Annotated in this window: 41 protein-coding genes and 5 pseudogenes; 34 read left to right on the forward strand and 12 right to left on the reverse strand. The window is 72.0% G+C overall.

Features of this window, described 5'->3' with window-relative positions; all coding sequences use genetic code 11:
- A partial coding sequence (locus tag IE145_RS33615) for a hypothetical protein (RefSeq protein WP_229825978.1) occupies nt 1-325 on the reverse strand: 325 nt, incomplete at its 3' end.
- Between IE145_RS33615 and IE145_RS31025 the strand changes: the two genes are divergently transcribed.
- The 8 genes and pseudogenes from IE145_RS31025 (at nt 230) to IE145_RS31065 (ending at nt 8,322) form a co-directional block, all read left to right on the forward strand.
- The gene (locus IE145_RS31025; RefSeq protein WP_373296653.1) at nt 230-1,507 is read left to right on the forward strand and encodes an alpha/beta fold hydrolase; all 1,278 of its coding nucleotides are present in this window, start codon (nt 230-232) and stop codon (nt 1,505-1,507) included. The two genes, IE145_RS33615 and IE145_RS31025, sit on opposite strands and share 96 nt — an antisense overlap.
- A gap of 140 nt (nt 1,508-1,647) precedes the next feature.
- Nucleotides 1,648-2,892 carry a cytochrome P450 gene (locus tag IE145_RS31030; protein WP_189528759.1) on the forward strand — a complete coding sequence of 415 codons (1,245 nt, stop codon included), beginning with the start codon at nt 1,648-1,650 and terminating at the stop codon, nt 2,890-2,892.
- A gap of 537 nt (nt 2,893-3,429) precedes the next feature.
- Nucleotides 3,430-3,793, forward strand: a pseudogene (locus IE145_RS33880) (transposase); the annotation flags it as partial.
- A gap of 143 nt (nt 3,794-3,936) precedes the next feature.
- Nucleotides 3,937-4,158 carry a hypothetical protein gene (locus IE145_RS31045; protein WP_189528794.1) on the forward strand — a complete coding sequence of 74 codons (222 nt, stop codon included), beginning with the start codon at nt 3,937-3,939 and terminating at the stop codon, nt 4,156-4,158.
- 522 nt (nt 4,159-4,680) lie between these two features.
- The gene (gene pcaDC, locus IE145_RS31050; RefSeq protein WP_444545684.1) at nt 4,681-5,946 is read left to right on the forward strand and encodes a bifunctional 3-oxoadipate enol-lactonase/4-carboxymuconolactone decarboxylase PcaDC; all 1,266 of its coding nucleotides are present in this window, start codon (nt 4,681-4,683) and stop codon (nt 5,944-5,946) included.
- Between the two features lie 12 nt (nt 5,947-5,958).
- Nucleotides 5,959-6,612: an MBL fold metallo-hydrolase gene (locus IE145_RS31055; RefSeq protein ID WP_109180672.1), complete on the forward strand. Its 654-nt coding sequence runs from the start codon at nt 5,959-5,961 to the stop codon at nt 6,610-6,612.
- A gap of 42 nt (nt 6,613-6,654) precedes the next feature.
- Nucleotides 6,655-7,434 carry an exodeoxyribonuclease III gene (locus tag IE145_RS31060; protein ID WP_032767892.1) on the forward strand — a complete coding sequence of 260 codons (780 nt, stop codon included), beginning with the start codon at nt 6,655-6,657 and terminating at the stop codon, nt 7,432-7,434.
- Between the two features lie 144 nt (nt 7,435-7,578).
- The gene (locus IE145_RS31065; protein WP_189528761.1) at nt 7,579-8,322 is read left to right on the forward strand and encodes a Clp protease N-terminal domain-containing protein; all 744 of its coding nucleotides are present in this window, start codon (nt 7,579-7,581) and stop codon (nt 8,320-8,322) included.
- A 34-nt stretch (nt 8,323-8,356) separates the two neighbouring features.
- Here the strand turns inward: IE145_RS31065 and IE145_RS31070 are convergent, their stop codons facing one another.
- Nucleotides 8,357-9,136: an SDR family NAD(P)-dependent oxidoreductase gene (locus IE145_RS31070; RefSeq protein WP_189528762.1), complete on the reverse strand. Its 780-nt coding sequence runs from the start codon at nt 9,134-9,136 to the stop codon at nt 8,357-8,359.
- Nucleotides 9,137-9,245: 109 nt separating this feature from the next.
- Between IE145_RS31070 and IE145_RS31075 the strand changes: the two genes are divergently transcribed.
- The 5 genes from IE145_RS31075 to IE145_RS31095 all read left to right on the forward strand — a co-directional run bounded on the left by IE145_RS31075 (nt 9,246) and on the right by IE145_RS31095 (nt 13,068).
- Nucleotides 9,246-9,686, forward strand: coding sequence for a DUF6278 family protein (locus tag IE145_RS31075; RefSeq protein ID WP_189528763.1), 441 nt, complete (start codon nt 9,246-9,248; stop codon nt 9,684-9,686).
- Nucleotides 9,687-9,829: 143 nt separating this feature from the next.
- Complete coding sequence (locus tag IE145_RS31080; RefSeq protein ID WP_189528764.1) at nt 9,830-10,573, forward strand: amino acid ABC transporter ATP-binding protein; 744 nt, start codon at nt 9,830-9,832, stop codon at nt 10,571-10,573.
- A 10-nt stretch (nt 10,574-10,583) separates the two neighbouring features.
- Nucleotides 10,584-11,513, forward strand: coding sequence for a glutamate ABC transporter substrate-binding protein (locus tag IE145_RS31085; protein ID WP_189528765.1), 930 nt, complete (start codon nt 10,584-10,586; stop codon nt 11,511-11,513).
- Between the two features lie 17 nt (nt 11,514-11,530).
- Nucleotides 11,531-12,175, forward strand: coding sequence for an amino acid ABC transporter permease (locus tag IE145_RS31090; RefSeq protein ID WP_189528766.1), 645 nt, complete (start codon nt 11,531-11,533; stop codon nt 12,173-12,175).
- Nucleotides 12,172-13,068 (forward strand): amino acid ABC transporter permease, encoded by an 897-nt coding sequence (locus IE145_RS31095; protein WP_189528767.1) that lies wholly within the window; start codon nt 12,172-12,174, stop codon nt 13,066-13,068. Before IE145_RS31090 ends, IE145_RS31095 begins: the two co-directional genes overlap by 4 nt.
- 31 nt (nt 13,069-13,099) lie before the next feature.
- On the opposite strand, the pseudogene IE145_RS31100 reads toward IE145_RS31095, so the two are convergent.
- Nucleotides 13,100-13,303 (reverse strand): annotated as a pseudogene (locus IE145_RS31100) (CocE/NonD family hydrolase C-terminal non-catalytic domain-containing protein); the annotation flags it as partial.
- 51 nt (nt 13,304-13,354) lie between these two features.
- Nucleotides 13,355-14,563 (reverse strand): L,D-transpeptidase, encoded by a 1,209-nt coding sequence (locus tag IE145_RS31105; RefSeq protein ID WP_189528768.1) that lies wholly within the window; start codon nt 14,561-14,563, stop codon nt 13,355-13,357.
- A gap of 217 nt (nt 14,564-14,780) precedes the next feature.
- Here IE145_RS31105 and IE145_RS31110 point away from each other — a divergent pair.
- A pseudogene (locus tag IE145_RS31110) lies at nt 14,781-15,870 on the forward strand (lipid II flippase MurJ); the annotation flags it as partial.
- A gap of 11 nt (nt 15,871-15,881) precedes the next feature.
- Here IE145_RS31110 and IE145_RS31115 read toward each other — a convergent pair.
- Entirely contained in the window at nt 15,882-16,625 is a 744-nt protein-coding gene (locus IE145_RS31115; RefSeq protein ID WP_189528769.1) for a hypothetical protein, read from the reverse strand.
- A gap of 105 nt (nt 16,626-16,730) precedes the next feature.
- Between IE145_RS31115 and ggt the strand changes: the two genes are divergently transcribed.
- The gene (gene ggt / locus IE145_RS31120) at nt 16,731-18,548 is read left to right on the forward strand and encodes a gamma-glutamyltransferase (RefSeq protein ID WP_189528770.1); all 1,818 of its coding nucleotides are present in this window, start codon (nt 16,731-16,733) and stop codon (nt 18,546-18,548) included.
- A gap of 79 nt (nt 18,549-18,627) precedes the next feature.
- Complete coding sequence (locus IE145_RS31125; protein ID WP_189528771.1) at nt 18,628-19,371, forward strand: glycoside hydrolase family 75 protein; 744 nt, start codon at nt 18,628-18,630, stop codon at nt 19,369-19,371.
- Between the two features lie 33 nt (nt 19,372-19,404).
- On the opposite strand, the gene map is transcribed toward IE145_RS31125, so the two are convergent.
- A complete protein-coding gene (map, locus tag IE145_RS31130) occupies nt 19,405-20,172 on the reverse strand; it encodes a type I methionyl aminopeptidase (protein WP_189528772.1) in 768 nt (255 codons plus the stop codon).
- Between the two features lie 72 nt (nt 20,173-20,244).
- Between map and IE145_RS31135 the strand changes: the two genes are divergently transcribed.
- From IE145_RS31135 to IE145_RS31170, 8 genes and pseudogenes are all read left to right on the forward strand, one after another.
- The gene (locus IE145_RS31135) at nt 20,245-20,544 is read left to right on the forward strand and encodes a helix-turn-helix domain-containing protein (RefSeq protein ID WP_069741546.1); all 300 of its coding nucleotides are present in this window, start codon (nt 20,245-20,247) and stop codon (nt 20,542-20,544) included.
- 41 nt (nt 20,545-20,585) lie between these two features.
- Nucleotides 20,586-20,966 carry a PPOX class F420-dependent oxidoreductase gene (locus tag IE145_RS31140; RefSeq protein WP_189528773.1) on the forward strand — a complete coding sequence of 127 codons (381 nt, stop codon included), beginning with the start codon at nt 20,586-20,588 and terminating at the stop codon, nt 20,964-20,966.
- A gap of 196 nt (nt 20,967-21,162) precedes the next feature.
- Nucleotides 21,163-22,694: pseudogene (locus IE145_RS33620) on the forward strand (hypothetical protein).
- Between the two features lie 196 nt (nt 22,695-22,890).
- Nucleotides 22,891-23,733 carry a nitrilase-related carbon-nitrogen hydrolase gene (locus tag IE145_RS31150; protein WP_189528775.1) on the forward strand — a complete coding sequence of 281 codons (843 nt, stop codon included), beginning with the start codon at nt 22,891-22,893 and terminating at the stop codon, nt 23,731-23,733.
- Nucleotides 23,730-25,013, forward strand: coding sequence for an aspartate aminotransferase family protein (locus IE145_RS31155; RefSeq protein ID WP_189528776.1), 1,284 nt, complete (start codon nt 23,730-23,732; stop codon nt 25,011-25,013). The genes IE145_RS31150 and IE145_RS31155 overlap by 4 nt, the downstream gene beginning before the upstream one ends.
- A gap of 99 nt (nt 25,014-25,112) precedes the next feature.
- The gene (gene hydA / locus IE145_RS31160) at nt 25,113-26,513 is read left to right on the forward strand and encodes a dihydropyrimidinase (protein WP_189528777.1); all 1,401 of its coding nucleotides are present in this window, start codon (nt 25,113-25,115) and stop codon (nt 26,511-26,513) included.
- Between the two features lie 11 nt (nt 26,514-26,524).
- Nucleotides 26,525-27,526 (forward strand): TIGR03842 family LLM class F420-dependent oxidoreductase, encoded by a 1,002-nt coding sequence (locus IE145_RS31165; RefSeq protein WP_189528778.1) that lies wholly within the window; start codon nt 26,525-26,527, stop codon nt 27,524-27,526.
- Between the two features lie 89 nt (nt 27,527-27,615).
- Complete coding sequence (locus IE145_RS31170) at nt 27,616-29,163, forward strand: NCS1 family nucleobase:cation symporter-1 (RefSeq protein ID WP_189528779.1); 1,548 nt, start codon at nt 27,616-27,618, stop codon at nt 29,161-29,163.
- Here the strand turns inward: IE145_RS31170 and IE145_RS31175 are convergent.
- Nucleotides 29,150-29,911 carry a LolA-like protein gene (locus tag IE145_RS31175; RefSeq protein WP_189528780.1) on the reverse strand — a complete coding sequence of 254 codons (762 nt, stop codon included), beginning with the start codon at nt 29,909-29,911 and terminating at the stop codon, nt 29,150-29,152. The two genes, IE145_RS31170 and IE145_RS31175, sit on opposite strands and share 14 nt — an antisense overlap.
- A 199-nt stretch (nt 29,912-30,110) precedes the next feature.
- Between IE145_RS31175 and IE145_RS31180 the strand changes: the two genes are divergently transcribed.
- The gene (locus IE145_RS31180) at nt 30,111-30,506 is read left to right on the forward strand and encodes a hypothetical protein (RefSeq protein WP_189528781.1); all 396 of its coding nucleotides are present in this window, start codon (nt 30,111-30,113) and stop codon (nt 30,504-30,506) included.
- A 170-nt stretch (nt 30,507-30,676) separates the two neighbouring features.
- On the forward strand, nt 30,677-32,185 hold the full coding sequence (locus IE145_RS31185) for an amidase (RefSeq protein WP_189528782.1): 1,509 nt from the start codon (nt 30,677-30,679) through the stop codon (nt 32,183-32,185).
- 10 nt (nt 32,186-32,195) lie between these two features.
- Here IE145_RS31185 and IE145_RS31190 read toward each other — a convergent pair whose 3' ends face one another.
- Complete coding sequence (locus IE145_RS31190; RefSeq protein WP_189528783.1) at nt 32,196-33,173, reverse strand: carboxymuconolactone decarboxylase family protein; 978 nt, start codon at nt 33,171-33,173, stop codon at nt 32,196-32,198.
- Between the two features lie 169 nt (nt 33,174-33,342).
- On the opposite strand from IE145_RS31190, the gene IE145_RS31195 reads away from it, so the two are divergent.
- The 4 genes from IE145_RS31195 (at nt 33,343) to IE145_RS31210 (ending at nt 39,310) form a co-directional block, all read left to right on the forward strand.
- On the forward strand, nt 33,343-34,539 hold the full coding sequence (locus tag IE145_RS31195; RefSeq protein WP_189528784.1) for a sensor histidine kinase: 1,197 nt from the start codon (nt 33,343-33,345) through the stop codon (nt 34,537-34,539).
- Nucleotides 34,536-35,240 carry a response regulator gene (locus IE145_RS31200; RefSeq protein WP_189528785.1) on the forward strand — a complete coding sequence of 235 codons (705 nt, stop codon included), beginning with the start codon at nt 34,536-34,538 and terminating at the stop codon, nt 35,238-35,240. The genes IE145_RS31195 and IE145_RS31200 overlap by 4 nt, the downstream gene beginning before the upstream one ends.
- A 104-nt stretch (nt 35,241-35,344) precedes the next feature.
- Nucleotides 35,345-37,567 (forward strand): NADP-dependent isocitrate dehydrogenase, encoded by a 2,223-nt coding sequence (locus IE145_RS31205; protein ID WP_189528786.1) that lies wholly within the window; start codon nt 35,345-35,347, stop codon nt 37,565-37,567.
- Nucleotides 37,568-37,726: 159 nt separating this feature from the next.
- On the forward strand, nt 37,727-39,310 hold the full coding sequence (locus IE145_RS31210; RefSeq protein ID WP_189528787.1) for a molybdopterin-dependent oxidoreductase: 1,584 nt from the start codon (nt 37,727-37,729) through the stop codon (nt 39,308-39,310).
- A gap of 13 nt (nt 39,311-39,323) precedes the next feature.
- Here IE145_RS31210 and IE145_RS31215 read toward each other — a convergent pair whose 3' ends face one another.
- The 3 genes from IE145_RS31215 to lplAB form a co-directional block, all read right to left on the reverse strand.
- Entirely contained in the window at nt 39,324-40,967 is a 1,644-nt protein-coding gene (locus IE145_RS31215) for an FAD-dependent monooxygenase (RefSeq protein WP_189528788.1), read from the reverse strand.
- Between the two features lie 80 nt (nt 40,968-41,047).
- The gene (locus tag IE145_RS31220) at nt 41,048-41,914 is read right to left on the reverse strand and encodes an oxygenase MpaB family protein (protein WP_189528789.1); all 867 of its coding nucleotides are present in this window, start codon (nt 41,912-41,914) and stop codon (nt 41,048-41,050) included.
- A 62-nt stretch (nt 41,915-41,976) separates the two neighbouring features.
- Nucleotides 41,977-43,041, reverse strand: a complete 1,065-nt coding sequence (lplAB, locus tag IE145_RS31225) for a lipoate-protein ligase LplAB (RefSeq protein ID WP_189528790.1) — start codon at nt 43,039-43,041, stop codon at nt 41,977-41,979.
- A 231-nt stretch (nt 43,042-43,272) separates the two neighbouring features.
- Between lplAB and cobF the strand changes: the two genes are divergently transcribed.
- Entirely contained in the window at nt 43,273-44,133 is an 861-nt protein-coding gene (gene cobF / locus IE145_RS31230; protein ID WP_229825983.1) for a precorrin-6A synthase (deacetylating), read from the forward strand.
- Nucleotides 44,134-44,143: 10 nt separating this feature from the next.
- On the opposite strand, the gene IE145_RS31235 is transcribed toward cobF, so the two are convergent.
- Nucleotides 44,144-44,341: a hypothetical protein gene (locus tag IE145_RS31235; RefSeq protein WP_006128668.1), complete on the reverse strand. Its 198-nt coding sequence runs from the start codon at nt 44,339-44,341 to the stop codon at nt 44,144-44,146.
- A gap of 290 nt (nt 44,342-44,631) precedes the next feature.
- Between IE145_RS31235 and IE145_RS31240 the strand changes: the two are divergent.
- The 3 genes and pseudogenes from IE145_RS31240 to IE145_RS31250 all read left to right on the forward strand — a co-directional run.
- A pseudogene (locus IE145_RS31240) lies at nt 44,632-44,754 on the forward strand (hypothetical protein); the annotation flags it as partial.
- Nucleotides 44,755-45,113: 359 nt separating this feature from the next.
- On the forward strand, nt 45,114-46,727 hold the full coding sequence (locus IE145_RS31245; RefSeq protein ID WP_229825981.1) for a pyridoxal phosphate-dependent decarboxylase family protein: 1,614 nt from the start codon (nt 45,114-45,116) through the stop codon (nt 46,725-46,727).
- 70 nt (nt 46,728-46,797) lie between these two features.
- Nucleotides 46,798-48,219 (forward strand): lysine N(6)-hydroxylase/L-ornithine N(5)-oxygenase family protein, encoded by a 1,422-nt coding sequence (locus IE145_RS31250; RefSeq protein WP_189528792.1) that lies wholly within the window; start codon nt 46,798-46,800, stop codon nt 48,217-48,219.
- The last annotated feature ends 127 nt before the right edge of the window (nt 48,220-48,346 follow it).

A 48,346-nucleotide genomic window follows, 5' to 3' on the forward strand; every position in this document is an offset into this window, starting at 1 on the left:
TCTGGGTCGTGCGTCGCTGACTTCTGAGCGGTTTGTGGCTGATCCTTTCGGTGGTGCTGGTGGGCGGATGTACCGGACGGGGGACATCGCGCGGTGGCGGGTGGATGGGGAGCTGGAGTTTCTGGGGCGGGCGGATCATCAGGTCAAGCTCCGTGGTCACCGGATCGAGTTGGGTGAGATCGAGACGGTGTTGGGGGAGGTTCCCGAGGTCGGGCAGGCCGCTGTGGTCGTGCGTGAGGATTCGGTCGGTTCGCAGCAGCTCGTCGCGTATGTCGTGGCCGCGCCGGGTGGGCCGGTTCCCCTTGTGGGTGGGCTGCGTGCCCATGTCGGGGGGAGTCTGCCCGAGTACATGGTGCCTGCTGCGTATGTGGTCCTGGACGCGCTGCCGTTGACTCCCAACGGCAAGCTCGACCGTGCGGCTTTGCCGGCTCCCGAGTTCGGCACCGCGGCGGGACGCGGACCGCGCACACCGCGCGAAGAGGTCCTGTGCGGCCTGTTCGCCGAAGTGCTCGACCTGCCCAAGGTGGGCATCGACGACAACTTCTTCGAACTCGGTGGCAACTCGATTCGGTCGGCCCTGTTGGTCAACCGCGTCCGCACCACCTTCGCGGCCGACATCCCGCTGCGCGTGCTGTGGGACGCACCGACGGTCGCCCAGCTCGCGGAGCGGTTCTCCGTCGGCGCCTCGGACGGAGACGACGAACAGTTCGGCGTTCTGCTGCCGCTGCGCACCGGCGGCGAGGGTGCCCCGCTCTTCTGCGTGCACCCTGTCGGCGGCCTGAGCAGCGTCTACGCCGGCCTGTTGCGGTACGTCACCGGCCGCCCGGTCTACGGCCTCCAGTCGCGGGGCCTGGCCACGGCGGAGGAACTCCCGGACACCATGGAGGACATGGCGGCGGACTACCTGGCCCATATGCGCAGGGTCCAGCCCCAGGGCCCCTACCACCTCCTCGGCTGGTCGATGGGCGCGAACATCGCGCAGGCCATCGCCCTCCTGCTCGAGCAGGAGGGCGAAGAGGCCGCGGTGCTGATCTCCCTGGACAAGGTCCCGGTCACCGAGGCGCCGGCCGGGGACGAGGCCGCCATCGACGAACAGGACGTCTACGCCGGTCTGCTGTCGATGGTCGGGGCGGACCCGGCCGAACTCGGCGAAGGCCCGCTGACCGCGGAGCTGACCTGGGAGATCCTCGAACGCGCGGGCAGCGCGCTGGCCGGCATCGAGCGCGGCCACGTCTCCCGGTTCGCCGAGGTGGCCGCGAACAACCGGCGGATCGAGGTGAGCTGGCGTCCCGCGCCGGTCCGGACCACGGTCCTCGCGTTCGTCGCCACACCCGACCCGGTCGCCGACCGGCACCTCGTACGGCAGTCCGCCGAGGCCTGGCGCCCGTTCGTGACCGGCCCGGTCGAGACGTACCAGGTGACCGCCGCTCACGCGGAGATGACCAGGCCCGGGCCGATCGCCGAGATCGGACGGGTGCTCGCCGAGCGCCTTGCCGACTTCAAGTGACGTCGGCTCTCGCCCGCTGACGGCGGCCCGGCCGGACGCATTGACCGGCCGGGCCGCCGTCCGCCCCTGATGTGCCACGACCGTTCATGACCGCGCCCACGAACACGACCGCCACGCACGACGAGACGAGAAGCCGACGCATGAAGACTCCGACCCGCTTCCTGGCCGAGGACCTCGGCACGGTCAACCTCGCCGACCCGGCGACGTACCACTCCCACGACCTTGCGGGGTACTGGCGCACGCTGCGCACCGAACGACCGGTCTTCCGGCACTCGGAGTCCCCCCAGGGGCCGCCCTTCTGGGTGATCTCCCGCTACGCCGACGTCATGAACATCTACCGCGACGGCGATCGCTTCGTCTCGGCCAAGGGCAACCTGCTGACCACGCTCCTCAACGGCGGTGACTCGGCCGCCGGCAAGATGCTCGCCGTCACCGACGGCACCCGGCACCGTGAGGTACGCAAGGTGCTGTTGAAGGCGTTCTCACCCAAGAAACTCGACCAGGTGGCCGACCGGGTGCGTCGCAACACCCGCGCCCGGGTCGCCTCCGTGGTCGAGCGTGGCTCCTGCGACTTCGCCTCGGACGTCGCCGTGCACATCCCGATGACCACGATCTGCGATCTGCTGGGTGTTCCCGAAGAGGACCGGGACATGCTGCTCAAGCTCAACAAGTCGGCCCTCAGTTCCGATGACCCGGATGCGACCGAGGACGACGAGCGCATGGCCCGCAACCAGATCCTCATGTACTTCTCCGAGCTGGCCGAGGAGCGCCGTGAGGACCCGCAGGACGACGTGATCAGTGCGCTGGCCACCGCGACGATCGACGGAAAGGAACTCACCGAGGACGAGATCGTCTTCAACTGCTACAGCCTGATCATCGGCGGTGACGAGACCAGCCGACTCTCCATGATCGGCGGAGTGCAGGCGTTCACGGAGTTCCCGGACCAGTGGGAGGCCCTGCGTACCGGAGCGGTGAGCGTCGAGTCGGCCACGGAGGAGATCCTCCGCTGGGTCACACCCACCATGCACTTCGGCCGGGTCGCCCGCTACGACACCGTCCTGCACGGAGAACTGATCAAGGCCGGTGACCCGGTGACGCTCTGGCACAGTTCGGCCAACTTCGACGAGGAGACCTTCGGCGATCCGTACAGGTTCGACCTCGCCCGGACGCCGAACAAGCACGTGACATTCGGTTACGGACCGCACTTCTGCCTCGGCGCCTACCTGGCCAGGGTCGAGATCGCCGCGCTGTTGACGAACCTGGTCGAGATGGTCTCCCGGATCGACCTCTCCGGCGAGGTCGTCAGGATCCACTCCAACTTCCTGAGCGGGATCAGCGGCCTCCCTGTCATGTTCACCCCCTCGGGGGCATTTCGCGGCGTCTGAGCGCGGCTCCCGGACGTACCGCGTGGCGGGATCCGGCTCTCCATGCGCCCGGTCCCGCGTACGCGGTGGAACGTCTCGGAGATGTGCACGATCACCCGGCACGGCCGGTTGCCGGTTGTTGTACCCCCCCGGCGCCCCCGGTGCCCGCCCTCTGGCCGGTGGGGCGGCCCGCTGTCCGACGCCGAGGTAGTCGCTGCCTTCGAGCAGACCGCTGCCGGCATCCGAGAACGCATTCGCGAGCTGGGTTTCTCCGGAACAGGGGCGTTCTATGTGTGGCACGACGAGCAGGCAGGGCGGCTCCGGTGCTCGACCGGCTCCGTGCCTGCGGATGAGTCGCCGTTCAACGGCCCCTACGTGGTTTCCGGCCAGCTGGCTCCGGTCGTCGAGAGGTTTCTGGCCGACAGCACGCCCGGCATCGTCGCCTGGCCGGATCTGGACGACGCGGAGAGTCGCCCGGAGCAGGCCGGGGCAGAGCCTGAGATTCCGTACTTGCGTGTCCGGACCAGCAGCGTCGGGACCTCACTGAACGCCTGTGCTGTGAAGCCCCCGGTGGAGTTGGCACTCCTGCCCGAGCGCCGGCGTGGGCACGGAGCCGGTTACGGCGGTTGAACCACGGTCGGCTCGACCTCGACCGGCTGTGGACGGTACCGGCCGGCCGGTACCGCGTTTCGACGCCCGGCATCTGGTCCTGGCGGTCGACGTGTCGCCAGGGCTACGCACGGACGCACTGTGCTCGGCGGAGCGCCTGTTCTGCTACGTCTACGGCCGGGCGAAGACCGCATCACAGGTCATTCCGGGCCGACCCCGTTCCTTCGTGGCCGCGCTGGAGCCGGGCGCCACGTTCTGGACCGCGATCCCGGACGCGGTCCGGCTCGGCCCAGCGGACGACGCGGTAGAAGTGTGGATGCTGTGGTCTTTCGAGAGCGGACGCATTCGGGGTATGCGTGCCGGAACTCCGCTCAGTGTGACATCCGTGGGCATGACGCTTGCTCGGCTGAAGACGTTTTGTACCGAGCCGTCACCAAAGGGCTTGTCACTACGAACGTGGCAGAGAATTGGCACATCCTACGTAAGGCGCGCAAGGCGGAGCGGAAGACCAGGGAAGTAGTTCCGCCGTGGGATGTTACGGAAGTTCAGAAGTCCGTTGAGGTAATGCGGGTGGATCGGCTCTCTGCTCCGCTGCTGCTCTCGCTCATGGGCCTGATTCCGGCAGAAGTCCGTGGAATGCGCTGGGAGCTTATCGACCTGGAGAGCGAAACCTTCTGATCGCCAGCGCCCGCACCATGAGGGAATCTGACCGTGGCGGAGAAGGTCACCAGGTCAATGGCGAGCGACAGAGCACTCCCGTGACCCCGCCATGGTGGCCACCGCTCTCCGGTGGTTCAAGGCGATTCGGGCGGCTGAGAGGCCCGCGCTGGGGGCTGACTGCGTCGACTCCAGCCATATGGCCGTGAACGAAACCGAGGCGATCCTCACCGCCGGGCAACTCCGTACACGGACCTATCTGCTCATGGCGATTGCAATGCCGCGTCGAGTGCGTTTCCATTACGCCCGCGCCTCGTGTTTTACCTAGCTCGCCAACAATGCGGTGCTTGATCATATTCCTGCTGGGTGGGCCGGACACACCAACATCAAGGCCACCAGGGGCTGGTACGTGAAGCCGGATGTTGAAGACCTGCGGGGGGTCGCTCAGGCTTTGGGTGGCCTCGTCACGGCGGAGGGCGGGGTGCGTGAGGAATTGTGAGATGTGGGAGTGTGTGAGACGTGAGTGAGACCAAGATCGAAACGATGAAGTACCAGGTGGATGGCCCTGAGGATGCACCTTGGCTGGTGCTCGGTCCTAGCCTCGGTACTACATGGCACATGTGGGACCGCCAGATCCCCGAGCTGTCCCAGCACTGGCGGGTCTTCCGCTACGACCTGCCCGGCCACGGTGGCGCGCCCGCCCACGCCGCCGACTCCGTCTCCGAACTGGGCGACCGGCTGCTCGCGACCCTGGACGGACTCGGCGTCCAGCGCTTCGGCTACGCGGGCTGTTCGATCGGCGGGGCGATCGGCGCGGACCTGGCCCTGCGCCACCCGCACCGGGTCGCCTCGCTGGCGCTCGTCGCCTCCTCGCCCCGGTTCGGCACGGCCGACGAGTTCCGCCGGCGCGGGGTGATCGTCCGCACCAACGGCCTGGAGCCGATGGCCCGCACCGCGCCTGAGCGCTGGTTCACCCCCGGCTTCGCCGCCGCGCAGCCCGCCATCGTGGAGTGGGCCGTCCAGATGGTCCGCACCACCGATCCCGGCTGCTACATCGCCGCCTGCGAGGCGCTCGCGGCGTTCGACATCCGCGGTGCCCTGGACCGGATCGGCGTCCCCACCCTCGTGCTCGTCGGGGCTGAGGACCAGGTCACCGGGCCCGCCGAGGCCCGGACCCTGGTCGCCGGGATACCGGACGCCCGCCTCGCCCTCGTCCCCGGTGCCTCCCACCTCGCGCCCGTGGAGCAGCCCGCCGCCGTCAGCGACCTGCTGCTGATGCACTTCTCCACCGCCTGGCAGCAGGACACCTCGGCCGCGATCCCCGTGCTGCCCCACGTCACCGCGCCCGCCGCGCCCGCCGCGCCGTTCGTCCCGGTGGCCGAGATCACCCCGGCCGCCGCAGCGCCCGACGCCGTCGCGCCGACCCCGGACCACCGGTACGAGCAGGGCATGAAGGTCCGCCGAGAGGTGCTGGGCGACGCACATGTCGACGCGGTGAACGACCTGGCCGACGCCTTCACCGAGGACTTCCAGGAGCTGGTCACCCGCTACGCCTGGGGCGAGGTCTGGAGCCGCGACGGCCTCGACCGCCGCACCCGCAGCGTCATCACGCTCACCGCGCTCGTCGCCTCCGGTCATCTGGAGGGCCTGGCCGCGCACACCCGGGCCGCCCTGCGCAACGGTCTGACGCCCGCCGAGATCAAGGAAGTTCTGCTCCAGAGTGCCGTCTACTGCGGCATCCCGGCCGCCGGAGCCGCCTTCGCCGTGGCGCAGGAGGTGATCCAGGAGGAAACCACCCCGCCCACGTAGCAGGATGGGGCCATGAACGCATCGCCGGGGGCACTCACCCTCACCAAGAAGACCCACTCCTGCGTCCGGATCGAGAAGGAGGGGCGGACCCTGGTCATCGATCCCGGAGGCTTCTCCGAGGACGACGCGGCGCTCGGCGCGGACGTCATGCTGGTGACGCACGAGCACCCCGACCACTTCAACGAGGCGCGGCTGCGCGCGGGCCTGGAGGCCAATCCCGCCGCCGAGATCTGGACGCTCCGCAGCGTCGCCGAGCAGCTCTCGGCCGCCTTCCCGGGCCGGGTGCACACCGTGGGCGACGGGGACGCCTTCTCCGCCGCCGGATTCGACGTCACCGTGCACGGCGAGCTGCACGCGGTGATCCACCCGGACATCCCCAGGATCACCAACGTCGGCTTCCTCGTGGACGGTTCGGTCTTCCACCCCGGCGACGCGCTCACCGTCCCCGAGCGCCCCGTGGACACCCTGCTGCTGCCGGTGATGGCCCCCTGGAGCAAGATCTCCGAGGTCATCGACTACGTACGCGAGGTGAAGCCGCGGCGCGCCATCGACGTCCACGACGCCCTGCTGACCGATCTGGCCCGCCCGATCTACGACAACCAGATCGGGGCCCTGGGCGGCGCGGACCACGGCCGGCTGGCCCCGGGCGGCACCACCGAGCTGTGAGCCCGGCGGCCGCTGTCAGTGGGAGCGGCTAGGTTGGCTGCCATGCGCATCGCCACCTATAACGTCAATTCGATCACCGCCCGGCTGCCGAGGCTTCTGGCCTGGCTGGAGAGCAGCGGCACCGATGTGCTGTGCATCCAGGAGACCAAGTGCACGGCGGAGCAGTTCCCCGCCGAAGCCCTGCGCGAGGCGGGGTACGAATCCGCGGTCAACGCCACGGGCCGGTGGAACGGGGTCGCGCTGCTCTCCCGCGTCGGCCTCGCCGACGTCGTCACCGGGCTGCCCGGCGGCCCGGAGTACGACGGCGTGCAGGAGCCCCGCGCGATCTCGGCGACCTGCGGCCCGCTGCGCCTCTGGTCGGTGTACGTGCCCAACGGCCGCGAGGTCGAGCACGAGCACTACGCGTACAAGCTGCGCTGGCTGGAGGCCCTGCGGAAGGCCGTGGCGGCGGACGCCGCCGGGTCGCTGCCCTTCGCGGTCCTGGGCGACTTCAACGTGGCCCCGACCGACGAGGACGTCTGGGACCCGGCGCTGTTCGAGGGTGCCACGCATGTGACGCCCGCCGAGCGCGCCGCCCTCGCGGCCCTGGAGGCGGAGGGCCTGAGCGAGGTCCACCCCCGCCCCCTGAAGTACGACCGCGCCTACACCTTCTGGGACTACCGCGAGCTGCGGTTCCCCAAGAACAAGGGCATGCGGATTGACCTGACCTTCGGCAACGCGCCGTTCACCGCCGCCGTCAAGGACAGTTACGTCGACCGTGAGGAGCGCAAGGGCAAGGGCGCGTCCGACCACGCTCCCGTGGTGGTCGACCTCGACCTCTGAGCGGAAGCGGGCAGGGGGCGGGCGGAGACGGGCGGAGACGGGCCGGTAGTGAGCGCAAGGGCCTGTTCACAGGGAGGCGGGAGGCCGCGCAGCACGTGACAACCTAAGGTTGACACCCTCGGGGTGTCAACCTACGGTTGTCACATGACGCAGCCTCTTCCCGTCACCCCTTCCGTACGCCTCGACGACCTGATCGAGGCCATCAAGAAGACCAACGACGACGCCCTGGAGCAGCTCTCCGGCGCGGTCCTCGCCGCCGACCACCTCGGAGACGTGGCCGACCACCTCATCGGCCACTTCGTGGACCAGGCCCGCCGCTCCGGCGCTTCCTGGACCGACATCGGCCGGAGCATGGGGGTCACCCGCCAGGCCGCCCAGAAGCGCTTCGTGCCCAAGAAGGGCGAGGGCTCATCGGAGCTGGACCCGAACGAGGGCTTCAACCGCTTCACCCCGCGCGCCCGCAACGTGGTGGTCGCCTCCCACAACGAGGCCCAGGCCGCCCGGCACGCCGAGATCGTCCCCGCCCACCTGATCCTCGGCCTGCTCGCCGAACCCGAGGCCATCGCCGCCCGCGTCCTCGTCGGACAGGGCGTGCGGCCGGACGCCCTGCGGGCGGCGGCGACCGCCGCGCTGCCCGCCCCGGTGGACGAGGCGCCCGAGCTGATCCCGTACGACGCCGACGCCAAGAAGGTCCTGGAGCTGACCTTCCGCGAGGCCCTGCGTCTCGGCCACAACTACGTCGGCACCGAGCACATCCTGCTGGCGCTGCTGGAGTTCGAGGACGGCTCCGGCGTGCTCACCGGCCTCGGCCTGGGCAAGGAGGCCGTGTCCGCGGCTGTGGAGCGGGCGGTGGGTGAGGCGGCCGGGGCTCTCCGGCAGGAGTCCTGAGGCCCCGACGGCCCCGCGTTCCTGGGCGGCGGGCTCAGTGTGCCGAGAATCCGCCGTCCACGAACAGCGACTGCCCGGTGACGTACGCCGAGGAGCGCCCCGCCAGGAAAACGGCGGCCCCCGCGAAGTCGTCCGCGAGGCCGTTGCGGCCGATCAGGGTCCGGGCGGCCAGCGACGCGACCTTCTCCGGATCCGACTGGAGGTGCGCGTTCAGCGGGGTCAGCACGAACCCGGGCACCAGGCTGTTCACGGTGACCCCGTGCGGCGACCACGCCTCGGCCTGCGAGCGGGTCAGTGACTCCAGGCCGCCCTTGGACACTCCGTAGGCGCCGCTGCTCACGAAGGCCCGGTGCGCCTGCTGCGACGTGACGTGGATGATCCGCCCGTACCCCCGCTCGGCCATGCCCGGCCCGAACCGCTGCCCCAGCAGGAACGGCGCCTTCAGGTTCACCGCCATCGTGGTGTCCCAGACGTCCTCACCCAGCTCGGTCATCGGCGGGCGCAGATTGATCCCGGCGCAGTTCACCAGGATGTCCGGCTCCCCGAAGGCCGCCGCGGCCTCCTCCGCCCCCGCGCGCACCCCTCCGGAGGTGCTCAGGTCCGCGCTGACCCAGGCGGCCCGGCAGCCCTCGGCGGTCAGCTCGTCCACGGTCGACCGCAGCTCGGCCTCCCGGCGGGCCACCACGACGACGCTCGCTCCGGCCCGGGCCAGGGCGCCGGTGATCGCCCGGCCGATGCCGGAGCTGCCGCCGGTGACCACCGCCACCCGGCCTTCCAGCGAGAACAGTTCCGCGACGTAGGTCTGTGCACTCATGTACGCACCTTAGATACGCGCTCGGATTCACGGTCGGGGCGGGGTGGGGGACCGGTGAACGCCGCGCGCCCTGTGGTGCGGAACCTGGCCGGGATGGGACCCTAGTGGTATGAACATCCCTTTCTTGGACAACTGGCGTAAGCGTCAGGGTGGTACGCAGTCGGGCACGCTCGCCGCCGCCGTCGAGACGGACCCCGACGGTGTGGCCGAGCTGCTCGCCGAATGCGAACTGCTGCGCGTCCGGGCGGGGCAGCAAGGACTCGAACTCGACGACACCCCCGCCTCGTTGACCGCGCTCGACCAGCTGCCGCCCCGCTGGCGCGACGACCCCGAGGAACTGCCCTGGCTCGGCAACGACGCCGGTCTCTATCTCGGCACGGTGATCGTGCGGACGGTGCCGGGCGCCGCGTGGGACATCTGGCCGAGCGGTCAGCCCGTGGTGCGGCTGGAGTCGGGGCGGGAGATCGACGTCGTCTCGGCCGGACTCGACTGGGCGGTGGCCGGCAGTCCGGAGCTCTCCCAGGTGTACGCGGAGTCCGCCGAGAACTGAACAGGGCCGGAGGGGGCCGCTCTCCTCGGCTAATCCAGTTAAAAAGCCTTTTGCGCCATTTACGCGTGTCGGGTGCGAAGTCCCTTTTCGCGATGGATAGTTTGCGCTGACCTCGACACAGCGACAAGTGGGTAGGGCAGCGCATGGCCGTCGATCCTTTGATCGAACTGAGGGACGTCAACAAACACTTCGGGGAGTTGCACGTACTTCGGGACATCAATCTCACCGTCGGCCGCGGGGAGGTGGTGGTGGTCATCGGCCCCTCCGGCTCGGGGAAATCGACCCTGTGCCGGGCGATCAACCGGCTGGAGGCGATCGAGTCCGGCAGCATCACGATCGACGGCAGACCCCTCCCCGCCGAGGGCAAGGGGCTGGCCCAGCTCCGCGCCGAAGTCGGCATGGTCTTCCAGTCGTTCAACCTCTTCGCCCACAAGACCGTGCTGGACAACGTGTCGCTGGCGCAGCTCAAGGTCCGCAAGCGCAAGAAGGAGGAGGCCGACCGGCGCTCCCGCGAACTGCTGGAGCGGGTCGGGCTGGCCGCCCACGCCGACAAGTTCCCCGCCCAGCTCTCCGGCGGCCAGCAGCAGCGCGTGGCCATCGCCCGCGCCCTGGCCATGGACCCCAAGGCACTCCTGTTCGACGAGCCGACGTCGGCGCTCGACCCGGAGATGATCAACGAGGTCCTGGAGGTCATGCAGCAGCTGGCCCGGGAGGGCATGACGATGATCGTGGTCACCCACGAGATGGGCTTCGCCCGCTCCGCCGCCAACCGCGTGGTCTTCATGGCCGACGGCTGCGTCGTCGAGGACCGCGTCCCGGAGGACTTCTTCACGTCCCCGTCGAGCGACCGCGCCAAGGACTTCCTGTCCAAGATCCTCAAGCACTGAGGGGGATTCCGTGTTGCGTACGAGGAACACGCGTACGGGCAGGGCCGCCGCTCTCGTGGCCGGTCTCCTGCTCGCCGCACTCGCCGCGGGCTGCGGCAAGGACGGCAGCCCGCCGGTCAAGGGCCCCAAGGCGGAGGCCCTGCCGGTGTACCAGGTCGACACCGCCTTCGACCTGCCCGACTCCCGCACCTGGACCAAGGCGAAGAGGCGCGGCTATCTCATCGTCGGAGCCAAGGAGGACCAGCCCTACCTGGGGGAGAAGGACCCGGCGAGCGGGACCTACTCCGGGTTCGACATCGAGATCGCCCGCATGATGGCCGCCTCGATCGGCTTCGACCCGAAGACGATCCGCTTCCGCACGATCGCCTCCGCCAACCGCGAGACGGCCCTGCAGAACGGCCAGATCGACTACTACGTCGGCACCTACACCATCAACGACATGCGCAAGAAGCTCGTCGGCTTCGCGGGCCCCTACTACATGGCCGGCCAGGGACTGCTGGTGCGCACCGACGAGGACGACATCAACGGCCCCCAGGACCTGGCGGGGAAGACCGTCTGCTCGGCGGCCGGCTCCACGCCCTACCAGCGGATCGCCGCCGACTACCCCCGGGCGACCCTTGTCGCGTACGACACGTACTCGATCTGCGTCGACAACCTCCTCACCTACCAGGTCGACGTCGTCACCACCGACGACGCGATCCTGCTGGGCTTCGCCGCCAAGGCGCCCGACGAGATGAAGGTCGTCGGCAAACCCTTCTCGCAGGAGCCGTACGGCATCGGCGTACCGCGCGGCGACAATGCCCTGCGCAACGCCCTCAACGACGCCCTGGAGGCCAACGAGCGAGACGGCAACTGGAAGAAGGCGTACGAAGCGACGCTCGGCCTCTCCGGAGCGCCCGCGCCGACCCCGCCGCCCATCGACCGCTACCCGGCGACCTGAGGGGACGCGCCTCACCCATGGACGTACTGACAGAGAACTTCTCCCTCTACGGCAAGGGCTTCCTCGGCACCGTCGAACTGACCGTCTACGCCTCGGCGCTGGCGCTCGTCCTCGGCTTCCTGATGGCGTCCTGCCGGGTCGCGCCCGTCGGCTCCCTCCGGGTGCTGGGCACGGTCTGGGTCACCGTGCTCCGCAACACCCCGCTGACGCTGCTGTTCTTCGCGGTCCTGCTCGGCCTGCCCCGCTTCGGGCTCGTCCTGCCGTTCCAGCTCTTCGCCGTCATCGCGCTCGGCTGCTACACCTCGGCGTTCATCTGCGAGGTGCTGCGCTCCGGCATCAACACCGTGCCCAAGGGCCAGGGCGAGGCAGCCCGCAGCCTCGGCATGAACTTCGGCCAGACCCTGAGCAGCGTGGTCCTGCCGCAGGCGTTCCGGTCGGTGATCCCGCCGGTCGGCTCGACCCTGATCGCGCTGGCGAAGAACTCCGCCATCGCCGGGGCGTTCAGCGTCACCGAACTCCTCGGCACCTACAAGACGCTCAACGAACTCGGCTACAGCATCATCTGGTCCTTCGTCTGGATCGCCGTCGGCTACCTGATCATCACCCTGACCATCAGCGCGGTGTTCAACGTGATGGAGAAGCGCTGGGGAGTCGCACGATGACCAAGACCCTCACCCGTAAGGCGTCCCGGGCCTCGGCGCCCGAGGCCACCGCGCTCTACGACATCCCCGGGCCGGAGACCCGCAGGCGGCACCTGATGTACGGGATCGCCTCCACGGTGGTGATCCTGGCGCTGTTCGGCTGGATCGTCTACCTGCTGTTCGACACCGACCAGTTCACCGCGCAGAAGTGGGCGCCCTTCGAGTACAAGGGCATTCAGGAACTGCTGCTGCGCGGGCTTGGCAACACCCTCAAGGCGTTCGCGTACGCGGCGGTCCTCTCGCTCGCGCTCGGCGCGGTCCTCGCCGTCGGCCGGCTCTCCGAGCACCGGGTGCTGCGCTGGATCTCCACCCTGCTGGTCGAGTTCTTCCGGGCCATGCCCGTGCTCGTGATGATCTTCTTCATCTTCGTGGCGCTGAAGGTCCAGCCGCTGCCCGCCCTCGTCACCGGGCTGACCCTCTACAACGGCTCCGTCCTCGCGGAGGTGTTCCGCACCGGGATCAACGCCGTGGACCGGGGCCAGCGCGAGGCGGCGTACGCGCTCGGCATGCGCAAGACCCAGGTCACCACGTACGTCCTCGCGCCGCAGGCGGTACGCGCGATGCTGCCGACCATCATCAGCCAGCTGGTGGTCGCGCTGAAGGACACCTCGCTCGGCTATCTGATCACCTACGAGGAATTCCTCCACGCCGGAAAGCTGATCGCGTCGAATCTCGACTATGATCTTCCCTTCATCCCCGTCGTGATGGTGATCTCGCCGATCTACATCGGGATGTGCATGCTGCTCTCGTGGTTCGCCACCTGGGTGGCCAAGAGGCAGCGGCGCAACCTGAAAACCAGAGCGGTCGGGGTCGCCCCGGCCGAACCGGGGACGCTGCTGCCGGGAGGGCAGTAGCCGGGCAGTGCCCGCCGGCAGCAGTCGGTGATCACTTCTCGCGCGGCGGGACCGGGAGATGACCCGGGTCCGTTCCGGGCGAGGAGAAGGTCAGCTGCGCGCCGGTCGGGTCGTGCCCGATGTACAGCGGATCGACGGTGTCGATCACCAGGACGAGCCGGTGACCGGCCGGGACGTCGTAGGCCGTGGAGAAGGGCTCCAGGACTACGGGGAACGGCCGGCCCGGCTTCGTGCCCGGTGACCGCATTGCGCGGCTCGTTCGAGGGTGCGAACGGGTGCCACCGGGTCACTTCAGGGCGCTTTTGACCTGCCAGTCCGTCCAGGAGAGATTCCACGCGCCGTAGCCGTTGCCCTCGGCGACCGTGCCCTTGGCCTCCGCGCCGGTCATCTCGAACGGGTCACCCACCCGCACCTGCCCGTACAGCGCGGCGGCGTCGCCGTCGCCCATCCCGAGGCAGCCCGAACTCCGGTTGGCCCGGCCGAAGAAGCCAGCGTTCCACGGTGCCGCGTGGGCGTACATCCCCGACCAGGTCAGCCGCATCGAGTAGTCGACCATCTTGTCGTAGGCGTCGCCCAGGCCCACCGTCTCGGAACGCATGTTGATCGTGCCCTCCTTCGACATCAGGACCGCCGTGCCCCGCCAGGACGCCTTCTCGCCGCCCGGGGTGCCCGCCGACATCGGCAGGTCCATGACCTGCTTCCCGTCCCGGTGCAGGGAGAGCCGATGCCTGTCGAGGTCGACCCTGACCACCTGGGCCGCGCCGACCGTGAACGTCGTCGCGTAGTCGCGGACGAACCAGCCGCCGTCCGCCCCCGTGTCGACTCCGTTCAGCCGCGCGTCCAGGGTGACCTTCGTGCCGGGCTTCCAGTACTCCTTCGGCCGCCAGTCGACACGGTCCTTGCCCGAGTAGTCCTGGAGCCAGCCCCAGGAGCCCTCGGTGTCGTTGGAGGTGGACACCTTCAGGGCCTTCTCCACCGCGGCCTTGTTCTTCACCGGGTGGTCGAAGACGACGGACAGCGGCTGGGCGATGCCCACGGTCGTGTTCTTGCCCGGCGCCAGAGACAGCTTGTTGACCTTCTCGGCCTCGGCGGTGGCGAACGTCGCCCGGTCGCTGCCGCCGTCCGCGTCGGTCGCCTCGACCGTGTACGCGGTGCCCGGCGCGGCGACCCGCTCGGACGTCCAGGTCCGGCCGTCGGCGGATATCCTTCCGGCCAGCGGGTCGCCCTCGCCCGGCTTGACCGACACGGACTTCAGCTTCCCGTGCGCCAGTTCCACCTTCACCGGCTCGCCGGGCGCCGCCGCCTCGCCCCGGAGGTTCACCGTGATCCTGGTGTCGGGGGCCTTGGCGTCCCCGCCCACCTCGGCGGAGCCCGAACCGCCGCCCGAGCACGCGGTGAGCGCGGCGGCGAGCAGCGCCGCGGGCCCGGTCAGGGCGAGCCGGGCCCTTTGGCCGGCCGAAGCGGAACAACGGATGCGCGGGCGTGCGGAACTCACGGAAAGACCTCCAGGGCTGGGTGCTCAACAGCAAAGAGGTGATTTCCCCCATGTCGGGTTCCTCGCACGCACCGGAAAATCCGGTCGCTTTCACCGCGTTACGATCGCCCGTCGGCCGGCACGAGGAACGCGGGGGACCACCAGTGAGCGCGACCACCACCAGCACCACCGGCCCCCCGGGCCGGAGCACCTCGGTGCTGCGCAGCGGGGCCGTGATGGCGGCGGGCTGAACGCGGTCTTCGTCCCCGAACTGGTCCGCGCGGCCAAGGAGCACGCCGACGGCGGAGCCGCGTACACCGACCGGCTGCTCACCCTGTGCACGATCGGCCTCCTCGCCCTCACCGCGCTCGCCGTGGCGGCGGCCCCCGTCGTCGTCGGCCTCTACACCGACTACGACGGCCGCCAGGCGGAGCTGACGATCGCGCTGGCCCGCTGCTGCCTGCCGCAGATCCTCTTCTACGGGCTCTTCACGCTGCTCGGACAGGTCCTCAACGCACGCGGCCGGTTCGGCGCGATGATGTGGGCCCCGGTCCTCAACAACATCCTTATCACCGGGGTGTTCGGCCTCTACATCGCCATCGCCACGAACTCTGACGGCACCCTCACCGACACGCACGCCCGCCTCCTCGGCTGGGGCACCACCGCGGGTACAGCCGTACAGACGCTCGCCCTCATACCCGCGCTGCGCGCCGCGAAGTTCCGCTGGCGGCCCCGGTTCGACCGGCGCGGCAGCGGACTGACCCTGGCCGATACGCGCCGCCGGCTGGCTGGTGCTGCTCGTCCTCACCAACCAGCTCGCGTACTGGGTCGTCACCCGGCTCTCCACCGCCAGCGGGCTCCACGCCGCCGAGCAGAGCGTCGCGGGCGGGGCGGGCTACACCGCGTACAGCTACGCCTATCAGCTCTGGGTCGTCCCGCAGGGCATCATCACGGTCTCGCTGGTCACCGCCCTGATGCCCCGGATGAGCAGGTACGCCGCCGACGGCGACCTCGCCGGGGTGCGGCGCGACGTCGCGTACGCCCTGCGCACCAGCGCCGCCGCCGTGGTGCCCGCCGCCACCGCCCTGCTGGTACTCGCGCCCTGGGTGATCGGCTCCGTCTTCGGGTACGGGCGCACCACCCCCGCCGACATCACGGTGATGGCCGGAATCATGATGGCGCGGATTGCGGAGAGGGCCGGCGACGTGGCGGCGGCCGGGGCCGGGACGCTCGCTCTGCTCCTCGGCGTGGTGCTGCTGGCCAGGCCGCTCGGGATAGGGGAGATCACCGCGATGCCGGCGTCCGGCCGGGCCCGGCTGCGCCGCTGAGGCGGGCCCGGTCAGCCGCGCGCCCGGTGCGAGACGGGCGTACTGGGGGCGGGGGACTGGGCCTCGCGGGTTACATCGCCGACCAGCTCGACCACATCGGGGCCGTACGCCTGGGAGTTGACGACCTTCAGCAGCAGGCAGAACGACTTGTTCCCGTGCTTGCGGCGCAGCTTGTCGTGGTTGCGGGCGACATAACGGGTGGCGGCCTGATTGGTGATGGCCCGCTGACCGCAGAACAGGAAGACCGGGCGGGACTCCTGACCACCTGTCAGCCGTGCGAGCAGGACGTACTCCGAGGTGCCCGGCTCCATCCGGTAGCGTTCCGAGCCGACCTGGAACGCCACCCGGTCCGGCCCCGGGTCCTGCTCGACGTTGATCCGCACCCCGGGCAGCAGGGTCCGCAGATGCGCCGCCATCCGCTGGTTGGACGTCGGGCCGCCGACGCAGTACTCCGTACGCTCCCCGAACCCCTGCTGGGCCGTGTCGTGGGTGACGATCTGCGCGTGGGCCCCGCAGTCCTTGATGAGCGCGGAGAGTTCGAGCAGGGCGAAGGCGTCGTGCCGGTGCACCGCTCCCTCGGCGCCCGCGTAGCGGTTGACGACCAGCAGGCATTCGGAGTTCGACGGCAGCCCGAAGAAGGCCTGTTTGCGCCGGAGCCCCCGCCGCCAGAGATAGGTTCGGGCGAGCCAGCCCAGCGAGGCACTGATCCCGGCGGCTATCACGCCCAGCACGATGTTGCGCACGTCGTCCGTCATGGGCGCGCATGGTATCGGTCATTCGGGTAACCGTTCGAGGCGGTCCTGACGATCCCGGATCCCCGGGGCTACCCTGCGGGCGAGATCCGTTGACTGGAGGTACGTATGCGCCGTTCCGTCGGTCGGAACACGTCCCTGCTGGCCGTACTCGCCGTGGTCGCCTCGATCGGAGCCGCCGCCCCGGCGACCTCGGCGGCAACCACCACGCCACGCCCCGTGCCGCCCAAGTCCCCGGTGGCGGTGGGCCACGGGGGAGCGGTGTCGAGTGTCGACCCGGACGCGTCGGCCGCCGGGATCGAGGTGCTGCGCAAGGGCGGCAACGCGGTGGACGCGGCCGTGGCCACGGCCGCGGCGCTCGGCGTCACGGAGCCCTATTCGGCGGGCATCGGCGGCGGTGGCTACTTCGTCCACTACGACGCGAAGACGCGCCAGGTGCGGACCATCGACGGCCGCGAGACCGCCCCGCGCAGTGCCGACGCCTCCCTGTTCCTGGAGGACGGCAAGCCGATCCCGTTCGAGGAGGGGGTGACGAGCGGCCTGGGCGTCGGCACACCCGGCACCCCGGCCACCTGGGAGCGGGCGCTGGACGCGTGGGGCTCCAAGTCCCTGCGTACGCTGCTAAAACCGGCCGAACGCCTGGCCCGGGACGGCTTCGTCGTGGACGGCACCTTCCGCTCGCAGACGGCCGCCAACCAGGCCCGGTTCGCCGACTTCCCGGCCTCCGCGAAGCTCTTCCTGCCGGGCGGTGAACTCCCCGTCGTCGGCTCGGTGTTCAAGAACCCCGACCTGGCGCGTACGTACGAGAAGCTCGGCCGCGAGGGCGTCGGCGCGCTGTACCGGGGCGCGTTGGCCGACGACATCGTCCGTACGGTGCGCAAGCCGCCCGTCGACCCGGACGCCACCCGGGTCGTCCGCCCCGGCGATCTGACCCGCGAGGACCTGGCCTCGTACCGGACCCTGCGCAAGGACCCGACCCGGGTGAACTACCGGGGCCTGCACGTCTACGGCATGGCCCCTTCCTCGTCCGGCGGCACCGGCGTCGGCGAGGCCCTCAACATCCTGGAGTCCACCGACCTCTCCCGGGCCGACCGGACCCAGTACCTCCACCGGCTCATCGAGGCGAGCCGGATCGCGTTCGCCGACCGGGGCCGCTGGCTCGGCGACCCCGACTTCGAGGACGTACCGACACAGGAGTTGCTGAGTCAGCGCTTCGCGGACTCCCGGGCGTGCCTGATCCGTGACGACAAGGCGCTGACCAGCCCGCTGGCGCCGGGAGACCCGCGAAACCCGGAGCGGTGCGGCAGTGGCGGCACGGCCGCGCCGACGACGTACGAGGGCGAGAACACCACCCACCTGACGACGGCCGACAAGTGGGGCAACGTCGTCGCCTACACGCTGACGATCGAGTCCACCGGCGGCAGCGCCATCACGGTGCCCGGGCGGGGCTTCCTGCTCAACAACGAGCTGACCGACTTCTCCTTCGCGCCTGCCAACCCGGCGGTCCACGACCCGAACCTGCCGGGGCCGGGCAAGCGGCCGCGCTCGTCGATCTCCCCGACCATCGTGCTGAAGCACGGCAAGCCGGTCCTCGCCCTCGGCTCGCCGGGCGGGGCCACCATCATCACGACCGTCCTCCAGTCGCTCACCGGACACCTGGACCGGGGGCTCCCCCTGGTCGACGCGATCGCCGCGCCGCGCGCCAGCCAGCGCAACGCGCCGACGACCGACATCGAGCCGGGCCTGTGGAACAGCCCGGTCCGCGCGGAGCTGGAGAAGCTCGGTCACGCCTTCAGGCAGAACCCGGAGATCGGCGCCGCCACCGGGGTGCAGCGGCTGCCCGACGGCCGCTGGCTGGCGGCGGCGGAAAAGGTGCGCCGTGGCGGGGGCTCGGCCATGGTGGTGCATCCGGGCCGCGGGCACTGAGGCGGGAGGGGGCGCGCCGCCGGACGCCGACACCGGGGCCCGCACGGGCCCTCGCCTACAGGAAGGGCCCTTCCGCACCATGCGTACCCGCCTGCTCGCCCTGACATCCGCCGCCTGCGGCGTCGCGCTCCTCGGAGCGGCGGCGCTGCCCGCGTCCGCGTCCGACCCCGCGTCCGCGTCCGACCCCGCGTCCGCCTTCGGCCGGGACGCGGACGCGGACGCGGACACGGGGCCGGACGAGGTGACCGCCGCCGAACTGCTCGCCGAGGTCCGCGCCTGTTCGCGGATCTCGAAGGGCAGGTACCGCACCGACAGCGGCAGCGCCAAGGCCACGGTCCCGGTCTGCGGCACGCGGGACGCCGTGTTCTGGAAGGCGGACATGGACATCGACTGTGACGGCCGGAAGACCAGGGCCTGCAACCGGAAGACCGATCCGTACTTCCTGCCGGAGACCGCGTTCCAGAGCTCCCGCGGCAAGCCCCTCGACTCCGCCGCGCTGCCCCATGTGGTCGTACCGGGCCCGAGCAAGGTGTGGGACTACCGGCAGTCGGGGCTGACCGGCGGCAGCGTGGTGGCGGTCGTGTACCGGGACCGGGTGCGGTACGGCGTGATCGGCGACACCGGCCCCACGGGCATCATCGGGGAGGCGTCGTACGCCATGGCGAAGGCGCTGGGCATCGACCCCGACCCGTCGACCGGGGGCGCCGAGTCCGGCGTCACCTACATCGCGTTCAAGGACTCCCGTATCTCCCCGATCGAGAGCCGCGCGCGGGCGCGGAGCCGGGGAGCGGCCCTGGCCGGGGAGTTCGTCGGGCGCTCGTAGGCCGGGGCCGGGGTCGCCCGCCCGGAGAGGTGCTCAGAGTGCGGTCAGGACGCGCGGGCCGTCGTTCGTGATCGCCACCGTGTGCTCGGCGTGCGAGGCCCGGCTGCCGTCCGTCGTCCGCAGTGTCCAGCCGTCGGGGTCGTGGCGGAACGCGTCGAGGCCCCCGGCGAGCAGCATCGGTTCGATGGCCAGGACCATCCCGTGCCGCAGCGCCATGCCGCGCCCCGCCCGTCCCTCGTTCGGCACGGAGGGGGCCTCGTGCATGGACCGGCCGATGCCGTGGCCGCCGTAGCCCTCCAGGATGCCGTAGCCCGCGTCGCGGCAGACCGTGCCGATCGCGTGGGCGATGTCGCCGATCCGGTTGCCGACCACGGCCGCGGCGATCCCGGCCGCCAGGGCCTCGTTCGCGGTGGCGATGAGCCGGGTGTCCTCCGGGCGGGCCTCGCCCACGGTGAAACTGACCGCCGAGTCGCCGGCCCAGCCGCCGAGGAGGGCACCCGCGTCCACGCTGACCAGGTCCCCGTCCCGCAGCGGCTCGGCGGAGGGGACGCCGTGTACGACCGCGTCGTTGACGGAGACGCAGATGACGGCCGGGAACGGAGTCGGCGCGAAGTGCGGCTTGTAGTTCAGGAAGGGGGAGCCGGCCCCGGCCTCGCTCAGCACCTCGCGGGCCGCTTCGTCCAGCTCGCGGGGGGTCACGCCGACCGCTGCCACCTCCCGCGCCCGGGTCAGGATCCGCGCGACGACCCGGCCGGCCTCGCGCATCGCGTCGAGCTGTGTGTCTGTCTTGATGTGCACCATGCCCATTACTATACCGGTCGAAGCGGTATAGTAATGACGGTATAGAAATGGCATCCCGTGTAGGATGGCCGCATGGTCCGTACCCCTCTGACCCCCGAAGAGCGCCTGCGCGGCGAACGGCTCGGCGCGCTGCTCCGCGCGGCGCGCGGGGAGCGCAGCATGGCCGCCGTCGCCGCGAGTGCCGGGATCTCCGCGGAGACCCTCCGGAAGATCGAGACCGGCCGCGCCCCCACCCCCGCCTTCTTCACCGTGGCCGCCCTCGCCGGTGCGCTGGGTCTCTCGCTGGACGAGATCCTCGGCCGCTGCGCGGCGGAGCCGGCGGCGACCGGGGCGCCGGCTCCGGTGCCTGCCGCGGTGCCGCTGATCGCGTAGCGGCTCGGCGGCCGGGACGGGCAGGGCGTAGGGTCGCGCCCGTGACTCTCCAGGACTTCGCGCGCAGCGAGTACGTCAGCCTGACCACGTTCCGGAAGAACGGCACACCCGTCGCCACGCCCGTCTGGGCCGCCGCCGAGGGGGACGTTCTGTACGTCTGGACCCGCTCCGACTCGTGGAAGGTGAAGCGGCTCCGCGGCAACGGCAAGGTCGTCGTCACCGTCTGCGATGTACGCGGCCGGATCGCCGAAGGAGCCCCCAGCGCCGAGGGCGAGGCCAGGCTCCTCGACGAGGACGGCACGCGCGCGGCGCGCAAACTCCTGGCCCGCAAGTACACGTGGAAGTTCTGGCTCGTCGACTGGCCCGCCACCATCGCCCGCCTCGGCAAGCGGCCGCACACCGGGATCGCCATCACGTTCTGAGCCTTCTGGTCTTCTGGGTCCTCTGCGCCTACTGCGCTTTCTGGGCCTGCTGGGCCCGGGGGCGCGCGGCCCGACGGCCGCGCTCCCGCCGCAGCGTGCCCGAAAGCTGCGCGTAGCCGCCCCGTAACACGACTGCGGTCGAATGCCTCCGGACCGTAAGGCTCCAGTCCACGGTCGGCGGTCGGCGAGGGCGACGATGACGGTGCATCAACAGGCTTACGAAGTAGGGGCGTTCGCGCAGTACCTGCGGGATCTGGTGGCGCGCCTGGACCCCGGGCGGGGTTGGTACGGGGTCTTCGCCCGGCGCGACCCGGCGGGTATGCGGTCCTGCCTCGAAGGGGTGGAGATTCCGCCCTGGGACGTGGTGGAGTCCCTGCTCGCGGACCTCGCGGCCCTGCACGGCACCCGGTTCGCCGAGCAGGTCTCGGTCCGGGCCGCCGCGCTGTACTCCGCGTCCGCCGCCGCGTACGACCGGCGGCCCGGCGGGCGCCAGGAGCTGGTCCACCGGCTGGAGTTGATGGTCCGCGAGCAGCACCGGGCGGCGGAGCGCCTGCGCGGCGCGGGGCCCGGCGCGCCGGACCCGGCCGAACCGGACGCGCTGGCCTGGGCCCGCGACGACCACGAACGGGCCACCGCCCGCTGCGCGGAGCTCCGCAAGCGGCTGGCGGCGGTGACGGCCCCCGACGGCTGGTTCCGGGCGGAGGGCGACGAAAGGCCGCGCGCGGGGACGGACGGGGCTGTGGCCTCCGGGCCCGCCGGGGGTGCTGGAGCGGGCCGGGTTCCGCAGCCGCGCACCGAGGCCGGGGACGCGGAGTCCGGGCACCCGCGGGGCCGGGGGTCGGCGATCGAGGGCGAACCGGAGGGGGCGGACGCTCCGCGCCTGGACGTCCCCGCCGAGACCTACGCCCCGGAGGACCCCGCCCCCACCGCCGCCCCCCGGCGCAAGAAGCCCCGTGGTGCCCGGTTCGCCGGGCTGGAGGGGGACGAGGAAGGGGCGGCCGAGTACGCCCTGCGCCGCTGCCCGGGCCGGTCGAACCCGAACACTCCGGCGCACCCGCCCCGCGCGGCGCCCGATTCGGCGGTGCGGAGACGGAAGGCCACGGGGGCCGAGGAAGTCGCGAAGGCCACGGAGGCCGGGGGCGCGGCGGGCGGGACCGGGCGGCCGGCGGCCCCACGGGCCCGGTCGTCCCGGATCCGGCCGCCGGGCAGGCCGTCGCCGGGGCCGTCGCCCGACTGCTCCGGCTGCGCGCCGAGGGCCGCGGCGGCGAGGCGCACGCCGTGCTCTGCGAGGTCGCGGCCTGGCCCGCGCCCCGGCTGCCGCTGCTCGCCCTCGCCCTGCACCGCGCCGGGCTCGCCGCCGACTGGACGACCCTGCTCTGGGAGGCGTCCTCGCTCCCGCCCGCCGGGTTCGCCGCAGCGGCGGGCGAGCTGGCCGCCGCCGGACGGGAGGCGGACTGCGGGCTGCTCCTGCGGCAGGGGGTCGCCCGGCCCGCCGCCGAAGTGGCCGACGCGGCGCTCGCCCTGGACGGTGCGGGCCGTCAGGACCGGGCACGGGACCTGCTCGGCGCCTTCGTCCGCGCACACACTCCGCAGGAGGCCGCCGAGCTGGCCGGGGCAGCCGGGGCCCGGTTGCTCCCGCTCCTCCTGGCGGCGGCCCGCGAGGTCTCGGGGGAGGCGGAGTGGGACCTGGTCCACGCGCTGAGGGTGGCGGGTGTGCCGGGGGTCTGAGGCCCCGGAACGCCGCCGAGGATCGAGAGCGTGTCCGTTGTGGACCGGTCGGGTGCGAAACATGATCGACTCCGCCGGTTCACGGCGATGGTCTTGCCCCGCCGGACACAGGGGCTTACGTTCTCCATCCATGCACCGATCTACGTGCGTAGAAAACGCGTGCAGGCTCTCTGACGCCGCGTCGAAGGAGCAGCTCATGTCCCACGTCGTACGCGCCGCACTCGTCCAGGCGACCTGGACCGGCGACACCGCATCGATGATTGCCAAGCACGAGGAGCACGCGCGCGAGGCCGCCCGGCAGGGGGCGAAGATCATCGGCTTCCAGGAGGTGTTCAACGCCCCCTACTTCTGCCAGGTCCAGGAGCCCGAGCACTACCGCTGGGCCGAGCCGGTCCCCGACGGGCCGACCGTCAGGCGCATGCAGGACCTGGCCCGCGAGACCGGCATGGTGATCGTCGTCCCGGTCTTCGAGATCGAGCAGTCCGGCTTCTACTACAACACCGCGGCCGTGATCGACGCCGACGGCTCCTACCTCGGCAAGTACCGCAAGCACCACATCCCGCAGGTCAAGGGATTCTGGGAGAAGTACTACTTCAAGCCCGGCAACGCCGGCTGGCCGGTCTTCGACACCGCCGTCGGCAAGGTCGGCGTCTACATCTGCTACGACCGGCACTTCCCCGAGGGATGGCGCCAACTCGGACTCGGCGGAGCCCAGCTGGTGTACAACCCGTCGGCCACCTCGCGCGGACTCTCCAGCCACCTCTGGCAGTTGGAGCAGCCGGCCTCCGCCGTCGCCAACGAGTACTTTGTTGCTGCGATCAACCGCGTCGGCCGCGAGGAGTACGGCGACAACGACTTCTACGGCACGAGCTACTTCGTCGACCCGCGCGGCCAGTTCGTCGGGGAGGTCGCCAGCGACAAGGAGGAGGAACTCGTCGTACGCGACCTGGACTTCGGCCTGATCGAGGAGGTCCGCACCCAGTGGGCCTTCTACCGGGACCGACGACCCGACGCCTACGACGGGCTGGTGGAACCGTGAGCGGACTGTACGAGCGCCACCTGGCCGTCAGCCCCGAGTGGCTGGCCCTCTACTACCGCCGGCCCATCGAACTCACCCACGGTGAGGGGCGCCACGTCTGGGACGCCGACGGCAACCGCTACCTCGACTTCTTCGGCGGCATCCTCACCACCATGACCGCCCACGCCCTGCCCGAGGTGACCAAGGCGGTCGCCGAGCAGGCCGGGCGGATCATCCACTCCTCCACGCTCTACCTCAATCGCCCGATGGTGGAGATGGCCGAGCGGATCGCCGCCCTCTCCGGCATCCCCGACGCCCGGGTCTTCTTCACCACCTCCGGCACCGAGGCCAACGACACGGCACTCCTGCTCGCCACCGCGTACCGCAGGTCCAACCAGATCCTCGCGATGCGCAACAGCTACCACGGCCGGTCGTTCTCCACCGTCTCGATCACCGGCAACCAGGCATGGTCGCCCACGAGTCTGTCTCCGCTCCAGTCGCTGTACGTCCACGGCGGCGTGCGCACCCGGGGCCCGTACGCCGAGTTGGACGACGAGGCGTTCATCCACGCCTGCGTGGCCGATCTGGAGGACCTCCTCGGGCACACCCGCAACCCGGCGGCCCTGATCGCCGAACCCGTGCAGGGCGTCGGCGGGTTCACCTCCCCGCCCGACGGGCTGTTCGCCGCGTTCCGCGAAGTCCTGGACCGGCACGGGGTGCTGTGGATCTCCGACGAGGTGCAGACCGGCTGGGGCCGCACCGGCGACCACTTCTGGGGGTGGCAGGCGCACGCCGAGAACGGGCCGCCGGACATCCTCACCTTCGCCAAGGGCATCGGCAACGGCATGTCCGTCGGGGGAGTGGTGGCCCGCGCCGAGGTGATGAACTGCCTCGACGCCAACTCCATCTCCACGTTCGGTGGTTCACCCATCACCATGGCGGCCTCGCTCGCCAACCTCTCGTACCTCCTGGAACACGATCTCCAGGGCAACGCCCGGCGCGTCGGCGGACTCCTCATCGAGCGGCTGCGGTCCGTCGCCGCCGCTTCCCCCGCCGTACGCGAGGTGCGCGGCCGGGGCCTGATGATCGGCATCGAGCTGGTGAAGCCCGGTACCGACGAGGCGGACCCGGAGGCCGCCGCGGCCGTCCTCGAAGCGGCCCGCGCCGGCGGGCTCCTCATCGGCAAGGGCGGCGGGCACCACACCAGCGTGCTGCGCATCGCCCCGCCGCTGACCCTGACCGTCGCCGAGGCCGAGGAAGGCGCGGCGATCCTCGCGGACGCCCTGCACGCGGCGGGCTGACACCCGCCCGCCGGCCCGCGTACGCCCACGAACCGCACGGGGCCGCCCCGGCCGCACGCCCTGAGGACCGGCCGGGGCGCCCCGAGTTGAGGAGATCCCATGAGTCGCACCGTCATCCACGGTGGCCTGGTCATCACCGCGTCCGACGAGATCCACGCCGATGTGCTCGTCGAGGGCGGCCGGATCGTCGCGCTCGCCGCCCACGGGACCGACGCCGCAGAGAGCTGGAGCGCCGGTCGGCGGATCGACGCGACGGGCAAGTACGTCATCCCGGGCGGCGTCGACGGGCACACCCACATGGAGATGCCGTTCGGCGGGACGTACGCCGCCGACACCTTCGAGACCGGCACCCGCGCCGCCGCCTGGGGCGGCACCACCACCATCGTCGACTTCGCCATCCAGAGCGTGGGCAAGTCGCTGCGCGAAGGGCTCGACGCCTGGTACGCCAAGGCCGACGGCAACTGCGCCATCGACTACGCCTTCCACATGATCCTCGCGGACGTGAACCCGTCCTCGCTCAAGGAGATGGACCGCCTCGTCTCCGAAGGCGTGACCTCCTTCAAGCTGTTCATGGCCTACCCCGGGGTCTTCTACTCCGATGACGGCCAGATCCTGCGCGCCATGCAACAGGCCTCCGGCAACGGCGGGTTGATCATGATGCACGCCGAGAACGGCATCGCCATCGACGTCCTGGTCGAGCAGGCTCTCGCCGCGGGCCACACCGACCCCCGCTACCACGGGGACGTCCGCAAGGTCGCCCTGGAGGCCGAGGCCACCCACCGCGCCGTCCAGCTCGCCCGGGTCGCCGGGTCCCCCCTCTACGTCGTCCACGTCTCCGCCGACGAGGCCGTGGAGGAGATCGCCGCCGCCCGCCACAAGGGCCTCCCGGTCTTCGGCGAGACGTGCCCGCAGTACCTGTTCCTCTCCACCGACAACCTCGCCGAGCCCGACTTCGAGGGCGCCAAGTACGTCTGCTCCACCCCGCTGCGCCCCAAGGAGCACCAGGAGACCCTGTGGCGCGGCCTGCGCAACAACGAACTCCAGGTCGTCTCCACCGACCACTGCCCCTTCTGCTTCTCGGGTCAGAAGGAGATGGGCCGGGGCGACTTCTCCAAGATCCCCAACGGCATGCCCGGCGTCGAACACCGCATGGACCTGCTGCACCAGGCCGTCGTGGACGGACACATCACCCGCCGCCGCTGGATCGAGATCGCCTGCGCCTCCCCGGCCCGGATGTTCGGCCTCTACCCGAAGAAGGGCACGATCGCCCCGGGCGCCGACGCCGACATCGTCATCTACGACCCGGAAGCCGAACAGACCCTCTCCGCCCAGACCCACCACATGAACGTCGACTACTCGGCGTACGAGGGCAAACGCATCACCGGCCAGGTCGAGACCGTGCTCTCGCGCGGCGAAGTCGTCATCGACGGGCGGAAGTTCACCGGCCGCGCCGGCCACGGCAACTACACCCCCCGCGCCACCTGTCAGTACCTCGACTAGGAGATCCCGCCATGGACTTCGGACTCGTCCTCCAGACGGACCCGCCCGCCTCCGCCGTCGTCGGCCTGATGCGGCGCGCCGAGCGCAACGGGTTCCGCTACGGCTGGACCTTCGACTCGGCGGTGCTCTGGCAGGAGCCGTTCGTCATCTACAGCCGCATCCTGGAGCACACGGAGAAGCTGACCGTGGGCCCGATGGTCACCAACCCGGGCACCCGCACCTGGGAGGTCACCGCCTCCACCTTCGCCACCCTCAACGACATGTACGGCAACCGCACCGTCTGCGGCATCGGGCGCGGCGACTCCGCGATGCGCGTCGCGGGCCGCCGGCCCAACACCCTGGCCCGCCTCGGCGAGGCCATCGACGTCATCCGGGACCTCGCCGAGGGCCGGGAGGCGACGGTCGACGGGCAGCCCGTGCGGATCCCCTGGGTGAAGGACGGGAGGCTGCCGGTGTGGATGGCGGCGTACGGGCCCAAGGCCCTGGCGCTGGCCGGGCAGAAGGCCGACGGCTTCATCCTCCAGCTCGCCGACCCCTTCCTCACCGAGTGGATGATCAAGGCGGTGCGGGACGCGGCGGCCGACGCCGGACGCGACCCCGACTCCGTCACCATCTGCGTCGCGGCCCCCGCCTACGTCGGCGACGACCTCGACCACGCCCGGGAGCAGTGCCGCTGGTTCGGCGGGATGGTCGGCAACCACGTCGCCGACCTGGTCGCCCGCTACGGCGAACACTCGGCCATGGTGCCCGACGAGCTGACCGCGTACATCGCCGGCCGCTCCGGCTACGACTACAGCCACCACGGCCGCACCGGAAACCCGGACACCGCCTTCGTCCCCGACGAGATCGTCGACCGGTTCTGTCTCCTCGGGCCCGCCCAGGCGCACATCGAGAAGCTCCGGGCGCTGCGGGACATGGGCGTCGACCAGTTCGCCGTCTACAACATGCACGACGCCCGCGAGGCGACCATCGACGCCTACGGATCCGAGATCATCCCCGCCCTGACCGACTGAGGCCCGCTTCCGGCCCCGCTGCCCGCCCGTACGCGCCCCGCCCGCATCGCCCCGCACGGCACCGCTCCCGAGCGAAGGGCTCCACCGCCATGACCGCCACCGTCCCGCCCACCCCACCGCCCCCGGACGCGATACCCGCGCCCGCCACCACGTCCGGCCGCGTCGAACTCGCCCCCGGACAGCTCCCCGACGACCCCCGCTTCGCCAACGACGACCTGCTGCCCGTCCCCGTGGAGCGGCGCACCTGGACGACGTACAACTTCGCGGCCCTGTGGATCGGGATGGCCCACAACATCCCGTCCTGGCTGCTCGCCTCCGGTCTGGTGGCGCTCGGCATGGACTGGAAACAGGCCGTGTTCACCATCGCGCTCGCCAATGTGATCGTGCTGGCCCCGATGCTGCTGACCGGCCACGCCGGACCCAAGTACGGCATCCCCTTCCCCGTTCTGGCCCGCGCCTCCTTCGGCCTGCGCGGCGCCAATCTGCCCGCCCTGATCCGGGCCGCCGTCGCCTGCGCGTGGTTCGGCATCCAGACCTGGATCGGCGGCGTCGGCATCTTCACGCTGCTGGGCAAGATCTTCGGCGGCTGGGCCGGCGCGGCGGAGATCGGCGGGCAGCCCTGGACGCTCTGGCTCTGCTTCGTCCTCTTCTGGGCCCTCGAACTGGCCATCATCTACCGGGGGATGGACACCCTGCGCCGCTTCGAGAACTGGGCGGCGCCCTTCGTGCTGGTCGGGGCGGTCGTGCTGCTCGTCTGGGTCGCGGTCAAGGCGGGCGGGTTCGGCCCGCTGCTGGACCAGCCGTCCGCGCTCGGCTGGGGCGCCGACTTCTGGCCGGTCTTCTTCCCCTCGCTGATGGGCATGATCGCCTTCTGGTCGACGCTCTCCCTCAACATCCCCGACTTCACCCGCTTCGGCGCGGGCCAACGCGCCCAGATCCGGGGCCAGTCGCTGGGTCTTCCGACCACGATGACGTTCTTCGCCCTGCTCTCGGTCTTCGTCACCTCCGGTTCGCAGGCGGTGTACGGGGTGGCCCTCTGGGACCCGGTCCAGCTCGTCGCCCGGACCGACAACGTCTTCGGCCTGGTCTTCGGTCTGGTGACCGTGCTGATCGCCACGGTCTCGGTGAACATCGCGGCGAACGTGGTCTCACCCGCGTACGACCTGGCGAACCTCGCGCCGAAGCTCATCAGCTTCCGGACCGGGGCGCTGATCACGGGCGTGATCGGGGTCGTCATCATGCCGTGGAAGCTCACCGAGACGCCCGAGCTGTACATCTTCACCTGGCTGGGTCTGGTCGGCGGTCTGCTCGGTACGGTGGCGGGCATCCTGATCGCCGACTACTGGATCATCCGCCGCACGGTCCTCGATCTCCCCGACCTCTACCGGCCGGGCGGCCGGTACTGGTACCGGAGCGGCTGGAACTGGCGGGCGGTGGTGGCCTTCGTGGCCGGCGGGGTCCTCGCGGTGGGCGGTTCGCACTCGGCCCCCGGGAAGGGCCCGTTCCCTGCCGACGGCCTGATCCCGCTCCTGAAGCCGCTGGCCGACTACGGCTGGGCGGTCGGGCTCGCCTCCTCGCTGCTGCTGTACGTGGCACTGACGCGGAGGCCGACGGCCCGGCCGGTCACACCGGGTTGACGCTGCGGCCCAGCAGGGCGGTGATGTCCACCGTCTCGTCCGCCGGGGGAGTGGCCGTGGGCACCGGCCGGTCGAAACCGGAGAAGTCCACGGTCCCTTCCCCGTCGGCGCTCCGCACGGTGATCCGCACCGGGTACGGCGTGCCCTCGGCGGCCACATAGGCCGTCAGGCGCTCGCCGCCCTCGGCCCGGGTCACGGGGACGGTCGGCGCGCCGTCCACGTCGGTCTTCGCGCCCTTCGTCAGCGTGTCGAGGTCGGCGGTGCCGACGTTGTCCGTGATCAGCTCGCGGAAGGTGTCGAGGTCGCAGACCTCGGTCATCTCCCGCAGCCGGGGGTCGTCGGCCGAGGCCTTCATGTAGCGGCCGTCGAGAATCGCGTCGAAGGCGGAACCGCCGATCGGCACATGGGTGTTCCAGAAGGCGGCGTCCGGCTTCAGCCAGACGTCGTCGCCGCGCTTCACGATCTCCACCGAACCGTCGTCGCCCATGTCCACGCCGCCCACGCAGTTCCCCTCGCGGTCCAGCGTGAGATCGACGCTCCCTTCCTCCCCGGTGCCGCCGACGCTGCCGCGGGCGCTCAGATGCAGGGACCGGACGTCGATCAGGGCGTCCCGGGCGCGTTCGGCGATCTCCTCGGCGGGGAGCGTGTCGATGTCGTCGTCAGCCCGCGCGAGGGTGCCACCCGTCACGGTGAGAGCGATCGCTGTCGCACCCGCGGCCGCCCGGGCGGCCCATCGGTGTCCGCTCACGTCGCCTCCTCAAAAGGCCCCGGTCAGGGCGTACGAACCAGGATGACCGGCACGTTCGAGCCTACGCCGGGACAGGGGGCGCCGCCCGGCGCGCATACGGAGAGTGAAGCGCCACGGTGTTTTCGGCCACGGAGCGTGGGCAGAGCTGCGGTGATCCCGCCCGGGATCACGTACGTACGCGGCACGGAGGAGACCATCGATGAACCTGTTCACGGGGACGAGGGGAACGAGGAGCAAGGGCTGCGCGGGCGCGGAGAAGGGCTCCCGGTCCGTCCTGCGGGCGCTCGCCGCCACGGCGACGGTGGCCGCGCTGGCCGTCTCGGTCACGTCGGCGACCGCGACCGCCGCCCCGCCCGCGATCCCGCCGGGTCTGTCCTGCGACACCGGCAAGCACGCCATCGACGACTACACGGGCTTCGCGCTCTGTCGCAACAACGGCAGCCAGACGCAGACCTTCTGGGTCCATCTGGTCTGCGGCTGGGCTCCGGACGTCGACGGCAACCACGTCACCCTCAGGCCCGGCGAGTCCGGCCAGTCCACCGCCCACTGCGGGAAGATCGGCACCGGGATCGGCGAGATCCACGTACGCCCGTGACGCGGGAGCCCTGAGACCCGGAAACACCTGCCGCACCGGCCGTACCGGCAACGCCTGGAGCGGCCCGAACGGTTGAGCGTGCCGCCTCCTCTCGTTACCCTCCAGTAAGTACGTGTGGGCGCAGCCGGGACGACCGGCCGGCCCCGCGACCCGAGGGAGGCGGCACGCCCATGTCCTCAGCGGAGCCCACCGAAGCCGAGCCGACCGGAGCGCGACCCACCGGGCAGACCGGCCCGGCCGTACGGCAATCCGGTCGCGCCCGCCGGCCGGCGGCCCCTGCCCCGTCGCCGCTCCCCGGACTTGCCGAGTGCGCCCGCCGGCTCGCCGACGCGACCACCACCTCCACCGCGCTCGTGGCCGACGCCCTCGCCCGGATCGAGGCCACCCAGCCCACCCTCAACGCCTTCCGCCACCTGCGGGCCCAGGCTGCGCTCGCCGAGGCGGCGGAGGCCGACCGCAGGCTCGCGGCGGGGGAGCGGCTGCCGCTCCTCGGTGTGCCGGTCGCCGTCAAGGACGACACCGATGTGGCGGGCCTGCCCACGCACTTCGGCTGCGACGGAGACCTGCCTTTGGCCGTGTCCGACAGCGAGGCGGTCCGCCGGCTGCGCGCCGCCGGAGCCGTCGTCGTCGGCAAGACCAACTCCTGCGAACTGGGCCAGTGGCCCTTCACCGAGGGAACCGCCTTCGGCGCCACCCGCAACCCGTGGAACACCGGGCACACCCCGGGCGGCTCGTCCGGCGGCTCCGCCGCCGCTGTCGCCGCCGGGCTCGTCCCCGCGGCGCTCGGCTCGGACGGAGCCGGATCCGTACGCATCCCCGCCGCGTGGACGCACCTCGTCGGCATCAAGCCGCAGCGCGGGCGCATCTCGGTCCACCCGCACAGCGACTCCTTCCAGGGGCTCACCGTCAACGGCCCCCTCGCCCGTACGGTCGCCGACGCCGCGCTGCTCCTGGACGCCGTCGCCGGAGCCCACCCCGAGGACCTCCACCGGCCGCCCGCCGTGCGTGCCGCCGACGCCGCCCGCCGCGACCCGGGCCGTCTGCGCATCGCGCTCGCCTGGCGTCCCCCGCTCACCCTCACCGGCGCCGGGCCGGACCCGGAGGTGCGCCGGGCCGTCACCGCGCTCGCCGACACCCTCGCCCGGCTCGGCCACCACGTCGAGGAGGCCCGCCCCCGGTACGGGCTGATCGGCCTCGCCTTCGTGCCCCGCGCCACCGTGGGCATCGCCGAGTTCGCCGCCCGGCACCCCGAACCGGCCCTGCTCGACCCGCGCACCCGCAGCGCCCTGCGCACCGGGACGCGGCTGGGTGGCCGGGTGGTGCGGGCCGCCCGCGCCCGCGAGGTGCGCCAGCACCGCAGGATCGGCGCCCTCTTCGACGCCTCCGGGTTCGACGTGCTGCTCACCCCGACCACGGCCGCGCCGCCGCCCCGGATCGGCAGGTTCGACGACCTGAGCGCCTGGCGCACCGACATCGCGATGGCCGCCGCCTGCCCCTACGCCTGGCCGTGGAACGTCCTCGGCTGGCCCGGGGTGAACGTCCCGGCCGGCTTCACCCGCTCCGGCCTCCCGGTCGGGGCCCAACTGCTCGGCCCCTCCCGCAGCGAGGAGCGACTGATCGCGCTCGCCGCCCAACTGGAGGACGAACTGCGCTGGTTCGAGCACCGGCCGCCGGTCTGACGGGCGCCCCTCACGCCCGGGCCGCGCCGGTGAACCCCTCCGCCACCCGCTCCACGGCCAGCATCGCGCCGAACGCGACCAGGTGGACCAGGCAGTGATCGGTGTACGGCTCCACCCGCCAGGCCTTCACGTCCTCGTCGGTGATCCGGTACGGGGCCCGCGCCGCGAGCAGAGCCAGCCGGGCGCCCGGCCGCTCCGCCCGGTCCGGCAGCCCCTCGCCGCTCAGCGGCAGGGGGCCGAACCCGTCCCAGGCGGCCACGGATTCCCGTACGAACGCGGCGTCCCGCTCCTCCAGCAGCCCGGCCCCCGCGTGCGCCGCCGACCGCAGGGCGCCGAAGGCCGCGCCCACCGGGGTGTCCGCCGCCCAGGCGGGCCGCGGGCCTTCGGTCCCCAGCAGCGGCAGGCTCAGCCCGGGCTCCGGACGGCCGCGCACCGCGCGCACGAGCGCCCGGCCCGCCTCGCTGTCCAGCAGCTCGTCCGGGTCCGCGCCACCGGACACCGACTCCTCGTCGATCAGGGCGGAAACGATCCGGTTGATGAAATGGAACGCCAGCGCCGAGCCCACGAACTCCGGTGCCTCGTCCGCCGAGAAGGGCGCCGGATTCCTCATGTCCTGTCCCCACGCGAGCAGGTGGGCGTGCCCCGGATCCGTCGGGCGCTCGCCCCGGGCCAGCGCCCCGGCCAGTTCCGGGTCGCCGCCCGCGTACAGCAGGAGGGTGTGCGCACCCACGCAGAACGGGCAGCGGTTGGCCAGCGACACCCCGTAGGTCACCAACTCCTTCTCCGTCCGGGACGCGTGGCCCGACAGGAGGGACTCCCGCATCAGCGCCCAGGCTCCCGCCATTAGATCGGGGGCCGATGACAGGGCGACGAAGGGCAGCGCGCCCTCGATGCCGAAGTCGCGGGTCACCTGTGCGTGGACGGCGGCAGTCGTTCCCGTCGTCCGGTCGAAGGGTTCGGGTGAGGTGAAGCGGAAAGGTGAGGTCATGCCCCCGATGCTGACCGGTCCGCGGGCTCCGGGTCGTCGTACGGGCGAAGGCGGTCCGGGCTGTTCCCGGCCGACGATCCGAACACCCCCGCTACTCCCCGGGGAGTAGCGTCGGGCCCCTCTGCAAGGAGGACGCGGCCCGCACCGGACCGGAGCTAGGCTGCCGGCCATGCAGGGGGACACGGGGAAGGGCGCCCACGGGGACGCGGAGAAGGGCGGGGCGCGGCGGGCGTACCTGCTCGACGGGGCGCTCGCCGCCGTCATCGCCGCCGCGGTCGCGGCCGCCGCCCTGGCCGCCTCCGCGCCGGGCCCCCTCGACCTGCTGCTCATCGTGACCGGCTCGCTCGCCCTGGCCGGACACCGCCGAGCCCCACGGGCGGTCCTGGCTCTCACCGCGCTCTGCCTCTTCGGGTACGTCGTCCATGCCGAGCCCGGCAGTTGGGCGGCCTTCCCGGTCGTCGTCGCCGTCCACGCGGCGGCCCGCGGCGGACACCGGGCGTACGGCATCGCGGCCGGGGCCGCCTTCCTCGCCGGCTACCTGGGCGTCCTCCTCGCCTCCGGGCCGGGGGCGGGGGAGACCGTCGAGCGGGCGTTGCTGCTGCTCGGGTGGTTCCTCTGCGCCGGAGTCACCGGACTGATCGACAAGAACTGGCAGGCCTATCTGCACCAGACGGAACAGCGTGCCCTGGACGCCGAACGGACGAGAGAGGAAACGGCGTTGCGCCGCGCGGGGGAAGAACGCCTGCGCATCGCACGTGAGTTGCACGACTCCCTCACCCACTCCATCTCCATCGTGAAGCTCCAGGCGGGAGTCGCCGTCCACCTCGCCCGCAAGCGCGGAATCGCCGTGGACCCCGCCCTGCTCGCGATCCAGGAAGCGGGCGGCGAGGCCATGCGCGAACTGCGCGCCACCCTGGAGGTCCTGCGCACGGACGGCCCGCAGGAGCCGCCCCCGGGCACGGGCCTGGCGCGGATCGGCGAGCTGACCGAGCGCGCCCGGGCCGCGGGCATCACGCTCTCCGTCCACATCGACGGCGGCGAACGCACCCTGCCCGCCGACGTCGACCGGACCGCGTACCGCATCGTCCAGGAAGCCCTGACCAACGTCGCCCGGCACGCCGGGCGGGCCAGGACCACCGTCCGGCTGGGCTACACCGACCATGCCCTCACCGTCGCGGTCGTCGACGAGGGCCCGTGCCCGCCCGGCGCGCCGATCACCCCGGGCACCGGCCTCACCGGCATGCGCGAACGCGTCGCCGCCCTCGGCGGCACCCTGACCGCGGCCCCACGCCCGGACGGCGGATTCGCCGTCCGGGCCGAACTGCCCCTCGCCCTGCCGCTGACCGGCACCGTGAGCACCCGGTGAGCGCGCGGGCCCTCCTGCGCGTCGCGATCATCGACGACCAGGCACTGATGCGCGCCGGATTCCGGGCCCTGCTGGACGCGGAGGACGACATCGAGGTCGTCGGGGAGGCGGCGGACGGCCGTGCCGGGCTGGACCTCCTGCGCGAGCACACCCCCGACGTGGCGCTCCTGGACATCACCATGCCCGTGATGACCGGGATCGAGGCCACCCACGCGATCGCCGCCGACCCGCTCCTCGCCGGAGTGCGCGTCGTCATTCTCACCAATTACGGACTGGACTCCTACGTCTTCGACGCGCTGCGCGCCGGGGCCGCGGGCTTCCTCCTCAAGGACACCGAGCCCGCGGAGCTGCTGCGGGCGATCCGGGTCGCCGCAGACGGCGACGCCCTCCTCTCGCCCGCGATCACCCGTCGGCTCATCGGCGAGTTCGTCGCCCGCCCGCCGGACCGGTCCACCGCCCCCGGCCTGGAGGTCCTCACCCGCCGTGAGCGCGAGGCCACCGCGCTGGCGGCCCGAGGTCTCAGCAACGAGGAGATCGCCGTCCACATGGTGGTCAGCCCCTACACCGCCAAGACCCATGTGAGCCGCGCGATGATCAAGCTCGGGGCCCGCGACCGGGCCCAGCTCGTGGTCTTCGCCTACGAGTCCGGGCTGGTCGAGCCCCGGTCGTGGGGCGACGGGAGCCCGGCCCCGGGCCGCTGAGGTGTCCACGGTGTGTGAAGCCGTGCGGGGGCCTTGTGGAGCCCGGCACGCCGAAGAGATATCTTGATGTCAAGCAATGTTGCAGACGTGGAGCGGAGCACCCGGTGACTGACTCGACCATCATCTATACGCACACCGACGAGGCCCCTGCCCTGGCGACCTACTCGTTCCTGCCCGTCGTCGAGGCCTACGCCTCGACCGCGGGTGTCACGGTCGAGCGCCGTGACATCTCCCTCGCGGGCCGGATCATCGCCAGTTTCCCGGAGCACCTCAAGGCCGAGCAGCGTATCGATGACGCACTCGCCGAGCTGGGCGAGCTGGCCAGGACGCCCGGCGCGAACATCATCAAGCTGCCGAACATCTCGGCGTCGATCCCGCAGCTCAAGGCCGCCATCGCCGAGCTCCAGGAGCAGGGCTACGCCCTCCCGGACTACCCGGACGACCCGCAGACCGACGCGGACAAGGACGTCCGCGCCCGGTACGACAAGGTCAAGGGCAGCGCCGTGAACCCGGTGCTGCGCGAGGGCAACTCCGACCGCCGCGCCCCCGCCTCCGTCAAGAACTACGCCAAGGCCCACCCGCACCGCATGGGCGCCTGGACGGCCGACTCGAAGACGAACGTCGCCACCATGGGCGTCGACGACTTCCGCTCCACCGAGAAGTCCGCGGTCGTCGCCGAGGACGGCACGCTCCGCATCGAGCTGCACGGCGACGACGGCACCACCACCGTGCTCCGTGAGTCCGTCCCCGTCCTCAAGGGCGAGGTCGTGGACGCGGCCGTCATGCGCGTCGCCGCGCTGCGCGAGTTCTTCACCGCGCAGGTCGCCCGCGCCAAGGCCGAGGGCGTGCTGTTCTCCCTGCACCTCAAGGCCACCATGATGAAGGTCTCCGACCCGATCATCTTCGGCCACGCGGTCCGCGCCTTCTTCCCGAACACCTTCGCCAAGTACGGCGACCAGCTCGCCGCCGCCGGCCTGACCCCCAACGACGGTCTGGGCGGCATCCTCAAGGGCCTCGGCTCGCTGCCGGACGTCGGCGCCGAGATCCAGGCGTCCTTCGAGGCCGAGCTCGCCGAGGGCCCCGCCCTCGCGATGGTCGACTCCGACAAGGGCATCACCAACCTGCACGTCCCCAGCGACGTCATCGTCGACGCCTCCATGCCCGCCATGATCCGCACCTCGGGTCACATGTGGGGCCCGGACGGCAACGAGGCCGACACCATCGCCGTCCTCCCGGACAGCAGCTACGCCGGTGTCTACCAGGTCGTCATCGACGACTGCCGCGCCAACGGCGCCTTCGACCCCGCCACCATGGGCTCGGTGCCCAACGTCGGTCTGATGGCGCAGAAGGCCGAGGAGTACGGCAGCCACGACAAGACCTTCGAGATCCCCGCCACCGGCACCGTGCGCGTCGTCGACGCGAGCGGCGCGGTCGTGCTGGAGCAGGCTGTCGGCGCCGGCGACATCTTCCGCATGTGCCAGACCAAGGACCTGCCGATCCAGGACTGGGTCAAGCTCGCCGTCACCCGCGCCCGCGCCACCGGCAACCCGGCCGTGTTCTGGCTGGACGAGACCCGCGCGCACGACGCCAACCTGATCGCCAAGGTCACGACGTACCTCGCCGACCACGACACGGACGGCCTGGACATCTCCATCAAGTCCCCGGCCGAGGCGACCGCGTTCTCCCTGGAGCGCATCCGGCGCGGCGAGGACACCATCTCCGTCACCGGCAACGTGCTCCGCGACTACCTCACGGACCTCTTCCCGATCCTGGAGCTGGGCACCAGCGCCAAGATGCTCTCCGTGGTCCCGCTGATGAACGGCGGCGGCCTCTTCGAGACCGGCGCGGGCGGCTCGGCCCCCAAGCACGTCCAGCAGCTCGTCAAGGAGAACTACCTCCGCTGGGACAGCCTGGGCGAGTTCCTGGCCCTCGCGGTCAGCTTCGAGCACCTGGCCACCACCACGGACAACGCGCGGGCCCAGGTCCTCGCCGACACCCTGGACCGGGCGACGGGCACCTTCCTCAACGAGGACAAGTCCCCGAGCCGTCGCCTCGGCGGCATCGACAACCGCGGCAGCCACTTCTACCTGGCCCTCTACTGGGCGCAGGAGCTGGCGCGGCAGACCGACGACGCCGAGCTCGCCGAGGCGTTCGCGCCGCTCGCCAAGACCCTGTCCGAGCAGGAGGAGACCATCGTCGCCGAGCTGATCGCGGTGCAGGGCTCCCCGGCCGAGATCGGCGGCTACTTCCAGCCCGACCCGGCCAAGGCCGCGGCGGTCATGCGCCCGTCCGCCACGTTCAACAACGCGATCGCGTCCCTCGGCTGACGTGACGTGAGACCGGGACGGCCGCGCCGCCCCGGTCCTTGACCGCCCCGGTCGGCCCTGGTGCCGACCGGGGCGGTTCGCGTGTGCGTGCCCCCGGACGGGTGAGGCCGCGGAGCCCGTACGGGTGTCCGGGGCAATCCGGCCGCCTCCCGGTTCCGAATGAGGAACGTGAGTATCAACCGCACCGCCCTGACCCGCACCGCCCTCGCCGCCCTGAGCGGACTGCTCGCGGGGTTCGCCGCGCTGACCGTCGCCGAACTCGTCTCGGCCGCCGTCAGACCCGAGGCGAGCCCCGTCACGGCGGTCGGCGGGGCCGCCATCGACCGGACGCCCACGGGGGTGAAGGACTGGGCGATCCGCACGTTCGGCGAGAACGACAAGATCGTCCTCCAGCTCGGGATCGTCGCCACCCTCGCCCTCTTCGCCGTCGCCGTCGGCCTGCTGGCGCTGCGCCACCGGCGTACGGGCTCCGCCGCCGTCCTGGTCTTCGGCGCGGTCGGCGCGGCGGCCGCCGTCAGCAGGCCGGACGCCACCGGGTTCACCGACGGGCTGCCGTCCCTGGCCGGCGCGGTGGCCGGGGCGATCCTGCTGTACGTCCTCGTCGGCAGGTTCACCCGGCCGCGCGCGGTCGCCGGGCAGGAGGGCGAGAGCGGCTGGGACCGGCGCGGCTTCCTGATCGCGGCCACCGCGGCGGCCGCCGCCTCCACCGCGGCGGGAGCCGTCGGCCGGGCGCTCAACGGCCGCAGCGCCCAGGACGCGATCGCCTCCCGGGACGCGGTCCGGCTCCCCGCCCCGGCCTCGCCCGCCGAGCCGGTCCCGGCAGGAGCACAGCCGAGGGTGCGCGGCATCAGCTCGTTCACCACCCCCAACGACGACTTCTACCGGGTCGACACCGCCCTCGTGATCCCCAAGGTCGACGCCGGCGCCTGGCGGCTGCGCATCCACGGCCAGGGCGTACGGAGGGACCTGGAGGTCAGCTACCGGGATCTGCTGGACCGGCCGCTGATCGAACGCGAGATCACCCTGTGCTGCGTCTCCAACGAGGTCGGCGGCCCCTACATCGGCCACGCCCGGTGGATCGGCGTCCGCCTGGCCGACCTGCTCAAGGAGGCCGGGGTCAAACCGCCGTCCCGGGGCGGCGAGGCGGACCAGATCATCGCCCGCTCGGTGGACGGCATGACGCTCGGCACCCCCGTCGAGGACGTCATGGACGGCCGGGACGCCATGCTCGCCGTCGGCATGAACGGCGAACCGCTGCCGTTCGTCCACGGGTTCCCCGTCCGGATGCTCGTGCCCGGACTGTACGGGTACGTCTCGGCCTGCAAGTGGATCGAGGACATCGAGCTGACCACGTTCGACGCCTACGACGCGTACTGGGTGAAGCGCGACTGGGCCCGGGAGGCCCCGATCAAGACGCAGTCCCGCATCGACACCCCCAAGCCCTTCGCGCGCCCCGAGGCGGGCACCGTCATGGTCGCGGGGGTGGCCTGGGCCCAGCACCGGGGCATCGAGAAGGTCGAGATCCGGGTCGACGACGGCCCCTGGCGGCCCGCCCAGCTCGCCGACCAGGCCACCGTCGACACCTGGCGTCAGTGGACCTACCCCTGGAAGGCGACCCCCGGCAGCCACACCCTCACCGTCCGCGCCACCGACGGGACGGGCGAGACGCAGACCGAGAAGCGCACGAAGACCGTTCCGGACGGGGCGAGCGGATGGCACTCGGTGGTCGTCAGCGTCGACTGACCACGACGGGCCCTCACGGGAGGAAGATCCTCCCCAGGGCCTCCTTCAACCCGCCCACCGTCGGCGGACCAAGACAGGCCGTCAGATACCCGTCCGGGCGGACGGCGAAGGCCGCGCCCTCGCCCGCCCCGTACCGGCGCGCGAACTCGCCCCGGCTGTCGTGGTGATGCGGGACGCCCGTCCACCGGGCCGTGACCCCGGCGGGCAGGATCCGGTGCGTCTCCATCCGGCCGTCGGTCAACTCCCTCGCGGCGCAGGCGAGATCGAAGGAGACGTCGCCCGCCGGGTGGTCCCCGTACACCAGCAGCACGTGCCCGCGACCGCGCAGCACGTCGAAGAGGCGCACCGGATGGGCGGCGATGTCCCCCGCGAGGCCGCCGCAGTCCGGGGCCCGGTCGCCCGGCCGCAGCGGGGCCGGATCGTCCGGAGCGAGGGGCGACACCAGCGGGCTCTCCCGGTAGCCGACCAGGAGTTGGGCCTCGCGCAGCACCAGCGTCTCCCGGTCCGTCGGGTCCGCCTGCACCCCCTCGGCGGCATGCCGCACGGTCCGGTCCACCACCTCCTCGCCGACCGGGCGCCGCTCCGCGTCGTACCCCGGGAGCACCCGCGGCCCCGCCGCCCCCTCGACGGCCAGCGCCAGCTTCCACGCCAGGTTGCAGGCGTCCTGGATCCCGGTGTTCATGCCCTGGGCGCCGGTCGGCGGATGGATGTGCGCCGCGTCCCCGGCGACGAACACCCGGCCCTCCCCGTACCGGTCCACCAGCCGGTGACTGATGCGGAAGACCGACGACCAGCGCAGCGCGGACGCCGTGACCGGCTCCGGCGCCAGCCGGTCCAGCACCTTCTGGATATCGGGGAGCGCGGGGGCCGTACCGCCCTGCAGGCCGTGCGCCACCCCGTCCCCGTCGCCCGCCGCACCGGAGAGCTGCCGCTCGGCGGACAGCTCCGGCGGCACGAGCATCGACATCCGGTAGCGGCCGTTCCCCGGCAGCGGGATGCAGACCAGCAGATCGTCGACCGTCCCGTCCTCGCCGCGGTGCATCGAGCGCACCCCGTACCCGGGCGGCAGGTCCCACCCCACCTCCACATCGGCGAGCATGTACTCCTCGGGGAACGCGCCGCCCTCGAAGGAGAGCCCGAGCCCCTTGCGTACCGCCGAGTGCGCCCCGTCGCAGCCCACCAGGAACCGCGAACGGACCTCCACCTCGTCCCCGGACGTGGTGGTGAGCCGGCTGGTCACTCCGGCGGGATCCTGGGCGAACCCCACCAGCGCGGTCGACCGTTCGATCCCGGTGCCGTACCGCCCCAGGAACTCCTCCAGCAGGCGCTCGGTGTCGCACTGCGGCAGCGCGGCGAAGCCGTACGGCACCTCGGGCGGCAGCACCAGCTCGACCCGGCCCCGCTCGGCCCCGTTCACGTACGTCAGCTGCCCGCGCATCGGGACCGCCGCGTCCAGCACCTCCCGCACCAGACCCATCCGGTCGAAGAGCTCCAGGGTGCGCGGCTGGATGCCCACCGCCTTGGCGTACGGCAGCCGGGCGGGCAGCCGGTCGACGATCCGGCAGGCCACCCCCGCCCGCCGCAGCTCCGCGGCGAGCGTCAGGCCGACCGGGCCCGCGCCCACCACGAGGACATCGGTCGATTCGCTGCGTGCCACCGGGGTCTCCCGTCGTGGTCCCCCGCGTACGGTCCCCTCCATCGTCCTGCCCGTGGCGGCCATCGGCACCCGGGCGGCCCTCAGCCTCCGGCGGGCGGGGCCATCGCCCACCGGATGGTCCTGGTCAGGGCCTTTCCGGCGGGCCGTACGCAGACCTCCTCGACGCCCGGGACCCGGGGCAGCCGCAACGGCTCCCGGGCCCACGGCGGGAGCGAGGCCACGGCGTTCGCGGCGAGCACGGCGTACGGGGGACGGACCGGCCAGGGCAGGGGCGGGTGCAGCAGGATGAAGCGGGCCGCGTCCAGGGCCTCCCGGGTGGCACGCAGCTCCGGGCGGTAGGCGGCGATGCGCGCGGCCAGCTCCGCCCGGTCGTGCGGCGGGTCAAGAACGCCGAGCGCGTGGGCCACCGTCGCCATGTCGTGGATGTACCCGTCGCACCCGGCGCCGTCCAGAGGCCGTTCCCCGTACCGCTGGTGGGCGCGGAGGAAGCTGTCGACCTCGGCGATGTGCACCCAGCACAGGAGGTGCGGGTCGGCCGCGTGGTACGGCTCGCCGGACGGCGCGGTCCCGCGCACCCGCTCGTGCACGGACCGTACGCGGTCAACCGCCTCCTGGGCGTGCTCGGCCGTGCCGAACGTGGTCACCGCCAGGAACGTGCTGGTCCGCTGGAGCCGCCCCCACGGATCGCCCCGGAACCCCGAGTGGCCCGCGACGGCGGCCATGGCGAGGGGGTGCAGCGACTGGAGGAGCAGCGCGCGCAGCCCGCCGATGAACATGGACGCGTCCCCGTGCACCCGCCGCACCGGCCGGTCCGGGCCGAACCAGCGGGGGCCGGGCGTCTGGTGGATCCGGGCCCGGTTCTCCGGCCCGGAAGGCCCCGCCACCCGGGCGAACAGGCTCCTGCCGAGCCGTTCCCGTACGCCGGAGCCGGACGCCGCCTTGTCCATACGACCCAGTATGCGCGGGCCGATCCGGTGGGCGGGCGCGGCGCCCACCCGCGCAGGGAGCCCTACGGCACCCGGGCCGTCCACTCCGGCGTGGCGAACTTCGTCCGAACGAGCTCCTCGGCGCGGGCCAGCTCGGCGTCGGTCACGTTTCCGGTGGTGAGTCCGTGGCGCCTGCGGAACGAGTCGATCATCCGCTCGATCACCACCTGGCGCGTCAGCCCGGTCTGCCGCCGCAGCGGGTCCACGCGCTTCTTCGCGGACCGGGTGCCCTTGTCCGACATCTTCTCCTTGCCGATGCGGAGCACCTCCAGCATCTTGTCGGCGTCGATGTCGTACGCCATCGTCACATGGTGCAGCACGGCCCCCGGGCCGCCGTCCGGCCCCACCAGCCGCTTCTGCGCGGCCCCCGCGATCTTGCCGACGTCGGTGGCGATGTCGTTGAGCGGCTGGTACCAGGCCTTGATCCCCATGTCCGCGAGGGCTTCCAGGACCCAGTCGTCCAGATAGGCGTAGCTGTCGGCGAAGGACAGCCCCGACACCAGCGCCTGCGGCACGGCGAGAGAGTACGTGATGGTGGAGCTGGGCTCGGCGAACATCGCGCCGCCGCCCGAGATCCGGCGTACGACATCGACGCCGTGCCGCTCCACGCCCGCCGGGTCCACCTCGTTGCGCAGCGACTGGAAGCTGCCGATGATCACGGCGGGGGAGTCCCACTCCCAGACCCGCAGGGTCGGCGGCCGCAGCCCCGCCGCCACCTCGGCCGTGATCACCTCGTCCAGCGCCATGTGCAGCGCGGGCGACTGCGGGGCCTCATGGATCAGCTGCCAGTCGTAGTCGCTCCACTCCGTGGCCCGTGCCAGCGCCCGGCGTACGGCGATGGCGACGCCCTCCGCGCTCAGCCCCAGCATCACCGTGGAGTCGGGCAGCGCCGCCTCGATCCGGGCCGCGAGCCCGGCGGTGTCCGTGTGGGCCGGGGCGCCCTCCAGCGCCGCGTCGATCGCGAGGATCGCCTCGTCCGGTTCGAGGAAGAAGTCCCCGGCGACCCGGACATTCCGCAGCGCCCCGCCCTCCACATCCAGGTCCACCACGACCAGCTTGCCGCCGGGAACCTTGTACTCACCGTGCACAGCGCCGCCTCCAGCTCTCTTCGAGGGCCCGGCTTGCCGCATGAGCCGGACACAACCGGATACAACGCGCACCGTGGTGTGAATCATCCCGGTGCCCGCCCCGCGCCGGCCCGCCGAGAGCACGCACCGGACGCCGTGCGGCCGCCCTGCGGGCGACGACGGGAACGGTCGGACAGGCCCCGGCCCCTGGCATGATCGGCAGACATGGCAGACATGGCAGAGACCACAGACATCGGCGAGGCACCCCGGCACATCCTGGTCATCGGCATGGGCGCCGGCGACCCCGACCATCTGACCCTCGCCGCGGTGAAGGCCATGCGCGGGGCCGACGTCTTCTTCGTGCTCGGCAAGGGCAAGGAGAAGGATTCCCTGACCCGGCTGCGGCGCGACATCCTCGACGAACACCTCACCGGCCCCTACCGCGTGGTGGAGGCCGACGACCCGTGGCGCGACCGCGCCCAGGACGACGCCGCGCGCTACACCTCGGCGGTGCACGACTGGCGCCACCGCCGTGCGGACATCTGCGAACGCCTGATCATCGATGAGCTGGCGCCGGGGCAGTGCGGAGCCTTCCTGGTGTGGGGCGATCCGGCCCTGTACGACAGTACGCTCGCGATCCTCGACGACATCCTGGGGCGCGGCACGGTGGAATTCGGCCATGAGGTGATCCCCGGCATCAGCAGCGTCTCCGCCCTCGCCGCCCGGCACCGCGTCACGCTGAACCAGGTCGGCCGCCCCATCCGCATCACCCCCGGCAGGCGGCTGGCCCAGGGCTTCCCCGAGGACGACGGCGACATCGTCGTGATGCTCGACGGCCATGAGACCTTCACCCATCTCACGGGCCGGGGCCTGTGGATCCACTGGGGCGCGTACATCGGCACCCCCGACGAGATCCTGGTCTCCGGCCCGCTCGACGAGGTGGCCGGCGAGATCAGCCGTGCGCGCGCGGAGGCCCGCGAACGGCACGGCTGGATCATGGACACCTACCTGCTGCGGCAGGGGCCGCGCGAGGGGAGGCCGGCGGGCGACGAGGCGGCGGCGGGCCGCCCGGCGGACGGTGCGGACGGTTCGGTGGGCGGCCCGCTCGGCTGACGGTCCCGGGTCAGCGTCGGGACTCGTGCTCCCGGATGACGCCCAGTCCATGACCGAGGCTCGGGCACTCGGCGCTCAGGTCGTCACCCCGGACCAGGTAGTTGTCCACCCGGCCGCCTGTCGGCCGCTCGATGGCGCGGTACTGCGTGCCGTTCACGGTGATCGTCCAGTCGTCGCCGTCCTGGGCCCACCCGACTGTCTTCTTCATATGACGTTTTCCGTTCCTCGATCGGCCCCGCCGGGGATCGGCGGGGCCGTGTAGTGGGAAGAAGAACGGCTTGTGGCGTTCCGTGGTTCCGCATTCCCCTACGCCATTCGGTTACATCTGGGTCACTGCCTCCGCACAGTGGAGAGGAGCGACCTGACGGTAGGTCAGGGAGCGGGTGGCGAACAGCCGAACGCCCGGGGAACGCGTGACCATGGCGACGCTGATCGCCCGAACAAGGGACGCACATCTCGGACCGGCCGACCCGTGACCGCGTCCGCGACTGTCTCCGAGCCGGGCGGGCCGCCGCCCAGCGGGCGTACCCCGGGCTGCCGCCGCTCCCGACGACCACGATCGGCTCGTTCCCGCAGGCCACCGAACTGCGCACCGCACGGGCCGACTTGCGGGCTGGGCGGGGCGGGGCGGGGCGGATCGGCGAGGCCGTACCCTGCTGCCGCTCGACGCCCTTGTCCCGGCCGCCCTCGCCGTCCAGGTGCACGGATGGGATGTGGGCGTCCGCTCCGGCTGTCTGCCGGCCGGACTGCTGGGCTCGACAGGCGCACTGGGCCGGGCGGTGGAGTCGGAATCCAGCAACTTGGGCCCCTGGTAAGCGAAGTAGCCTCTCCGGGCAGGTGGAGCGCACGTCATTCACGCCCTCGAAGTTAGGCTAACCTAACCGTCGAGCCCCGGTGGTGGATCTATCCGCCTCAGGGCCGCCCCGCGCGGGCCCCCGCTGCCGTACGCCTCGTCCGCACCACGACCGAAGGTCCTCGCCATGCCGCCTGCTCCGCCCCCGCCCCCCGGTGAACCCTTGCTGGAACGCGGGGCGTCGGGCGCGAGCGCCGGTACGCCGACGGCTCCTGCCGGTGCCGAAGGCGTACGGGGAGGACGCGTCGCGGGCGGTGCGCACGGGCCGGAACACCTGCGGGCCCTCACCTCCGTCGTCCTGGACGCCCTGGCGGAGGCCGCTCCGGCCCGGGGCGGCCCGCTGCCCGCCGGAGGGCCCGAGGCCGTGGAGCGGAACACGCGGGCCCTCTGCTCCCCGGTCCTGCCGGAGGAGGGCATCGGGCCCGAGGCTGCGCTCGGGGACCTCGTGCGCGCGGTCGCGGAAGGGGCCGCGGACCCGGCCGACCCCGCCTGCGTCGCCCATCTGCACTGCCCGCCGCTCGCCGTGGCCGCCGCGGCGGACCTGGCGGGGGCGGCCCTCAACCCCTCCATGGACTCCTGGGACCAGGCGCCCGCCGCCGGGGTGATCGAGGAACTGACCACGGCCGCCCTGGCCCGGCTCGTCCACCCCGCGGCCTCCGCCCCCGACGCGCTCATCACCAGCGGCGGCACCGAGTCCAACCTGGTCGCCCTGCTCCTCGCCCGGGAACGGGCGGCAGGCGGTCCGCTGCGGGTGGTGACCGGCGCCAACGCCCACCACAGCGTCCACCGCGCCGCCTGGATGCTCGGCCTGCCCGCCCCCACGGTCGTCGCCTGCGACCACGGCCGGATCGACCCGGCCGCCCTCGACCGTGCCCTGACCGGACTCGCCGGAGCACCGCTCCTGGTCGTCGCCACCGCCGGGACCACCGACGAGGGGCGCATCGACCCGCTCCCGGAGATCGCCCGCATCGCCGAACGGCACACCGCCCAGCTCCACGTCGACGCCGCGTACGGCGGTCCACTGCTGTTCAGTGACCGTCTGGCCGCACAGCTCGTGGGCCTGGAGCACGCCGCCACCGTCACGTTCGACCTGCACAAACTCGGCTGGCAGCCCGTCGCCGCCGGGGTGCTGGCCGTCGCCGACGCCGCGATGCTCGCCCCGCTGTCCCTGCGCGCCGACTACCTCAACGCCGACGACGACACCGAGGCCGGACTCCCGGACCTGCTCGGCCGCTCGATCCGCACCACCCGACGTCCCGACGCCCTGAAGATGGCGGTCACCTTCCGAGCCCTCGGACGTCGGGGGCTCGGGGAACTGGTGGAGCACTGCGTACGGACCGCCCATGAGTTCGGCCGGGCTGTCGAGGCGCACCCTCGACTCCGCCTGCACCCCGGCGGGATCGGGATCAGCACCGTGCTGTTCCGCCCCGCCGTGGCCGACACGCTGGGTGCGGAGGCGGGCGACGCCGTGGTCGCCGCGGTCCGCCGCACCCTGCTCGCCGAGGGGCGCGCCGTTCTCGGCCGGGCGGTGGCGGGGGACGGCGACGGGCGCAGCCGCCTCTGGCTGAAGGCCACCCTGCTGCACCCGAACGCCGCGACGGCGGATCTGCTCCCGCTGCTCGACCTCGTCACGGCGGCGGCGGACCGCGCCTCGACCGCATCGGCCGCGGAGCGTGCAGCGAGCGAAGCCCCGGCGGCCGACGGTACCGAGGTCCCCGGGACGGAAAGGCTGTCGCCATGACGTCGACGCTGCGCACGACTCGCCCGGGACCGACCCCCGCCGCACTCGCGACCCCCGCCGGAGGAACCCGATGACACCCGGACCGCGCACGCCGCCCCTCGACCTGCTGGGGGTGGGGGCAGGGCCCTTCAACCTCTCGCTCGCCGCACTGGCCGACGGTGTCCCCGGACTGCGTGCCGCCTTTCACGAGCAGCGGGCGGCCTTCCACTGGCACCCCGGGCTGCTCATCGAGGGCGCGACCCTTCAAGTGCCTTTCCTCGCAGACCTGGTGAGCCTCGTCGAGCCCACCAGCCCCTGGTCGTACCTCAATTACATCAAGGTGCGCCGCAGGCTCTTCCCGTTCTACTTCGCCGAGCGCTTTCACATCCACCGCTCGGAGTTCGACAACTATCTGCGCTGGGTGAGCACCGAACTGCCCTCCACCCGCCTCGGCCACCGCGTCGACACGGTCGCCTGGGACCCCGCACAGGGTGCGTTCGCCGTGGAGTTCACCCGGCTCGATCCCGACGGGGAGACCCTGACGACCGGGCTGGCCCATGCCCGTAACCTCGCCCTCGGCGTCGGCACGGCACCCCATGTCCCCGAGCCGCTGCGGGAGCTGGTCCGGGACCCCGCCTCCGCCGTGCTGCACTCGGCGGACTATCTCGCCCAGCGGGACCGGCTGCTGGCCGCCCGCCACATCACCGTCGTCGGATCGGGCCAGTCGGGCGCCGAAGTCCTGCTGGATCTGCTGCGGTCGAGGCCCGAGGGGGCGGAGGGGCTGACCTGGCTGGCCCGTACGCCGGCCTTCGCGCCCATGGAGTACAGCAAGATCGGCCTGGAGCAGTTCACCCCCGACTACACCCGCTACTTCCACGGGCTCCCGCAGGCCACCCGGGACAGGCTCCTGCCCCGCCAGTGGCAGCTCTACAAGGGCGTCAGCGGGGACACGCTCGGCGACATCCACGACGAGCTGTACCGGCGCAGCCTCGGCGGCGACTGGCCCGACGTCACACTCACCCCCGGCATCGAGGTCACCGGCGCCGCCCACACGGGGGAGGGGCGCATCGAACTGAGCGTCGAGCACGGCCAGCAGGAGACGAAGGGCCGGCTCATCACGGACGCCGTCGTCCTCGCCACCGGCTACCGGGAGCGCCCCGTCGATACCATGCTCGCCGCCCTCGACCCGTACGTCGTGCGCGACGAGGCCGGGCGTCCGCAGGTCGACGCGGCCCAACGGCTGGTGCTGGCGCCGGAGATCGCCGGTTCCGTCTTCGTGCAGAACGCCGAACGGCACACGCACGGCGTCGGCACTCCGGATCTGGGCCTGGCCGCCTGGCGGTCGGCCGTCATCGTCAACGCGCTGACGGGCAAGGAGTTCTATCCGCTGCCGGAGCGCACGGCATTCACCACGTTCGGCCTCGGCGCGCAGGATCGTGGCGACCGGGACCGCGACGGCCGGGACCGCGACGGCCGGGGTTCGCTGGCGCGTCCGGCCGAAGAACGGCACTGACAGAACGCGGCCGGGCCGCGCGGTGAACCCCACCGTGCGGCCCGGCAACGTCTGTTCCTCAGGAGGTCAGCCCTTGCGGGTGTTGATCTCCTCGGTGAGCTGGGGAACGACCGCGAAGAGGTCGCCG

Source organism: Streptomyces sindenensis (assembly GCF_014649035.1).
GTDB classification, from domain to species: Bacteria; Actinomycetota; Actinomycetes; order Streptomycetales; family Streptomycetaceae; genus Streptomyces; species Streptomyces sindenensis.

Coding starts and splice junctions, on each gene's coding strand:
- IE145_RS31250 (WP_189528792.1), top strand. CDS start 46,798: ATGACACCCGGACCGCGCACGCCGCCCCTCGACCTGCTGGGGGTGGGG.
- IE145_RS31150 (WP_189528775.1), top strand. CDS start 22,891: ATGTCCCACGTCGTACGCGCCGCACTCGTCCAGGCGACCTGGACCGGC.
- map (WP_189528772.1), bottom strand. CDS start 20,172: ATGGTGCACATCAAGACAGACACACAGCTCGACGCGATGCGCGAGGCC.
- IE145_RS31090 (WP_189528766.1), top strand. CDS start 11,531: ATGGACGTACTGACAGAGAACTTCTCCCTCTACGGCAAGGGCTTCCTC.
- IE145_RS31165 (WP_189528778.1), top strand. CDS start 26,525: ATGGACTTCGGACTCGTCCTCCAGACGGACCCGCCCGCCTCCGCCGTC.
- IE145_RS31220 (WP_189528789.1), bottom strand. CDS start 41,914: ATGGACAAGGCGGCGTCCGGCTCCGGCGTACGGGAACGGCTCGGCAGG.
- IE145_RS31185 (WP_189528782.1), top strand. CDS start 30,677: ATGTCCTCAGCGGAGCCCACCGAAGCCGAGCCGACCGGAGCGCGACCC.
- IE145_RS31080 (WP_189528764.1), top strand. CDS start 9,830: ATGGCCGTCGATCCTTTGATCGAACTGAGGGACGTCAACAAACACTTC.
- IE145_RS31210 (WP_189528787.1), top strand. CDS start 37,727: ATGAGGAACGTGAGTATCAACCGCACCGCCCTGACCCGCACCGCCCTC.
- IE145_RS31180 (WP_189528781.1), top strand. CDS start 30,111: ATGAACCTGTTCACGGGGACGAGGGGAACGAGGAGCAAGGGCTGCGCG.
- IE145_RS31075 (WP_189528763.1), top strand. CDS start 9,246: ATGAACATCCCTTTCTTGGACAACTGGCGTAAGCGTCAGGGTGGTACG.
- IE145_RS31170 (WP_189528779.1), top strand. CDS start 27,616: ATGACCGCCACCGTCCCGCCCACCCCACCGCCCCCGGACGCGATACCC.
- IE145_RS31030 (WP_189528759.1), top strand. CDS start 1,648: ATGAAGACTCCGACCCGCTTCCTGGCCGAGGACCTCGGCACGGTCAAC.
- IE145_RS31060 (WP_032767892.1), top strand. CDS start 6,655: ATGCGCATCGCCACCTATAACGTCAATTCGATCACCGCCCGGCTGCCG.
- IE145_RS31190 (WP_189528783.1), bottom strand. CDS start 33,173: ATGACCTCACCTTTCCGCTTCACCTCACCCGAACCCTTCGACCGGACG.
- IE145_RS31195 (WP_189528784.1), top strand. CDS start 33,343: ATGCAGGGGGACACGGGGAAGGGCGCCCACGGGGACGCGGAGAAGGGC.
- IE145_RS31095 (WP_189528767.1), top strand. CDS start 12,172: ATGACCAAGACCCTCACCCGTAAGGCGTCCCGGGCCTCGGCGCCCGAG.
- IE145_RS31115 (WP_189528769.1), bottom strand. CDS start 16,625: ATGACGGACGACGTGCGCAACATCGTGCTGGGCGTGATAGCCGCCGGG.
- IE145_RS31055 (WP_109180672.1), top strand. CDS start 5,959: ATGAACGCATCGCCGGGGGCACTCACCCTCACCAAGAAGACCCACTCC.
- IE145_RS31065 (WP_189528761.1), top strand. CDS start 7,579: ATGACGCAGCCTCTTCCCGTCACCCCTTCCGTACGCCTCGACGACCTG.
- pcaDC (WP_444545684.1), top strand. CDS start 4,681: ATGAAGTACCAGGTGGATGGCCCTGAGGATGCACCTTGGCTGGTGCTC.
- IE145_RS31125 (WP_189528771.1), top strand. CDS start 18,628: ATGCGTACCCGCCTGCTCGCCCTGACATCCGCCGCCTGCGGCGTCGCG.
- IE145_RS31245 (WP_229825981.1), top strand. CDS start 45,114: ATGCCGCCTGCTCCGCCCCCGCCCCCCGGTGAACCCTTGCTGGAACGC.
- IE145_RS31135 (WP_069741546.1), top strand. CDS start 20,245: ATGGTCCGTACCCCTCTGACCCCCGAAGAGCGCCTGCGCGGCGAACGG.
- hydA (WP_189528777.1), top strand. CDS start 25,113: ATGAGTCGCACCGTCATCCACGGTGGCCTGGTCATCACCGCGTCCGAC.
- IE145_RS31235 (WP_006128668.1), bottom strand. CDS start 44,341: ATGAAGAAGACAGTCGGGTGGGCCCAGGACGGCGACGACTGGACGATC.
- IE145_RS31070 (WP_189528762.1), bottom strand. CDS start 9,136: ATGAGTGCACAGACCTACGTCGCGGAACTGTTCTCGCTGGAAGGCCGG.
- ggt (WP_189528770.1), top strand. CDS start 16,731: ATGCGCCGTTCCGTCGGTCGGAACACGTCCCTGCTGGCCGTACTCGCC.